The following is a 57671-nucleotide window of genomic DNA, read 5'->3' on the forward strand; positions in this document are numbered from 1 at the left end:
TCGTCGGTTACGTTCTGCACCCACAGGGCTGCAGAGTAACGGTCGGAGGGGCTGTTCCAGCCAGCGCGCATGTTCATCAGCTGGTAATCCGGAATTACACGGGCCGGATCACTGATGGAGCCCACACGCTCGTCGGTCCAGTTGTAGTCGCCGCGCAGAGACACGTCGCCACCAGCAGCCAGTTCCCAGGTGTACTCGGCCATCAGGTTGAACTTGTTCTCCGGGGTGCCCACGCGGGGCTGACCTACACGGGAATTTTCCTCTTCGGTCTCACCGATCGACTCGATGATCTGGTAGCGGGTGTATTCGGTTTTCAGGTAGGAATAGTTACCGGCAATAAACAGGTTGTCGGTAGCTGCCCACTGCACTTCGAATTCCGCACCGCGACCTTCGGCGTCGGCATTGCGCAGGTAGTAGTTGGGGATCGGTGCGCCCACGAGATCCAGCTGCTGCAGGTTCTTGTAGTCATACGCGAACACGGACGCGTTGAAGCGTACCGCGTTGTCGAACAGGCTGCTCTTCACGCCGATTTCCAGGTTGGTCACGCTCTCCTGGTCAAAGGAAGGATCGATGCCCGGCGCGGCGCTGAAGCTGTTGAAACCGCCAGCCTTGAAGCCATCCGCCAGAGACACAAAGGTCATGACGTCTTCGTTCCAGCGGTAATCCAGCACGAGACGGCCAGACAGGTCGCTCCAGGAATCGCTCAGCTTCTGGTTCAGGTCGGCAACGCCATTGTTGTTGAACGCCATGCCGAACGGAATCGCAGCGATCTGTCCGGAGGGCAGAGTGATCTCGCCGATAACGCTGCCGTCCGGCCCCATCAGCTCTACCGGGCCGCCCACAAACGCGATTGGCAGGGTGTTCTGGTAAGCGCTTTCGATGGTGAAGTCTTTTTCATCCGCGGTGTAACGGGCACCAACAGTCAGATCCAGCTTGTCGGTGAGGCTCCAGGTGGCATCGCCGTAGATCGCCGCAGAACGGTAATCACCGGTGTTGGTGACAGATTCATTCCACGGGGTGTCGGCCATTACCCAGGGAGTGATGCCTGCCATCAGCTGACCAATCATCTGGTCGCGATTCAGCATACTGGCATTGACGAATTCCGGCGCGCCCAGAGCTTGCAGCAGAGCATCGGCCTGGCCGGACTGCACCATCAGATCGTAAATAAAGGTAGAAACTGCTGCGCCCTCGAGGCCTGCGGCAATCATCTGTTTGCGCGCCGCGTAGGCAGCGTCTTCCAGCTGGGTGGTGTTCAGGCCGGCACCGGCGTAAGCCGCCTTGACGCCCTCGTATACCGCGAAGGACTCGAGAGAGCCGGCGGTAAAGTATGCGTCGGTAATGTGCTCCAGCTCTTCGCGGGAATAGGATGCACCCAGGGTCCACTTCAGGGTATCGGTGGCACCGTTCAGGCGGAACTCCTGAGAGAATTGGGTCTGATCGTCGAAGTTGGCAGAACCGAACATGTAGTCCGGGTTCGCGGTGCCGTCTTCGTCCTGTTGCAGATGCGCATCAAAACCGCGGTAAGCGGTAATAGAGGTGAAGGTTACGTTGTCAAAGTCATGGGTAATGGACAGAGACGTACCCCAGGAGTCCCGGTCTTCAATGGTCGGAGTGTCCAGGGCGTAGTCACCAAACACATCGGTGCCACCCGCTTCCGCCTGCAGGGACGGAACAATGGAGGTGCGCAGCGCACTGCCCTGATCCATGATGCCGTAGTCGGCGCGGAACAGCACTTCGGTATCCGGAGTGACTTCCCACAGCAGGGACGCGCGGTAAGTCTGGGTGTCAATATTGCCGGTTTCAAAATCCCCCGCCAGATTGTCGGCGTAGGAATCGCGACGGTTGGTGGACGCAGTGAAACGGGTATAGACGGTATCACTCAGCTGCTGGTTCACCAGCAGGTCGCTGGCCTGACGGCCATAGTTGCCTGCGCTGAGGTTCAGCTCAGTGGTGTCATCTGCCTGCGGCTTCTGGGAAATAATATGGATGGCACCGCCGGTGGCGTTGCGGCCGAACAGGGTGCCCTGCGGGCCTTTCAGTACTTCGACACGCTCGATATCCGCCAGCGGAATCTCGGCGCCGGCGCCGCGGCCGGTGTAGACACCGTCGACGTACACAGCAACCGCCGGGTCGGAGCCCACGGTGAAGTCGCCGGTTTCGATACCGCGCACACTGTACGTTGGCTGCAGCGGGGTGTCGTTGTTCATTTCCACACCCGGGGTGAATTTACCCAGGTCGGTCAGGTTCTGAACACCCATTGCTTTCATGCTGTCGCCAGTGAAAGCGGAAATGGCAATCGGAACGTCCTGCAGGTTTTCCGCGCGCTTCTGCGCGGTTACTACTACTTCTTCAATCTCAGCAGCGGATGCAGCGCCACTCAGTGCTGTACTAACAGCGATGGCGGCCGAGAGAGTGGACAGGGTGAAAAACCGGTTTTTACCGGACTGATCGGCGGTGTACATCATCGCGTCCTCGCGTTCTATTTATATGAAAAGCGTGATGGAAAATGGTCGTTATTGATAGTTATGTTGGGCCATCTTACGGGTAGCAACGGCCCAAGAAAAGCTTGTTGTGACTTTTTTGTTGTGACCGGTCAGTTTTGCGTGAGAAAACAGTTGAACCCTGCGCCAATATGGCGTTAAACGCATTTAAATCTCGTGAATTGTGACCGCAAACAGTCCGCTGGTAACCAGACTGAATCGCGCGACACTGCTAGACTCTGGGGCGTTTCCAGATCCTGCACCAGCGCGCTGGACAGCGGACGACAAAACGGACTTGCGCCCAATAAAGTCCCAAAATAACCATTCCGTATTTTCCCCGAGAGAACATGCGATGTTGAAAAATAACCCTTGGTCGACCCGCTTGATTCGCGGCACCACTGCCCTGCTTGTCCTTTTATTGCTAGCCGTGGCAGCGGCCTGGTTCTGGCTCCGCCTAAGTCTGCCATTACTGCATGGCGAGCTGGACACCGGGCTGCTGGAAAAGCCGGCAACCATCACCCGCGACGAACAGGGCATAGCCTTTATCACCGCAGAGAACCGCACTGACAGTGCGTTTGCCCTCGGCTTCCTGCATGCCCAGGAGCGTTTCTTCCAGATGGATCTATTGCGTCGCAACTCTTCCGGCGAGCTGTCCGAACTGGTGGGTGAAGCGGCACTGGAGCACGACCGGGAAATCCGCATTCACCAGTTCCGCGCTCGCGCCGAGCGCAACATCGCCGCCATGCCAGCGGAACAGCAGGCAGTACTCGAGCACTACGCCGCCGGAGTGAACTACGGTTTGGCTAAGTTGGGCGCGGCGCCCTGGGAATACGCGCTGCTCCGGCAGGAACCGCGCCAGTGGGTGCCAGCCGACAGCCTGCTGACCATCTTCAGTATGTACCTGACCTTGCAGAGCAATACCGGCAGCTTCGAGCTGCGGGATAACGCCTTGGCCGATCTGCTGCCCGGTGACCTGTACGAGTTCTTCGTTCCTAAGGGTGGTATCTGGGACGCACCACTGATCGGTGACGCCCGCGGCCCCCTGCCATTGCCGGAAACCCATATCGCCGCACTGGTTCAGGACGGTGAGCCCATGGCCCGGCAGAAGATGGAAAGCGAAGACATGATCTTCGGCAGTAACAATTGGGTGGTTGGTGGTGCGCTCACGGAACACGGCACGGCCATCGTGGCAGACGATATGCACCTGAGCATTACCGTGCCCAACATCTGGTTTCGCGCGGGCTGGAATGTACCCGGCACTGACTTTGTCATGCGCGGCGCCACCCTGCCCGGCGGTCCAATCATTGTCGCCGGCAGCAATGGCAAAGTGGCCTGGGGCTTTACCAATACCACGGCGGACTGGGGCGACCTAATTCCGCTGGAACTGTCCGCAGACGGTAAACAGTACCGCACCCCCGACGGCTGGCGGGATTTTGAGATCGTCAATGAAGAGATCGCAGTCAAGGGCAAGCAACCGGCCAGTGTGGAAATCCGCAAGACCATCTGGGGTCCAGTGGTGGCCGAAAACCACAAGGGCACTCCCCTCGCCTACCGTTGGGTCGCTCACGACGTCCGCGGTGCCAATATGAACATTCTCAAGCTGGAAACCGTCTCCAGTACCCGCGAGGCCATGAACTTGGCACCGGAGCTGGGTCTTCCACACCAGAATTTCGTACTCGGTGATGCCGACGGCAATATCGGCTGGACCGTGGCCGGACCGATTCCCCGTCGCGTGGGCCTGGATGGCAGCCGCTCGGTTAGCTGGGCAGACGGCACCGCCTACTGGGACGGTTACCTTCCTTTAGAAGAGCACCCACATGTCTACAATCCGCCCTCCCACCGGATCTGGACGGCGAACGCCCGTACCATGGATGGCGAATACCTCAAGGTGATGGGCGACGGCGGCTATGCCCTCGGAGCGCGGCAGCAACAGATCCGCGACGACCTGTTCGCCCGCGACCACTTTAAAGAACAGGACCTGCTGGATATCCAGCTCGACGACCGTGCGGTATTTCTTGAGCGCTGGCAGCAGCAGTTGAGCACGCTGCTCGATTCCGTCGACGGTTACGACGAAGTCAAAGAGCAGGTAAGCAACTGGGGGGCGCGCGCCAGCGCGGATTCCGTCGGCTACCGTATCGTGCGCAACTTCCGCCTGCGCTTTATCGACCTGGCAACTGCACCAGTGCTCACGTTTATGCAACGCCACAATACGGATTTTGCATTCGGGCGCTCGAACCGCCAGGTGGAGTACCCGGCGTGGGAAATGCTGGCCAGCGAGCCCACACACCTGCTAAATCCAGAGTTCGAATCCTGGAGAGCTCTGAAACTGGCGGCACTGGATCAGGTGCTGCAAGACATGGCAAAAGACGGCTTGCCGTTCGCACAGCAGACCTGGGGCGTGGAAAATACGGCGAAAGTCCGGCATCCGCTGGGCCGTGCAGTGGCAGCGGTGAACTGGTTTACTGCCATGCCGGAGGACCACCTTTCCGGCGATTCCCACATGCCGCGCGTCCAGTCCTCAACCAAAGGTGCATCCGAGCGCATGGTTGTGGCACCGGGACATGAAGAGCTGGGAATCTTCCATATGGCCACCGGCCAGAGCGCTCACCCGCTGTCGCCGTTTTTTGGCAATGGTCATCGGGACTGGGTTGAAGGCAACCCTTCTAGCTTTACCGAAAAAACCGAAAAGTATGTCCTGACCCTGCATTAAGAAGGGCTTCGTAGATTGCTCGGTGGCGGTACTGCTGCCGGGCAACTTATGGTCGACCTAATGCGCTCTGTTCAAGCCGTTTCATCAAGAATCGCAAACGATAAAAAGGACGTGAAAAGCCCCAAACCCAGGATAAAAGGCAAGAGCGGAAAGCAGATCATCAGCAGCGAAGAACCTATCCAGAGGTTTTTCACCCAGTTGCGTTTTACCCGGTATTTGCGGGAATAGCGGCGCAGATGGCTGTCGTCTTCTTTGGGCAGCGCAATTTCACTCTCCCGCGGCAGAAAACTGCGCACCAGAAGTGTGCAATAGAAACGAAGCAGCATCCACAACATAGAATCACCACTGGCAAACAACTCCTTCAGTATAGATAGGGGTTTGCCAGTGGTTATGTGTAGAGGGAATTTACGCCCGGCTCGGATGCCGGATAGACATCACTGGTACCAGCCCAGGCTTTCGCGCAATTTCACCACACCACCGATAATGGTCAGTGCCGGCGCTTCGACCTTGTGGGTTTCTGCGAGTTCGGGCAAGGTGCCGATGGTACCTACAATCACCCTCTGATCCCGGGTTGTACCCTTCTCCACCAGCGCCGCCGGGGTATCCGCATCCATACCGTGGGCGATCAGCTTTTCGGAAATCGTGGGCAGGCCAGTGAGCCCCATGTAAAACACCAGCGTCTGGTTTTTGGTGATGAGCTCTTCCCACGGCAGCACCAGATTGCCCTGCTTCAGGTGTCCGGTGATAAAACGCACCGACTGGGCGTGGTCTCGGTGGGTCAACGGAATTCCGGAATAGGCAGAGCAGCCAATGGCGGCGGTAATGCCCGGCACCACCTGGAACGGCACGCCGGCTTCAGCCAGCCTGTCGATTTCCTCGCCGCCACGACCAAATACAAAGGGGTCACCGCCCTTCAGTCGCAGCACTTTCTTGCCCTCTTTGGCGAGATCCACCAGCAACTGGTTGATATCGTCCTGGGGCACGGAGTGGAACTGCTTCATCTTGCCGACATAAATACGCTCGGCATCGCGGCGCACCAGCTCCAGCACTTCGGTGGAAACAAGCCTGTCGTAGAGTACTACGTCCGCCTGTTGCATCAGGCGCAGGGCACGAAAGGTGAGCAGGTCCGGATCGCCCGGGCCGCCGCCGACCAGGTACACCTCACCACTTGCCGCGGGCTTGTCCTGCCAGCGCTGCAACTCTTCCAGCACAGCCTGCTCCGCCTCGGCCTTGTGACCACGCTCGATCTGACCCACCACCGGGCCGTTGAAAACCCAGTGCCAGAAGTCCTTGCGCTGGGCTTCCGGCAATGCGGCTTTTACCTTGCCGCGCAGGCGACCGGCCAGATCAGCGATCAGGCCGAGGCCCGGCGACAACAGGGTTTCAATCTGCGAGCGCAGCATGCGGGTGAGAACCGGTGCGGAACCACCACTGGAAATACCGATGGCCAGCGGGCCGCGTTCGACAATGGAGGGGAAGGTGAAGGTGCAGAGCTCCGGGGAGTCCACCACGTTGACTGGCTGGCGCAGGGCACGCGCGTCGGCGGAAACCTGCGCGTTGACCTCGCTGTCGGCGGTGGCAGCCACCACTATTTCGACATTTTCCAGCAGGTCACTGCGGTAGCGACCAACGATGTATTCACCACCGCTGGCCAGAACCAGCTGGCGCAACTCGTCGGTAATATCCGGAGCCACCACCAGCAGGCGCGCCTCTGCTTTGTTGAGCAATCGCGCTTTGCGCGTGGCTATGGAGCCGCCCCCGACAATCAGGCAGGGGCGATTTTTCAAATCAAACGCGAGAGGCAGGTAACGCAAGTTCTTATTCCATACTGCTTAGCCGATCTTGGTTGCGCCCCCCATGTACGGGCGCAGTACTTCCGGTACTTCGATACTACCATCGGCCTGTTGGTAGTTTTCCAGCACCGCGATCAGCGTACGGCCCACCGCCAGCCCGGATCCATTCAGGGTGTGCAGCAGTTCCGGCTTGCCCGTCTCCGGGTTGCGCCAGCGGGCTTTCATACGCCGGGCCTGGAAGTCGCCCATCAGGGAGCAGGAGGAAATTTCCCGGTACTTGTCCTGGGACGGAATCCACACTTCCAGGTCATAGGTTTTGGTTGCACCGAAACCCATATCGCCGCCACACAGCACCACAGTGCGGTATGGCAGATCCAGTTTCTTCAGAACATTTTCTGCATGGCTGGTGAGCTGTTCGAGCACATCCATGGACTGATCCGGGCGGGCAAAACACACCAGCTCAACTTTTTCGAACTGGTGCTGACGGATCATGCCGCGGGTATCGCGACCGTGTGAGCCGGCTTCAGAGCGAAAACAGTTGGTGTGGCTGACAAACTTGTGCGGCAGCGACGCGGCATCTTCGATGATTTCATCGCGATACAGGTTGGTCAGCGGTACTTCTGCCGTGGGAATGAGGTAGAAACCACGCTCATCCTCCAGCTTGAACAGATCCTCTGCGAACTTGGGCAACTGCGAGGTACCGTACAGGGAATCGCTATTTACAATGACCGGCACATTGGCTTCTTGATAACCGTGCTCTTCTACGTGAAGATCAAGCATGAATTGTGCCAATGCACGATGCAGCTTCGCCACCTGGCCGGTCATCACCGCGAAGCGCGAACCGGTGATTTTGCTCGCCACTTCAAAATCAAGGCCACCCAGGCGCGCGCCCAGGTCCACGTGATCGCGCACTTCGAAATCGAAACTGCGCGGAGTGCCCCACTGGCGCACTTCCACGTTGTCATTCTCGTCCTTGCCTTCCGGCACGGATTCGTGGGGCAGGTTCGGAATAGCCAGCAGCATGTCGTCGAGCTGTTCCTGCAGCTCGGTCAGAGCCTGTTTGGCCTCGGTCAACTGCCCACCCAGGGATTCGACTTCTTTCAGCAGCGGAGCAATATCCTCGCCACTAGCCTTGGCGCGGCCGATGTTCTTGGACTTGCTGTTGCGCTCGTTCTGCAGTGCTTCGGTGCGCACTTGCAGTTCCTTGCGCTGCTCTTCGAGCTGTTCCAGTTTTGCTGTGTCCAGCTGCACGCCGCGCTTGGCCAGCGCCGCTGCAACGTCGTCGAGTTGGGTGCGAATCAGTTTGGGATCGAGCATGGTGATTTGATTACCGCGTTACAGATATTTCATTCCCAGCGAGATGGTGGCCGCGGTGGCCGCCAGACACGCGAGGAGGCTGACCGCAATATAGGTCAGCGCCGTTAAAGGCTGGCCATTGTGCCACAACAGCACGGTTTCCAGCGAGAAGGTAGAAAAGGTGGTGAGCGCGCCGAACAGGCCTGTCATGATCAAGAGGCGCCACTCATGGCCGAACATGCCGCGTTCCACAATGGCCACATAGGCGACGCCGATCAACAGTGAACCCGTCAGGTTCACAATAAATGTCCCGAGGGGCAGCCGGTTTTCAAAAACCGGAAAACTCCAGATCGCGATCAGGTGCCGCAGCACCGCGCCGATCGCGCCCCCCAGCGCTATTGCAATCCACTGCATGGGATACCCTTTTTATTGTTCCCTAACCTTGTTTTTCTGGGCAGCTGCCCGCGAGTACCAGTGTGCGGCGATTCTAACGCCTTTTTATGCGCCTAGCGTCTGCTTGTGCCGCTAACGCTTGTGCGTGTCAGAACCGCGCTCCTCTGTATAGCGTTGCTGCGGGCTGGCCCGGTTCAGCGCGCGCAGGCGCTGCAGCTTTTCCTCGATCTTGAGCTCCAGGCCGCGATTGACCGGGTGGTAGTAGCAGCGCCCGGCGATGGCCTCCGGGAAATAGTTCTCCCCAGCAGCGAATGCATCCGGTTCGTCGTGGGCGTAGCGGTATTCGGCACCGTGAGCCATTTCCTTGGCAAGCTTGGTCGGCGCATTGCGCAGATGGATCGGCACTTCATAACTGGGCTCGCGGCGGATATCCGCCAACACACGCTTATAGGCGCTGTACACCGCGTTACTTTTGGCCGCAATCGCGAGGTACACGACGGCCTGAGCTATGGCCAACTCCCCTTCCGGGCTGCCGAGACGCTCCTGCACATCCCAGGCGCTTAATGCTATCTCAAGTGCTCGCGGGTCCGCATTGCCAATATCTTCGCTGGCCATACGCACCACCCGGCGCGCCACATACAGCGGGTCGCAACCTCCGTCGATCATGCGCGCAAACCAGTAGAGCGCCGCATCCGGATCCGAACCGCGCACAGATTTGTGCAGCGCAGAAATCTGGTCGTAAAAGTATTCGCCGCCCTTGTCGAAACGCCGCACATCCGCGCTCAGCACTTCCGCGAGCACGTCGTCATCAACTACCTGACGCCCACCCTCTTCCCGCGACAAGTCGCAGGCGATCTCCAGCAGATTGAGCGCACTGCGCGCGTCGCCATCTGCGCTGAGGGTGATGCGCTCAAGCACCTCCGGTGTCATCTGAATATTGCGTGCGCGCAGCTCTTCATCTTCGGTCAGCGCGCGCTGCAACAGCCCGAGGAGTTCGGGCTGACTCAGGCTGCGCAGCAAGTAGACCCGACAACGGGACAGCAGTGCATTGTTCAGCTCAAACGACGGGTTTTCCGTGGTGGCGCCGACGAAGGTCACCGTGCCCTCTTCCACGTAGGGCAAAAACGCATCCTGCTGGGCCTTGTTGAACCGGTGCACCTCATCAACAAACAGGATGGTGCCGCGACCAAACTGCGCCGCGTGCTGCTCCGCCTCGGCCACGGCCTGACGGATTTCTTTCACTCCGGCGAGAACGGCCGACAGGGTCGCGAAGCGCACATCGCACTCCTGCGCCAGCAGGCGTGCGAACGTGGTTTTACCGACACCGGGTGGCCCCCACAGCACCATGGAGTGCAGCTGGCCCCGCTCCACCGCTTCGCGCAGTGGTTTACCGGGGCCCAATAAATGCGTCTGGCCCACATAGTGGGCCAGAGAATGGGGTCGCATACGCGCGGCCAGTGGCTGATGCCGGGGCGGCGCCCTGAAAAGATCATTCATCGCGGATGATGTCGGTACCTTTCGGCGGCTTGAAGTTGAACATCGCAGACGACAGTTTCGGGTTTGCCTGCAGGCCATTGAACTGGATGTCAGTGGTCTGGCCCATACCGTCACGTACGGTCATTGCTGCGGGCAGCCCTTTGCTGTCGAAGCGGATCACCATGGATTTGAACGGTGCGGATGCACTCTTAGGAGTGAGGTAATAGGCCCCTTTCTTGCTCTCCACACTGAAGGAACCACGTATGTCTTCCACCTTGCCGCCAAGCAGCAATGCCGGGGTCTCTTTCATGCGGTTGTCTACCGGGCGAATGGTCACCTGCTCCAGATCCGGGTCGTACAGCCACAGCTTCTGGTTGTTGGTCACCAGCAGTTGCGAGAAAGGCTCGCCGGTCTGCCAGCGCAGTTTGCCCGGTCGCTGCACGGAAAAGTTGCCGCTGCTTTTCTGCAGGGTCTTGCCCTTCTGGTCTTTAAGGGTTTGGCGGAATCCACCGGAGATTGAGCCCAGAGGCTGCAGCAGGCGGCTCAGTTCTTCACTGGCGTCGGCGGTCGCGCCAGCAGCGCCAAAGCTCAAGCCCAGTGCGATAAAAAGAATGCCAAGTGTACGTCTCATAAGTGCCTTCCAGATTTGCTGATCCAGTCCTTAAAGCCTAGTCGGCGACAGGTGAACCCGGCCTGAACCGGGTTCCCTGTGTAACCCTGCAAGCTTGTCAGGGCGGAGGAACCAGCACTTCCCGGTTGCCATTTGGCTGCTGGGCGGAGACCACACCGGCCGCCTCCATCGTCTCGATCATACGCGCGGCGCGATTGTAGCCGATGCGCAGCTGACGCTGCACGGATGAAATGGACGCCTTGCGAGATTTGGCCACAAATGCGACCGCCTCGTCGTAGAGCGCGTCTGCCTCCGGGTCGTCCTCACCACCTTCGGTGGCCATACCCGGTACCGGGATACTGTTGTTGGAATCGTCCACAATGCCGTCGATATATTCCGGTTGGCCGCGGCGACACCAGTCCGCCACAACTTGGTGCACTTCATGGTCGTCCACGAATGCACCGTGCACCCTTACAGGGAGCGCTGTACCCGGCGGCAGATAAAGCATGTCGCCGTGGCCAAGCAACTGTTCGGCGCCCCCCTGATCCAAAATGGTGCGGGAATCGATCTTGGAAGAAACCTGAAAAGCCATACGTGTGGGCACGTTCGCCTTGATCAGGCCGGTGATTACATCCACCGACGGACGCTGGGTGGCCAGCAGCAGGTGGATACCGGCGGCGCGCGCCTTCTGGGCAATCCGGGCAATCAGCTGTTCTACTTTTTTGCCGACAATCATCATCATGTCTGCAAATTCGTCGATCACCACCACAATGGCGGGCAGCGGTTTCAGGTGCGGTGCGGTCTGTTCCGCCTCTGGCACACTGGACATGGGGTCCGGCTGCCAGGTCGGGTCGATCAGAGGCTCGCCGGCGGCATTGGCCTCCTTTACCTTGCGATTGAAGCCCGCCAGGTTGCGTACCCCCATGGCCGCCATCAGTTTGTAGCGGCGCTCCATCTCACCCACGCACCAGCGCAAGCCATTGGCCGCGTCGTTCATGTCGGTAATGACCGGGGTGAGCAGGTGCGGAATACCTTCGTAAACCGAGAGTTCGAGCATTTTCGGGTCCACCAGGATCAGGCGGACTTCATCCGGAGTGGATTTGTACAGCAGACTCAACAACATCACGTTGATGCCCACAGACTTACCGGAACCGGTAGTACCGGCCACCAGCAAATGCGGCATCTTGGCCAGGTCCGCCACCACCGGCTGGCCGGCGATATCGTGCCCGAGTGCCAGGGTCAGGGCTGAGCTGGCTTTTTCGTAGAGTTCGGAACCCAGCACTTCCGACAGGCGTACCATCTGGCGGTTCTCGTTGGGAATCTCGATGCCCACCACCGATTTCCCGGGAATCACCTCCACCACCCTCACACTGATCACCGCCAGGGAGCGGGCCAGGTCTTTGGCCAGATTGGTAATACGGCTGACCTTTACCCCCGCCGCGGGCTGGATTTCAAACCGGGTAACCACCGGTCCCGGCAGTACCGAAACGACTTCGGCCACAACACCAAAATCTTTGAGTTTCAGTTCCAACAGGCGCGAAAGCGCCTCCAGTGCCTCGCGGCTGAAGCCGGCCTTTTTGTTGGCTTCCGGGGCATCCAGCAAGGACAGCGGCGGCAAATCGCCGGTCACCGGGCCTTTGAACAACTCACCCTGTTTTTCTTTTACCGCCCGCGGGCTCGGCTTCGGTGGTGGTGCAACCGGCGCAATCTGCGGCGGCTGACGTTTGGCGGTGCGCTGTTTTTCCTCTTCAAAAACTGCTTTACGCACGAGCACGGCTTCGCGGGCCACCCTCTGCTCTTCGCGCTCCTGGCGTGCACGCGCAAGGCGCTGGCCGAGCCAGCCGAAAATAAACAGCACGCTGCGGCCGATATCCTCAAACAGTTTCAGCCACGACATTCCGGTAAACACGGTGACACCGATGGCGAACATAGCCAGCAGCATGATGGTGGCGCCAACATAACCCAATCCGGTTTCCATAAAGTCGGACACAGCGGCCCCCACAATGCCGCCATTGGAAAACCGTGACAGCTCGGAGGACTGGACAAAACAGAGGGTAGCGAGAGCGGCACCGGAAACCAGCAACAGCACGAGACCACCGACCCGCAGCGCAAAGAGCGGGCCGTGGAAACGGGCGTTCTTGTCCCGCAGGATGAGGTAGGCCCGCCAGCCGATCAGCACAGGAAACAGATAGGCCATCCAGCCAAGTAGCGACAGGCAGACATCCGCAAGCCAGGCACCGGTCGGGCCGATGGCGTTATCGATACTTCCGCCACTGCCGGTGTGGGACCAGCCCGGGTCTTGTGGGCTGTAGCTCAGGAGACTGATGCCCGCCAGCAGCGCGCCAGCCAGCAGTGCGATCAACGCCCCTTCGCGCAGGATACGCGCCATCAGGGAATCGGGGATGGCAGGGCCAGATTCAGTTTCGCTTTCCGCCTTCAATGGCTTACCTCAATGTTTATTTTTTGTCCGAGCAACCAGGGCCCGCGGTCATATATTGCAGCGCATCTGGCGCCAGATAACGTGAGTTTACTGCGATCTCGCATTATGCGCGTCGGTGCAGTTTCAACTTTTTACCTGTGGCACTGTTTGCTCACACTTTTATTTGCCGTGAACTCATCCATTCCACGCAGGGGTCTGTGTACTACAGGCTCGCTGGAATATCCACCGCTCACGCCCATCACAAACCACTTTAACTTTACCTTTTTCTATATTTATCAATCCCTTACATCTCATTCCTCATGTACTCCTGACAACATTCTAGATGAATTACGCGTCGTATTTGAGACGTACATCATGTGCCCTTCCGTCAGCGGTCTGCTCATCATTCGATCAGCCTATAAAGGCCCACAATTAGATAAATAAGACCAAACTATTTGGTTCACCGAGCCGCGTCCCCTATCATGGCCAGCAATTTTTGCCAGCGGCAGGCGATATAGCGCCTTGATATTGTCGAGATTGACTCGATATTGGTGACAGAGTTTCTGTAGCCACAGCATGGCTGTGTGACTGTACTGCGGGCACACCAACCAGCGATCTCCGCCGATCCACTGGCCCCTGGTTTTCACGATAAAGTTTTCAACATTAGAAGTATTGAGAGTTCCGTCATGAGCAATCATCACCGACTGATCATCCTGGGCTCCGGCCCTGCCGGCTACACTGCCGCCATCTACGCTGCCCGCGCCAACCTGAACCCGGTGGTAATTACCGGAATGCAGCAGGGTGGCCAGCTCACCACCACCACGGAAGTTGAAAACTGGCCGGGCGGCGTACACGACCTGCAGGGCCCGGACCTGATGGTGCAGATGCAGCAGCACGCAGAGCGCTTCGACACCAATATCATTTTCGATCATATCCACGAAGTAGACCTCAAACAGCGCCCTTTCACGCTTAAGGGCAACGAGACCTACACCTGCGACGCACTGATCATTGCCACCGGCGCCTCCGCCCAGTACCTCGGCCTGCCATCCGAGCAGACATTCCAAGGCCGCGGCGTAAGCGCCTGTGCCACCTGTGATGGTTTCTTCTATCGCGACCAGAAAGTGGTGGTTGTCGGCGGCGGCAACACTGCAGTGGAAGAAGCCCTGTACCTGTCCAACATCGCCAGTGAAGTGACCCTGGTGCATCGTCGTGACGAACTGCGCTCTGAGAAGATCCTGCAGGATCGCCTGATGGAGAAGGCGCAGAACGGCAATATCAAACTGTGCTGGCACCACACCCTGGAGGAAGTTCTGGGTGACGATGCGGGCGTGACCGGCGTGCGCCTGAAAAATGTTCAGGACGGATCTACCAAAGAGCTGGAAGTATCCGGCGTGTTCATCGCTATCGGCCACAAACCAAACACCGACATTTTTGCCGGCCAGCTGGAAATGAACGGCGGCTATCTCATCGTAGAGAGCGGCCTTAACGGCAATGCCACCCAGACGTCCATTCCCGGTGTATTTGCGGCCGGCGATGTGTCCGACCATATCTATCGTCAGGCGGTGACCTCCGCCGGTACCGGTTGTATGGCGGCACTGGATGCGGAGCGGTATCTCGACGCACAATAAGCCTGCACTCAGGCTTCAACGAAAGGCGGCTGCAGGGCCGCCTTTTTCGTTTGCGGCTTGTACGCGCCGGAAATCACGAAATCGCCCCACACAAGCGTATCGACAATGATATAGGGCCGCTAATTGAGCCAAGGCACGAACAACATACTCACCCTGCTGGATCCGGACCTAATCGCATTTCCGGATACCTCCCATGCACTGGGAGATCCCGATGGCCTGCTGGCGGTGGGTGGCGACCTGACGCCCGAGTGGCTGCTCGCGGCCTACCGTAGGGGCATATTTCCCTGGTTCTCCGATGACCAGCCCATCCTCTGGTGGTCCCCATCGGCGCGTTGCGTGGTGCGCCCGCAGACCCTGAACTTCAGTCGCAGCTTGCGCAAGGTAATTCGCCAGGGGTGCTACCAGGTGACCTTCGATCGGGCGTTCGAAGCGGTAATGGAGGCCTGTGCCGCACCCCGCGCTGATCAAGCGGGCACCTGGATCACTGACGAGATGTGCGACGCCTACCAGGCTATGCATCGGCTCGGATACGCACACTCTGTTGAGACATGGATGGACGGGGAGCTGGTTGGCGGCCTGTACGGGCTCGCAATAGGCCGGATGTTCTTTGGCGAATCCATGTTCCACCGAGCGACCGATGCCTCCAAAGTGGCCTTCGCTCACCTTGCACGACAGCTGTCTTCCTGGGGCTGCGAGCTGATTGACTGCCAGGTCAGCAACCCGCACACCCTGAGCCTGGGTGCAGAAGAGTTGCCCAGGGCGGAGTTCGAGTTGATCCTCCGGGCCGAGGTGGAAAACCAGGGATTCCCCACGACCTGGCCCTCGGTGCCGTCACCTGGTTTGTTTGATGCAACTTAGACATATCTGGCGCGTTTGTGTTTTTTGTGACGGCAAATTACCCTCGGGTCTGAAAACGCCGGTATACAAGCGGTGGTCGTTCGGTCACGACTTTCATCCGGCAGTTTAAACGCGTACAAAGATGGAGTGGCCACGGCAGTGAGCTATGTGTAACAACATTCGACAGCGGGAAACCCTTACACCATGAGCCAGTATTCGCAACTGGACTCTGTGCGCCTGCTCGCAACCCTGCCCCATCCCTGCGGCTATCTGGATGGCCGCGAGGCCACTACTGTGTTCGTTGATCCGCAAACTGCGGTAGATCAGCGCCTGTACAGCCGCCTCTCCGAACTGGGCTTCCGCCGCAGTGGCAACTATCTCTATCGCCCCCAGTGTACCCACTGTCAGGCCTGCATTCCGGCGCGAGTGCCGGTAGAGCTGTTTGTGCCCAGTCGCGCCCAGCGCCGCTGCTGGCGACGGAACCGGGATCTGGATGTATTCCACAGCTACGACATCGATACCGATGAACACTACGCCCTGTATGCACGCTACATCGAGGGACGGCACGCGGACGGTGAAATGTACCCCCCGAGTCGCGACCAGTTTCGCAGTTTCCTCAATAACGCCTGGGGCACGACCCGCTATCTGGAATTTCGCGCGCGGGGGAAACTTCTGGCAACGGCAGTTACCGATGTATTGAGCGGCGGCGTCTCGGCCATCTATACCTTCTACGACCCGGATGAAATCAAGCGCGGCCTGGGCAGCTACTCGATTCTTTACCAGATTGAATGGGCGCGACGCCTGGGTCTGGCGAGCCTGTATCTCGGATACTGGATATCCGCTTGCCAGAAGATGGCCTATAAAAGTCAGTTCCAGCCGCTGGAAATTCTCCAGGGCGGGCGCTGGACCCTGAAGTCAGGCAATCCGGACTCATGAGCGCTTATTTCCGCTCTTTTTCGCCATTTCTACCGACCAAATGGTTTCACTTGGCGTAATGCCACTTTTCGTGCAAAATGCACGCCCGTCGTACCGCCGGGCTCCCGCTTTGAGAGCCATAATTACCTGGCGGAATAGCAAGTACACATTAATCAAAGGTTCCTGCCGCATGGCAAAAGACGATTACATTGAAATGGAAGGCGAGGTGATCGACACCCTGCCCAACACCACATTCCGAGTAAAACTGGAAAATGGACATGTGGTAATCGCGCACATTTCCGGCAAGATGCGCAAAAACTACATTCGTATCCTGACCGGCGACAAGGTAAAGGTTGAGCTCACTCCCTACGACCTGAGCAAAGGCCGCATCACCTACCGCGCCCGCTGAATACCGCTCCGGTCTGCGCCGACAACCAATAGGCGCAAATGTCCGGACAATAAAAAAGCCACCTTTAAGGTGGCTTTTTTGGTTGCGCGGCCTTCCGCAAAGTCAGCATTGATGCCTCACCGCAATCAGTGCAGTGCCGGCACGGCGGTATTTATCTTGAGCTGATCGTTCTCCACGGTCACCTCGACCTTGCCCCCCTCTTCTGACAGCTCACCGAACAATACGGCCTCTGCCAGCGGCTTGCGCAGTTTTTCGCGGATCAGGCGCGCCATTGGGCGCGCGCCCATTTTCTCGTCATAGCCGTGGACAGCGAGCCACTCACGCGCTTCATTGTCCACCTCGAGCGTAACCCGGGAATCATCCAGTTGCGCCTGCAGCTCAACCACAAATTTGTCCACCACGGTTTTGACCACATCCATGCTCAGCGCGCCGAACTGAATGATGCTGTCCAGGCGGTTGCGGAATTCAGGAGTGAACATTTTCTTGATTTCTTCCATTCCGTCGGTGGAGTGATCCTGGCTGGCAAAGCCGATTGAGCGACGACTCATCAGCTCGGCACCGGCGTTGGTGGTCATAATCAGGATGACGTTGCGGAAGTCGGCTTTGCGGCCATTGTTGTCGGTGAGGGTACCGTGATCCATCACTTGCAACAGGAGATTGAACACTTCCGGGTGCGCCTTCTCGATCTCATCGAGCAACACCACGCTGTGGGGGTGCTTGGTGACAGCGTCCGTCAGCAGGCCGCCCTGATCGAAGCCCACATAGCCGGGGGGCGCGCCGATCAGGCGGGATACCGTGTGGCGCTCCATATATTCCGACATATCAAAGCGGATCAGCTCGATCCCCATCACTTTGGCCAGCTGGCGACAAAGCTCGGTTTTACCCACGCCGGTGGGACCAGCAAACAGGAAGGACCCGATGGGTTTCTCTTCGGCACCGAGACCAGCCCGGGATAGCTTGATAGAGGTGCTCAGGGCTTCGATGGCGATGTCCTGACCGAACACCACCATCTTCAGATTGTCGTCGAGCTTCGCCAGCGCAGCCTTGTCGGAGGCCGATACACTCTTCGCCGGAATCCGCGCCATCTTTGCCACCACCTGTTCGATCTCGGTGACGGTAATGGTGCCGGTGCGTTTTTCCGCGGGCAGCAATGCCTGGTAGGCACCGGCCTCATCGATCACATCGATGGCCTTGTCCGGCAGGAAACGCTCGGTAATGTGGCGATTGGCCAATTGGGCGGCAGCCTCCAGGGCCGAATCGGTAAACCGCACCTTGTGGTGATCCTCAAAACAGGATTTGAGCCCCTGCAGAATCTGTACGGTTTCGTCAACGGAGGGCTCATGTACGTCGATTTTCTGGAAGCGGCGTGAAAGCGCACGGTCTTTCTCAAAAATTCCACGGTACTCGTTAAACGTGGTGGAGCCGATACAGCGCATCTGTCCGCTGGAGAGCAGCGGTTTCAGCAGATTGGAGGCATCCATGACACCGCCGGATGCCGCACCGGCACCGATAATGGTGTGAATTTCGTCAATGAACAGCACCGCGTGTTCGCGTTTTTTGAGCTCAGCCAGCAGTGCCTTGAAGCGCTTTTCAAAGTCGCCACGGTACTTGGTGCCTGCCAGCAGCGAACCGAGATCCAGCGAGTAAATTGTGCTGTGCTGCAGTGGCTCTGGCACCTCGCCATCGACAATACGGCGGGCCAAGCCCTCCGCAATCGCGGTCTTGCCGACACCAGACTCGCCTACCAGTAGCGGATTGTTCTTGCGGCGGCGCGCCAACACCTGGGTAACGCGCTCCACTTCCAGGGCGCGACCAACGAGCGGGTCGATCCGGCCGAGAATGGCCTCTTGGTTGAGATTGGTTGCGTAGCTTTCCAGCGGATCAGAGCCACCGGATTCCGACGTGGTACCGAGGTCTTCATCCACCTGCTCCGGTGATGGGTCCGGGCTGTGGTGGGCGTTGTTACCGCCGGAAGAGCTGACGCGGGAAATGCCGTGGGTGATGTAGTTCACCACATCAATCCTCGCCACGCTCTGCTGCTTGAGGTAGTAGACCGCTTGGCTTTCCTGCTCACAAAAGATCGCCACCAGCACATTGGCTCCGGTCACCTCTTTCTTGCCGGACGACTGCACATGGAACACCGCGCGCTGCAGCACCCGCTGGAAGCCAAGTGTGGGCTGGGTTTCGCGTTCCGTATCATTTTCCGGAATCAACGGCGTCGTGGAGTCCACAAACTCCAGCAGCTCCCGGCGCAGTGCGCTGAGATCGGCACCGCAGGCATGCAGAACATCCGCCGCGGATTCATTGTCCAGCAGCGCCAGCAAAAGGTGCTCTACGGTCATGAACTCATGGCGTTTCGCCCGTGCACCTTTGAACGCTAGATTGAGCGTTACCTCTAAATCCTTGCTGAGCATCTGAACCTCAAACCTTACTGGCCAATGTAATCCGGGTTGCGGTTACACACCCGGTATTCATGTTTGTCGCCGCTGTACCGGCCGGAAAAATCACGCCCTTCAGGAGTCAGGCGCTGGAACTGCTTTCTCAACCCTCCTCGCCGTTTTCATCGCCCTCGTCAGCTTCAATTTCACACAGCAGCGGGTGCTCGTGATCCCTTGCAAACTGATTTACCTGCGCGGCCTTTGTTTCCGCTATATCCCGAGTATAGACACCGCAGATCGCTTTTCCCTTAGTGTGCACCTGCAACATCAGTTGAGTGGCGCGCTCTCGATTTACATAAAAGAAAAGCTCCAGCGCTTCGACCACAAACTCCATCGGGGTGTAGTCGTCATTGAGCATGACCACCTTGTACATTGGCGGCCTTTTGAGGCGCGGCCTGGCTTCCGCAAGCGCGGTATCTCCGCCAGGCTCGTAAAAATGGTCGTCGTCACCCTCGCCTTCGTTCGAGTGTAGTTTAATGATTTGTGATTTTCCCATAGTGCAAGTCAATCAGGTTTCAGGTATCAGTTCACAGTACTGACGCCCGGAAAGTTTCAGTCCGGGCTCGATCAGGTTTTGTTAGACCACGAATGGCCCAAAGGTATCAGTCACTGCAGTGAAATTGGCAAGCGCGCATTGTAACCCCAAACGCCAGCGGACACAGTCCGGAGCTCTGATTCACTTGACAACCACTGGGGTCTTGGCTACAAGAGGTAGTAACCGCGCCAAGCGGTTTGAAGGCACTAGCATTTAGTCGTACAAATGACTTTGTGCGAATAATGAAGCGCATGAAGCGCGATAACTATAAAGAAAACTTATTAGGCGGCCAGCAGTCGCCCCGGCAATTTAGAGGGATTTCGCCATGCCTACCGGTACCGTAAAGTGGTTCAATAACGCCAAGGGTTACGGATTTATTCTTGCGGATGAGGGCGGAGAGGATCTGTTCGCACACTACTCAGCCATCCAGATGGAGGGCTACCGCACCCTGAAGGCTGGCCAGCAGGTCAACTTCGATATCATTCAGGGCGATAAGGGCTATCACGCAGCCAACATCAGCCTCGCCACCGCTAATGCGCCACGCGCATCTTCGTCGGCATCCCAGACGCAAGCCGTGCATGAGAAAGAGACCGAAGTAGCGCTCGATTGACCTAAGCGCGACAGATTAGGCCGTAAACGGCTTTCTGCCGGCGCAAGCATCCCCAGCCGATGGCGAGGGAAACCGGGCCGTATTAAAAAGGGTGCGGTTGGGAAGCTGGGCGGCGGATTGCGGCAACCCTCCAGGCGCCCCACGGCAATTGCCAGGCAAACCCCTCAGGTACTGTCGGTGGTACGGCCGTACCAGGATGCATCCGCGCGCAAAGCGCAGCCAAGTCCAGGCCGACAAAAATAGATGGCACAAAAAAAGCCCCGCACCTTTCGGCGCGGGGCTTTTTCATTCAGTGATGAATCAAGCCATGTGCTTGATCACTTCCTCACCAAACGCGGAGCAGGATTTCAGCTCGGCACCGTCCATCAGACGTTCGAAGTCATAGGTAACGGTCTTGGCTTCGATCGCGCCTTCCATACCCTTGACTACCAGCTCGGCAGCCTCGTTCCAGCCCAGATGGCGCAGCATCATTTCAGCGGACAGGATCAGGGAGCCCGGGTTTACCTTGTCCTGACCAGCGTACTTCGGTGCGGTACCGTGGGTCGCTTCGAACAGGGCAACTTCGTCAGACAGGTTGGCACCCGGAGCGATACCGATACCACCTACCTGTGCAGCCAGTGCGTCGGACAGGTAGTCACCGTTCAGGTTCAGGGTGGCGATCACGTCGTATTCGGCCGGGCGCAGCAGGATCTGCTGCAGCATGGCGTCGGCGATCACATCCTTAACCACGATTTCCTTGCCGGTGTTCGGGTTTTTGAAGCTGCACCAGGGGCCGCCGTCGATCAGCTGAGCACCGAACTCTTCGCGGGCCACTTCGTAACCCCAGTCAGCGAAGGCACCTTCGGTGAACTTCATGATGTTGCCTTTGTGCACTAGGGTCAGGGAGTCGCGATCCTGGTCAATGGTGTACTGCAGGGCTTTGCGCACCAAGCGCTTGGTGCCTTCTTCGGAAACCGGCTTTACACCGATACCGCAGTTTTCCGGGAAGCGGATTTTCTTAACGCCCATCTCTTCGCGCAGGAATTTGATGACCTTGTTCGCTTCATCGGTACCGGCCTTCCACTCGATACCCGCGTAGATGTCTTCGGAGTTCTCACGGAAGATCACCATGTCTACCTTGTTCGGTTCTTTAACCGGGGAAGGTACACCGCTGAACCAGCGAACCGGACGCTGACATACGTACAGATCCAGCTCCTGACGCAGAGCAACGTTCAGGGAGCGGAAGCCGCCACCTACCGGAGTGGTCAGCGGGCCTTTGATGCTGACAACGTAATCTTTGATCGCTTCCAGGGTCTCGGCCGGGAACCAGTCGCCGCTGTAGGTTTCTGCCGCTTTTTCACCACAGAAGATTTCCATCCAGGCAATGGACTTGTCGCCGCCGTAGGCCTTGCTGACCGCAGCGTCGATCACCTTAATCATTACCGGGGTGATATCCACGCCGATGCCGTCACCTTCGATGAACGGAATGATCGGGGTGCTCGGTACGTTCAGAGAACCATCTGCATTGACTGTGATTTTTTCGCCGTTGGCCGGCACTTGGATATGACCCATTAAGTTGACTCCCGTAACTCTTTGACTAAACGCCCGGCTTTATCTGGGAAAAACCGGCATAATGCGCCGAATTTTCCACCGCCGGTCATGGTTGCCGCCCATTGTTTGCGTCGTTGCATACGCCGAGCCGGCTAAAAATCGGCGGGATTATATCAGTATCTGTCCAATTTTGTAGTTTGATTACAACCAAGGGACCAGAACCAACGTTCACCGAGCTTCATGACTCAACTCATTCTATTCAACAAACCCTACGGCGTGCTCTGCCAGTTCACCGACCCGGAGGGTCGCCCTACCCTGGCGGATTACATCAACAAGCCCGGGGTATATGCCGCGGGCCGCCTCGACTACGACTCCGAGGGGCTGCTGTTGCTCACGGACGACGGCCGCCTGCAGCACCAGATCGCACATCCAGACAACAAACAACCCAAGGTCTACTGGGCTCAAGTTGAGGGCGAGGTAACGGAAGAGGCTCTGTATATGCTGCGCCACGGCGTCGACCTGAAGGATGGTCGCACCGCACCGGCCAAGGCGCGAATCATTGTCGAGCCGGAGATGGATCTGTGGCCGCGGACGCCACCCATTCGCGAGCGCAAATCGATCCCCACGAGCTGGATCGAGCTGACAATCACAGAGGGGCGCAATCGCCAGGTGCGACGCATGACCGCCGCCGTCGGCCACCCCACCCTGCGTCTGATTCGCCGATCCATAGGCAACTGGAGCCTGGACGGCCTGCAGCCGGGAGAGCAGCGTACGGAAACCGCCGGCCTACCCCAGATCAAGGCCAGACCGCAAACCCGCCCCAAACCCAAAGCGGGGACACATAAACCTTCAGGCTCCCGCGGCGGCCAGGGGCGCAGCCGTAAGCGCTAAAAGAAACACCCCGGCACACCGCCACGGGCCATTCGACTAGGCTGATAGGGTGTTGGCGCGTATTTTTCTGACGGACCATCCGCGTTGCTTTTCGGACCAGATATCCACAGATTGGTCAGCGACCGCAATCACGGGTAAAATGCGCCCCCATTTTCCAGCCCCCTGTGGGCTTCTGGGCACCTGGAGCTACTCAGGGTTGAAAACCCCTCCGCGCCCCTCACTGTAGTGACCCGGTATTCCATGTCAGATTTGGATATGTCTTTGCCTTCTAGCACCAATGACCAGTCAGTAAAAGCGCCCAAGCGAGTCATCGTCGGTATGTCCGGTGGTGTGGACTCCTCCGTGGCCGCCCTGCTCCTGATGCAGCAGGGCTACGAAGTCGAAGGGCTGTTCATGAAGAACTGGGACGAGGACGACGGCACCGAATACTGCACCGCGAAACAGGATCTGGCGGATGCCGAAGCGGTTTGCGGCCGACTGGGCATCAAGCTCCATACCGCCAATTTCGCCGCCGAGTACTGGGATAACGTGTTCGAGTATTTCCTCGCGGAATACAAAGCGGGACGCACACCGAATCCGGACATCCTGTGTAACCGGGAAATCAAGTTCAAAGTGTTTCTCGAATATGCCGAAATGCTCGGCGCCGATGCCATTGCCACCGGTCACTACACCCGCCGATGGGATGAAAATGGTCGTACCTACTTGTTAAAGGGGCTGGACGCGAATAAGGACCAGAGCTACTTCCTGCACGCCGTGGGCGAAGCGGAATTTGCCCGCTCGCTGTTTCCCATCGGTGAGCTGGAAAAGCCGGAAGTGCGCCGCATCGCGGAAGAAAATGGACTGATCACCCACAGCAAAAAAGACAGCACCGGTATCTGTTTTATTGGCGAGCGTCGCTTCAAGGACTTTCTTGAGCAGTACCTGCCGGCACAGCCCGGCGAAATGCAGACTCCGGAAGGGGAAGTCATGGGCCAGCACAGTGGCCTGATGTACCACACTATCGGCCAGCGTCAGGGGCTGGGTATCGGCGGCGTGAAAGGTGCCGGCGACCAACCGTGGTATGTCGTGGGCAAAGATCTCGACAAGAATGTTTTGATCGTGGCCCAGGGCAAACACCACCCCCTGCTCTACTCCACCGGGTTGACCGCTACGCAGACACATTGGATCAATGGCACCCCGCCGGCAAGCGAGTTCCGCGCCGCGGCCAAAACCCGCTATCGCCAGGAAGATCAGCCATGCCTGATCAAGGTGGGGGAAGATGGCAATCTGACGATTGCGTTCGACAAACCACAGCGCGCTGTCACCCCCGGCCAATCGGTGGTTATCTACCAGGGCGAAGTCTGTCTCGGCGGCGCTGTGATCGAACAGGCTACCGGCATCGGCGAAATCGACGTTCAACACCCGGGAAATACCCAACAGGCTGCAGGGAGCAACAATTGAGCAACTGGCGAGATCAGGCACTGGCGCTGGCCGGCGTTTTTCAGGCTGCAATTCTGGTGGAGAGGCTGGCAAAAACCGGCACGGCGCCCACAGAGCAGATGGAAACCGCGGTTTACAGCCTGTTCCAGCAGAATCCCGAAACCACTGAGGACGTGTTTGGCGGCGTTGAGAAAGTGCTCGCAGGCCTGCGCGGCGCGCGCCAACTGCTCGCGACCCGCAGCCACCCGGAATACACCGATTGCCTGCGCTATGTGCTTTCTATCCTGTACCTGCAACGACAGCTGGCGAAGAAACCCGGACTCCTGTCAATCATCGGCAGCCGGTTGGAAAAGGCCCGCACGCAGACCGACCACTTCGGGATTGGCCACGAGAATGTCTATGCAAACCTTGCCAGCATTTACAGCGACACCCTGAGTACCTTCCGCTTCCGTATCCAGGTGCTGGGTGATTTCAATTACCTGCAGCAGCAGCGTATCGCCAACCAGATTCGCACCATGCTGTTCGCCGGTGTGCGCTCCGCGATGCTCTGGCGACAGCTGGGGGGGCGCCGCCTGCACCTGCTGTTTCAGCGCAAGAAACTGATCGCGGCCATGGATGCGCTGGTGGCCAAATACGAATCACTGGAACACTAATTTTTTTCATTTTCCGCCGCACGGAAACTGTCCGTTAGCGGTGATATTGATATCGGAGAGACACAATGACTGTCGAGCTATCCGCCCTTACCGCGGTTTCCCCCATTGACGGACGCTACGAAAGCAAAACCGCGGCGCTGCGTGATATTTTCAGTGAGTATGGCCTGATCCGCGCGCGCGTCGAAGTGGAAGTGCGCTGGCTGCAACAGCTGGCCCGCCACGAAAAAATCATTGAAGTGCAGCCGTTCGGTAGCGGCAGCAACCAGATTCTCGACGACATTGTCAGCCAGTTTTCCCTGCAGGATGCCGAGCGCATCAAGGAAATTGAGCGTACCACCAATCACGATGTGAAAGCGGTGGAATATTTCCTCAAGGAAAAAGTCAAAGGCGACGAGCAGCTGGCAGCCGTGGGTGAATTCATCCACTTCGCCTGCACCTCCGAAGACATCAACAACCTGTCACACGCACTCATGCTGCGTGCGGGCCGCGATCAGGTGCTGCTGCCGGCGATGAACCAGATCGTGAACGAAATCGCCACCCTGGCGAAAAATTTTGCCGACGTACCGATGTTGTCCCGCACCCATGGCCAGACCGCCAGCCCCACCACCGTGGGCAAGGAGATGGCCAACGTGGTCGCGCGCCTGCGCCGTCAGGTAAAACAGATCCGCGACGTGGAGCTGCTCGGCAAGATCAACGGCGCGGTGGGCAACTACAATGCGCACCTGTCTGCCTATCCGGATGTCGACTGGCAGGCGAATGCGGAAGCATTTGTCACTTCCCTCGGCCTCAGCTGGAACCCCTACACCACCCAGATCGAACCCCACGACTACATCGCGGAACTGTTCGATGCCATCGCCCGCTTCAACACCATCCTGATCGATTTCGATCGCGATGTGTGGGGCTACATTTCCCTGGGCTACTTCAAGCAGAAGGTTGTTGCGGGCGAAGTGGGTTCCTCCACCATGCCGCACAAGGTCAACCCGATCGACTTTGAAAACTCCGAGGGCAACCTGGGTATCGCCAACGCGGTATTCCAGCACCTGGCCGCCAAGTTGCCGGTTTCCCGCTGGCAGCGCGACCTCACCGACTCCACCGTACTGCGCAATATGGGCGTTGGCGCCGGCTACTCCGTGATTGCCTACGCGGCCACCCTGAAGGGCCTGAGCAAGCTGGAACTCAACCGCGCGCGCCTGGAAGAGGACCTGAACAACGCCTGGGAAGTACTCGCAGAGCCGATTCAGACCGTTATGCGTCGCTACAACATCGAGGAGCCCTACGAGAAGCTGAAGGCACTCACCCGCGGTCAGGGCATCACCAAGGAAACCTTGGCGGTATTTATCGATGGCCTGGATATGCCGGAAGACGCCAAGCAAGCACTGCGCGAGCTCACGCCGGCCAGCTACATTGGCAACGCCATTGCCCAGGCAACCAACATTTAAGTGAAACACTGAATCTGCTTTTCAATTCGGGAGATGTTCCATGACGGCATCGGTGTACCGCTCCGTTGACCCGCTGACTCACCTGGGAGACATCCCGGTGGAAACATTTTTGCGGGAATACTGGCAGAAAAAGCCATTGCTGATCCGCAATGCATTTCCCGGATTCGAGGCGCCCATTTCCGGCGAAGAACTCGCCGGCATGGCGCTTGAGGAGCAGATCGAATCGCGCATTGTCGAAGAGCATGGTATCGACGGCCCCTGGCAACTGCGCAACGGCCCGTTTACCGAAGAGGATTTCTTCTCGCTGCCGAAAACCCACTGGACCCTGCTGGTGCAGGCAGTGGACCAGTGGATTCCGGAAGTGGCGGACATCAAGGACTACTTCCGTTTCATTCCCGACTGGCGGCTCGACGACATCATGATCAGCTACGCTGCCGATCAGGGCAGCGTCGGTCCCCACTACGATTTCTACGACGTGTTTCTGCTGCAGGCGGAGGGCAATCGCCGCTGGCACCTGGGGCCCAAGGCCGATGCCAGCAGCCCGCGCGTGGAAGGCACCCCGCTGAATATCCTGCGGGAGTTCGAGTCCGAGGCCAGCTGGCTGCTGGAGCCCGGCGATATGCTGTACCTGCCCCCCCAGTACAGCCACTGGGGCATAGCTGAAGGAGGCTGTACCACCATTTCCGTGGGCTTCCGCGCACCATCCGCACGCACCATGCTGGAAGATCTGGCGGCAGAGCTGGGTGCAGGGCTGCCAGACCACTATCGCTACACAGATGCGGACCTGACTCTGCCGGCAAACCCGGCGGAAATCGACAGCGCGACGGTGGCGCGGGTACAGCGCCAGCTGGCGGAGTGGTTGCAGCAACCGCAGAATATTGCCCAGTGGTTCGGCGCCATCATGACCGAAGCCAAATATCCGGATACCGTTGCCCTCGATGCGGGCGCTGCCGAGGACTGGCGCGAGCACCTCGCCGAAGGCGGTAACCTGATTCTCAACCCCGGTTCCCGCTGCGCCTTTTGTCGCGACCCGGCCACCCTGTTTGTGGACGGCGAATCCCTGCCGGTGCCGTTACTGTTCGCCGAAGGCTTCTGTGAGTCCCGCGAAATCACCCAGAGTGACGTGGATGCCCATCCCGAGCTGGCGGCCAAGGATGCACTGATCGACCAGCTGGTTTCCCAAGGCAGTCTCATTTACCCTGAGCTTCTCGATGATGACGATCTCGATGAAGATCAGGAGAGTGATTGATGAGCCTGTTTGTACGCCTGGCGGACTGGCAGACAGATCGCGATGCCATCCGCGGCATCCGCCAGAAAGTGTTCGTAGAAGAGCAGCAGGTCCCAGCGGACCTGGAGTGGGATGAGCTGGAGGAAAGCGCGCAGCATTTCCTGATCTATCAGAGCAACAAGGCCATCGGCACGGGGCGCCTCACCGGTGGTGGCAAAATAGGCCGCATGGCGATTCTAAAGGATGCTCGCGGCAATGGCGCCGGACTGGAACTGCTCAACCGCATCTGCAAGTTTGCACGGGTATCCGGGCAGAAAAACGTCTACCTGAACGCCCAGGTTCACGCCGTACCCTTTTATCAAAAAGCGGGCTTCGCGGTGACCGGGGAAGAGTTTATGGAGGCGGATATTCCACATGTGCGCATGGACCTTACCCTGAACGACCAGGAACCCAGCGAGAATGCCGACGACTGGAACCGCTGACTCAGGCACCAACCCCGCACCAATGCCGCTGGAAACTGCCGAGCAGTTTGCCAGCGCACTACAGCGGTTGATCGCTGACGCTCGCCGTCACATTGTCATCTACTCGCAACATCTCGCGCGCCCCCTCTACCACGAGCCGCACACGGTACAGGCGCTGTCGGATTTTGCCCGCAGCAGCCGTTACGCCCGTGTGCAGATCCTGATTTGCGATAGCGAGCCGCTGCTGCGTTCACCTCACCGTATGCTGCCGCTGATCCAGCGACTGGAAAGCCGCATCGAATTGCGCAAGACCCAACCGGGGTCAGAGCCGGACAATTACGAGTTTGCACTGGCGGATGATCGGCAGCTGTTACTGCGCACTGATGGGGAAAAGTGGCTGGGGCAATACCAGGACGAAAATGCGGTGCGGACGCGCCAGTTGCGGGAAATCTTTGAGCGAGCCTGGCTGCATGCGCAACCAGACCCGAACCTTAAACAATTTTTCCTTTAATTTCTGACGGCGGACTTACGCCACCTCCCTGAAGCTCCTGTCATCCCAGATCGGCACCACGGGTTTGCGCTCAATGATTTCCACATCGATTCCGCGATTGGCCGCAGTCTCGATGAAGTCAGCAATTGCCTCTGCGACATCGTGATTGATGTACACGCAGTTGCGCTTGTCCAGAATCACATGGGCGTTATCTGGAACTTCACTCAACTCTTTGCGGATGGCGCCCTTGTTGAGGAAAGTCACCTCCTCTGCCAGCTGCATTCTGATACGGATGCGATCACCCTGCTCCGTGTCCTGTTTTTTGTGCAGGAAATGGGAGTTGAGGTAATTGCGACGCAGCAGCGCAAAGATAGCCGCTACCACACCCAAACCAACGCCGGTCAACAGGTCGGTAAATACCACCCCGAAAACCGTGATCAGGAATGGCAGAAACTGTTCGGTACCGTTATCCCACATCTTGCGAAACAGTGCGGGCTTGGCAAGCTTGTATCCGGTCAGGATCAGGACCGCGGCAAGTACACCGAGCGGAATCATATTGAGCCAGGTCGGCAGTGTAGCCACACACACCATCAGCAAAACACCATGACAGATGGTCGACGCCTTGGAGCGGGCTCCGGTCTGCAGGTTTACCGAACTGCGAACGATCACCTGCGTAACGGGCAGACCGCCGATCAACCCGGAAACAGAGTTACCCACGCCCTGCGCTACCAGTTCGCGGTTGGTCGGTGTAGTGCGTTTCAGCGGATCCATCTTGTCGATGGCTTCGACACTGAGAAGTGTTTCCAGGCTTGCCACCACCGCTATGGTCACAGCGACAGTCCACACCAATGGATTGTTCAGTTGCGAGAAGTCCGGCAATGTAAACAGACCGATAAATTCATTGAAGCTTGTCGCCACAGGTACGCTCACCAGGTGGGATTCATTTAACCCCAGGCTCGCAGAGTTGCTAAACAACAGGTACATCAGCACCGAAGACAACACCGCAACCACCGGACCCGGCACCATCGCCAGCCAGCGCGAACGCTTCACCAGGGGAGTCTCCCAGACAATTAACAGTGCGAGGGAAAGCGCAAAAATCACCAACACCCCCGGGTGTACCGAACTCAGTAGCGAGAGTGCACCGTCACTGAAAGATACGCCTTCGTCCAGGCCAAACGCATAGGGAATCTGCTTCAGCACAATGATCAAACCGATACCGGTGAGCATCCCGTTGATCACGGACGACGGAAAGAAATAACCCAAAATACCCGCGCGCAGCAGACCGAGCACAATCTGTATCAGGCCCCCAATCACCACCGCCAGTAAAAATAGTTCAAATGAACCCAGGGTCTCGATGGCGCTTAGCACAATCACCGTAAGGCCGGCAGCGGGTCCGGAAACACCGAGACGCGAACCGCTCACCGCGCCCACCACAATGCCACCGACGATACCGGCAATCAGGCCGGAAAACAGCGGTGCTCCGGACGCAAGTGCGACCCCCAGGCAAAGTGGCAGTGCGACAAAAAAAACCACCACACTTGCGGGAATATCTTTTTTGAGATTCTGCAAATCCATCACCAACAACTCCTGTACAACTCATCAGTCAATGCGATCAACGGAAATGGAACGCGGTCACCGCAGCATATGCAGAGTGACCATAAGGCCAGCGAGATTACTGACGACCGCTTTCAGTAACCTTTCACTGCGACAGATTTCTGGATGTCTCAACAGTCAGGTACGAATGCGCGGAATCGTGTACTCTTTCCCGCATTGAAAAAGTCAAACGGTTAGCCCGACGCCATGAATGTATTGCTGGTAGAAGACGACCCACTGATCGCACAGGGGTTATTGCAGGCACTCAAGCAGAGCGCCTATACGGTTGTGCACGCACCTTACGGCGAACGCGCCGAAGGCCTGCTACTTGCCAACGACGTGGACCTGATCATTCTCGATCTGGGGCTGCCGGACATGGACGGGCTCGAGCTGTTGCGGCGCCTGCGCGCCCGCCAGAGCCGCGTGCCGGTGCTGGTACTGACCGCCCGCGATGGCGTTGAACAACAAGTCGCTGCACTGGACCAGGGCGCCGACGACTACATGGAAAAGCCTTTCGACCTGCGCGAACTGGAAGCCCGACTACGGGCCCTGTTGCGTCGCAGCCACGACCTCTCTACCGATGAGGTCAGTTTGGGCGCCCTGCAATTGAGCCCTTTCCAGCGCACTGCCACCCTCAATGGCGAACGGCTGGAACTGCCGGCGCGTGAATACGAAATCCTGGAAATTCTCTCGCTCCATGCTAATCGGGTGGTAACCAAGGCGCGCCTTGCCCAGCGTCTCAGCCGCGAGGGCGATGAGGTGGGCGATAACGCCGTAGAGGTCTACGTGCACCGCCTGCGACGCCGACTGCAGGAATCTGGGCTCGCCATCCGCACTCAGCGGGGTGCCGGCTATGTGCTGGAGGAAACCGGTTGAACCCCCCCCTGGGATTGCGCTCGCTGCTGCTATTGCTGGTCGGCGGGCCACTGTTTGTCCTGTTGCTGATCGAAATGCTGATCACGTTCGGCATCGGCCTGCATGTGACCAACCAGGTGTTTGATCGCTGGCTGCTGGACTCGGCCTACTCACTGGCTCAGGAAGTCCGGCGTGATAACGACAAGCTGGTGCTCTATGCCGACGAAGCTGCCATCGAAGTTTTCGAATGGGATGAGTTGGACGAGGTCTACTATCGGGTCTCGACCCTGGACGGCCAGGTGCTCGGCGGTCGAAGTGAAGCCTGGGTAAACCCGGATATCGCCGCGCTCAAACAGGGGCCGGTATTTACCAACGTGAGAATGGGGGGCGAATGGGTGCGCAGTGTCACCGTGCTTGCGAACCCTGATTCCCCCCGCGACAGCGCACTGGTCAGCGTGGCGGAAACCCTGCACAAACGCATTCCGCTATCGCGGACCCTGATGTTTGAAGTGGTGCTTTCCAAGGCCACCATGATCGTGGTTGCTCTGCTCGTCGTTGCCTTCGCGCTCAGTCGGGGGATTCGCCCCCTGCTCCGCCTTAGCCAGGAGCTTGCCAGCCGCTCGCCGCGCGACCTGACACCGATCAGCGCGTTGCCGGCGCCGAAGGAAGTGCGCACGGTGATCGACAATACCAATCGGTTACTGGAGCGATTGGACGACGCTTTCAGTGCGCGCGAACAGTTTATCGGCAACATTTCCCACCAGCTGAAAACCCCGCTCGCGGGCATCAAGCTGCAGGCGCAACTGGCGCTGCGCGAGAAAAATCTCGACACCGCGCACCAGGCACTGGAGCGTATTTGCCAGACGACCGATGCCATGACGCACCTGAACAACCAGCTGCTGAAACTGGCACGCGCGGAGGCCGCATCCGGTCGCGGGTTGCGCAATGAGCCGGTGGCTCTGGACAACGTGGTGCGCGAAGCGGCGGAGAGCCTGCGTGAACTGGCCCGCGGCCGCAAGGTTCAGGTGCACCAGAATCTCAGTGGTGAAACACTGGATACCTTTAAAGTCCCAGGAGACTACTACCTGTTGCGGGAACTGGTGTGGAACCTGATGGAAAACGCCATTCTCTATGTGCCGCAAGGCGGCAATGTGTGGGTAGAACTCACGCGCATCGAAAACAATATCCGGCTCGCGGTAAAGGACGATGGCCAAGGTATTCCCCGAGAGCACTGGCCGCAGATTTTCGAGCGTTTCTTCCGCTCCAAAATCACCGGTGAAGGTTGCGGACTGGGGCTCGCGATTGTTCGCGAAATCGCCTACGCCCATGGCGCCACGGTGGAATTACAACAGGCGCCCGACTCTAGCGGCGCCTGCTTTGTATGCACATTTCCGGCAGTGGGCAATAAGGACTAGACAATACGCTGCGGCGCGCTACTCGGCTCCAGACGAATCGCGATGTACTTGGACGTGGGCGTGAAACTGCCGATGCCGTAACTCTCCAGCGGTACCAGCGGGTTTGCTTCCGGGTAATAGGCCGCCGCCTGCCCTTTCGGTATATCGAACGCAATCAGGGTAAATCCCTGCACCCGGCGCTCCACGTCATCGCTCCACAGAGAAACGATATCCACCGGTTGCCGGTCGGTAAAACCCAGGCGCTGGATATCATCATGGTGTGCAAACAGTACACGGCGATTGCCGGTCACGCCGCGATAGCGGTCGTTCAGGCCATAAACCGTGGTGTTGTACTGGTCGTGGGAGCGCAGTGTCTGCAGCACCAGATCCGCCTTGCGCGCCCCCTCCTTGCCGATTTTTTCCAGTACCTCGGGGGGCAATGGCGCGGGCAGCGAGTGGCTGACGAAATTCGCCTTGCCATTTCGGGTTTTCCAGCGGCGCTGGCCCGCGGAGTTTGGAAGATAGAATCCTCCCGGGGTTTCCAGTTTGCGGTTGAAGTTTTCGAAGCCGGGAATGACATCCGCGATCAGGTCGCGAATAAGCCGGTAATCCTCCACCAGCTTCACCCAGGGCACGGGTTTCTCTCCCAGGGTCGCCTGCGCCAGTCCGGCGATGATCGCCGGTTCAGAGCGCATCTCCGCCGACAGCGGCTTCAGCTGTCCAAAGGAGGCGTGCACCATGCTGAACGAGTCTTCTACCGTGACCGCCTGGGCGCCACCTACCTGGATATCGATATCGGTGCGCCCGAGACACGGCAGGATCAGCGCCTGCTTTCCGGTGACCAGATGGCTGCGATTCAACTTGGTACTGATCTGAACCGTGAGATCGCACTTGCGCAGTGCACCGTGAGTCCGTGCGCTGTCCGGTGTGGCCTGGGCAAAGTTGCCGCCGAGACCGATAAACACCTTTACCCGCCCCTCAAGCATCGCCTCAATTGCCTTTACCACGTTCACACCCGCTTCCCGCGGCATTGGCAGCGCAAATTTCCGCTCCAGTGCATCGAGCAATGCCGCGGAGGGGTTGTCATCGATACCCATGGTGCGATCGCCCTGCACATTACTGTGTCCGCGCACCGGGCAGAGGCCGGCGCCGGGCCGCCCTACCTGGCCGCGCAACAGCTGCAGGTTGGTGATTTCCTGAATGATCGCCACCGAATGACGGTGTTGGGTGACACCCATGGCCCAGCACATGATGGTGGCATTGCTGCGACTGTAGACATGCGCGGCACACTCGATCTCATCCTTGGTGATGCCGCTGTACGCGAGAATTTCCTCCCAGCTGGCGTCATCCACTACCGCGCGATACTGCTCGAACCCCTCGCTGTGCTCGCGGATAAAATCCAGATCAAGCGGGCCTGTTTCCCCGATCTGCTGCGCCTCGTCCTGCCACTGAAACAGGAACTTGGCGATACCGCGGATCACCGCCATATCGCCGCCGAGCGCAGGGCGGAAATAATCCGTACTCAACGGGACCTCGCCGCCCGTCAGCATCTGCACCGGGTTTTGCGGAGCCTGGAAGCGCTCGAGACCGCGCTCCCGCAGGGGATTGAACACCAATACCCGCGCGCCGCGCTCCACCGCTTCGCTCAATGGTTCCAGCATGCGCGGGTGGTTGGTGCCGGGATTCTGGCCGATGACAAAAATGGCCTCGGCCTTGTCGAAATCCCCATAGGTAACCGTGCCTTTTCCGGTACCGATACTGGCCTTCAAAGCTACGCCGCTGGCCTCATGGCACATGTTGGAGCAGTCCGGCAGATTATTGGTGCCGAAAGCGCGGGCGAAAAGCTGGTAGAGAAATGCCGCCTCATTACTGGCACGGCCGGAAGTGTAGAACGCCGCCTCATCTGGCGAATCGAGGCCCTGCAGATGTTTGGCCACCAATGCAAAAGCCTCATCCCAACTGATGGGACGATAGTGATTGCCCTCGCCATCGTAAAACATCGGTTCGGTGAGGCGCCCCTGATATTCGAGCCAGTAATCGTCCTGCGCCATCAGATCCTGCAGGCTGTGGCGCGCAAAAAAATCACGGTCCACGCCGCGGCCCGACGCCTCCCAGTTCACCGCCTTGGCGCCGTTCTCACAGAAACGGATGCGCCCCTCTTTCGGCGCTTCGCCCCAGGCGCAACCGGGGCAATCGAAACCGCCGTTCTGGTTGGTCTGCAACATGGCGCGCAGGTTCTTGAATGGCTGCCGGCTATCCAACCAGGCGTGAGCGACGCTGCGCAGTGCACCCCAACCGGCGGCCGGGCGCTGGTATGGTCTGAAGCGGAAGCGGTCGACAGGCGTTTTCATTGGGAATCTCGTATTGAATGTATTTCTGACGTGCTGCTATCCAGGGCAAGCTCGGCATCGCTGTAAATTCGGGCGACATCGGCGGCGGGCTGATGCAGCAGATTGATGCCGTAGCGCTGGGCCCAGCGCACACTGATATCCGACGGTGAGGACAGGCTGATCAGTGTGCCGATACCCGCGCGCACGGATTTTTGGATAAGCTCCAGACTGCAACGGCTGGTGACCGCGACATACCCGCGGCGCAGGTCCAGGCCCTCAGCGATGCAGGCGCCGATCAATTTGTCGAGCGCATTGTGGCGGCCGATATCTTCCCGGCACAGTCGGGTTTCCCCGGACTCATCGACATACAGTGCACAGTGCATGGCACCGCGCAATTGCCGATGTTTCTGTGCGGCATCAAATCGCGCCCGCAGGTCGGTGAAATGCTCCGCAGGCGGCAGCGACGAAAACATATCGCGGGAAAAGCGTTCGCTGCGGGCGGCATCAAAAGAGAGTGCCTGTGACAGCGCCTCGACACCACAGAGTCCACAGCCACTGGTGCCCGCCAACGTGCGCCGCTGATGCCTGAACTGGCTGAGCGCACGCTGGTTGAGAGTGATTTCCACCAGCACTCCCTCATCGGCCTCTACAAGCTCGATATCCAGTATCTGCTCGCGGCGCTCAATCACCCGGCTGGTAAGGCTGAATCCGAGGGCAAAATCCTCCAGGTCTTCCGGGCTCGCCATCATGACAGCGTAGTTGAGACCGTTGTAGTTGATACCCACCGCCACTTCCCGCACCAGTTGCTGGCTCGCGCCTTGCCGATTCGGGATATGTTGCCCTTGTTCTCGCGGGGATCCAGTGGAATCCGGACTCTCTTCTTTGGGAAGATAGCGCCGGTAATTCAGTTCTCTGTACTTCATGGGCGCGGAGTATTAGCGAATTTTCACCGCAGTACCACTGACGCTCACCATCATCATGCCGCCCTTTTCACCCACGACTTCATAATCCAGATCGATGCCGACGATCGCATTGGCACCAAGGGCGCGGGCCTGCGCTTCGATTTCCGCAAACGCGATCTTGCGCGCCCTGCCCATCTCGCGTTCGTAAGCGCCGGAACGGCCGCCGATAATGTCGGTAATGGAGCCAAACAGGTCCTTGAATATATTCGCGCCGAGAATGGCCTCACCGACGACAATGCCGAGGTATTGGTCAATCTGGCGACCTTCAATGGAGGGCGTGGTGGTCTTGATCATTGGGCGGTCCCGCGTTCCAGGTTGGATTTCCGTTGAGCTTACACAAAGAATCCGCCGGCAGTGCCAAATAACCCGCGGCTGCAGAGAATAAAAAAAGCCCCGCACACGGCGGGGCTTATGTTTCGCGCAACGAGCCGGACCGCGCTTAACGCTGGCTCGCCTTGAACTCGCGGCGGCGGCGGTGCAAGACCGGTTCGGTATAGCCATTGGGCTGGGCGCAACCCTCGAATACCAGCTCGCAGGCGGCCTGAAAGGCGATGCTCTGGTCAAAGTTAGGCGCCATATCGCGGTAGGCGGGATCACTGGCATTCTGGCGGTCCACCACGGCGGCCATGCGGCGCATGGTTTCCTCCACCTGCGCACGGGTACAGACGCCCTGCTTGAGCCAGTTGGCGATGTGCTGGGAGGAAATCCGCAGGGTTGCACGGTCTTCCATCAATCCTACGTCGTGGATATCCGGCACCTTGGAACAGCCCACACCCTGGTCGATCCAGCGCACCACATAGCCGAGGATACCCTGGGCGTTGTTGTCCAGTTCGCGCTGGATTTCCTCCGGGCTCCACTCGGGGTTGTCTGCCACCGGCACCGTCAGAATATCGTCGAGATTGGCGCGCTTGTGTTTTGCCAGTTCTTCCTGCACCTGCGCCACATCGACCTTGTGGTAGTGCAATGCGTGCAGGGTCGCGGCGGTGGGGGACGGCACCCACGCAGTATTTGCGCCCGCCTTCGGGTGGCCGATCTTGGCCTCCATCATCGCCGCCATCATGTCCGGCATGGCCCACATTCCCTTGCCAATCTGCGCGCGACCCTTGAGGCCAGTAGCGAGACCGGTGTCCACGTTCCAGTCTTCGTAGGCCGCAATCCACTTGGACTGTTTCATTTCCCCTTTGCGGATCATCGGACCCGCCAGCATGGAGGTGTGAATCTCGTCACCGGTGCGATCGAGGAAGCCGGTATTGATGAACACCACCCGCTCTTTCGCCGCAGCGATACACGCCTTCAGGTTGACCGTGGTGCGCCGCTCTTCGTCCATGATGCCCATTTTTACCGTATTGCGAGCAAGGCCGAGGGCGTCTTCGATACGGTTGAACAGGGTATTGGCAAATGCCACTTCTTCCGGCCCGTGCATCTTCGGCTTCACAATGTACACGCTGCCGGTGCGGGAATTTTGGTGCGGGCCGTTGCCACGCAGGTCGTGGATGGCGATCAGGGAGGTCACCATGCCGTCGAGAATGCCTTCCGGAACCTCGTTGCCATCCTTGTCGAGTACCGCATCGTTGGTCATCAGGTGACCCACATTGCGTACAAACATCAGGCTGCGCCCGGGCAGCGTCAGCTTGCCGCCTTCGGCGCCGGTGTACTCGCGATCCGGATTGAGGGTGCGCAGGATTTCCTTGCCATTCTTGCTGAGTTTTTCCTGCAGGTCGCCCTTCATCAGACCAAGCCAGTTGCGATACACAACCACCTTGTCTTCCGCGTCGACCGCGGCGACGGAATCCTCGCAATCCATGATGGTGGTGAGTGCGGATTCCACCAGAATGTCCTTGATGCCGGCCTTGTCGGTCTTGCCAATCGGACTGGTACGATCGATCTGGATTTCAAAATGCAGGCCGTTGTGGCTGAGCAGAACCGCGTCCGGCGCCTCCTGGGCACCGTGGTAACCGACAAACTGGCGGCTGTTTTTCAGCGCCGCGACCTTGCCATTGGCAAGTTCCGCCTCCAGCAGAGAGCCGTTGATGCGATAGGCGGTCACGTCGCGATGGCTGACGCCATTGAGTGGCGCGGCCTGATCGAGAAAATCACGGGCATAGGCGATGACCTTGTCACCGCGTACCGGGTTGTAAACACCGGCCTTCTCGGCGCCGTTGTCTTCACTGATAGCGTCGGTACCGTAGAGGGCGTCGTACAGACTGCCCCAGCGCGCATTGGCGGCGTTCAACGCATAGCGCGCATTCATCACCGGCACCACCAGCTGCGGGCCGGCCATGGTGGCAATTTCCGCGTCCACGTTTTCGGTTTTCGCGGCAAAGTCCGCGGGCTCGTCCACCAGATAGCCGATCTCTTTCAGGAACGCTTTGTATGCGTCGAGATCGCGGTAGCCCCGCGGATTTTCGCTGTACCACTGATCCATACGCGCCTGGATGTCATCGCGTTTTTTCAACAGCGCGCGGTTGACCGGCGCCAGGTCGTTCACGACGTTCTCGAATTCCGCCCAGAACACCTCGGCACTGAATCCGGTGCCGGGGATGACTTCTTCCGCAATCAATGCGTGCAGTTCTGCGGCGATCTGCAGACCGCCAATACGGACTCTTTCCGTCATGACTGACCTCTTGTACTGGTTATGGAGACTCGTGAGTTTCGCAGCATTCTAAACAGCGGGCTCACCATACCGCTAATTTATAGGTGCGATACTCGATATTCGCTAAATGAATTTACGTGTAGGCAGATGTTACAACTGGCGCCCTACATCCAGGATCAGTCGGCGCATCCAGCGGTGCGGAGCACTCTGCTGCAACAGCGGGCTCCAGGCCATTTTCAGTTCCAGAGGCGGGATCTTGAGCGGCGGATCGCGCAATACCACACGCGGGTTACTGGACGCCAGCTGCGCCATACGCGTGGGCACAGTAACGATAAGGTCGCTCTGCTCTGCCAGCAGCATCGCCACCTGGTAGTGACGGGTGAATACCGAAATATCACGCTTGCGCCCCAGACGGCCGATGGCCTCATCCACCCAGCCCAGACGCTGTACATCCTCCGGATTGACCCCTACCCCCACACCCATACCGGTCTTGCTCACCCAGATGTGCTGCGCGCGCAGGTAGCTGTCCAGATTGTAGTCCTGCAATATCGGGTTATCCGCGCGCATCACACAGGAGAAGCTGTCGCTCCAAATGGTTGCCTGGTGGAAGCTCTGGGGCATGGAATCGAAACGGTTGATTACCATGTCCACCTTGCCCTGCTCCACATCGACGAAGCTCACGTCGCTCGGCGTCATGATGTCCAGACTGATGCCGGGTGCACTTACGCGCAGCTGTTTCAGGAGCGGCGGAATCAGCGTGGACTCCGCGTAATCGCTGGCCATGATACGGAAAGTGCGGCGCGCCTCCGCGGGAGAAAAATCCCGATTCGGCTGGATCACCTGATCGATGGCGGCGAGCGCCTCCCGCACCATCGGCTGCAGTTCCAGCGCGCGTTCGGTGGGCATCATGCCCTCGCGGGTACGCACCAGCAGCGGATCATCAAACAACTCCCGCAGGCGTTTCAGGCCGTTACTCATCGCAGGCTGGGACAATCCCAACTGGTTGGCGGCGCGGGTGACATTGCGCTCGCGCAGCAGAACATCCAGGTACACCAGCAGGTTCAGATCGGCTCTTTCCAGATTCATTCAGGGGACTCCAGGCGGGCTTCTTGCGGCCGTTTTCAAATCGGCCTTTTTCAGTCTGAGGCCCAGGTTTTACAGGCGCTTCAGTCATATATTCATCGCTTGTATAGCGGGAATCATGACAATAAATTAGCCAAATTATGCCAGCACTCCTAGGATACGTACAACCTGATCGCAGTCACCTTTTAGGGAAAGTTGAGGAAAGATAACCATGTCTAACTACGCTCAAGAAATCGAAAAAGCCGCCAAACTCTGCGAGGCCAACGGCTCATCCTGGGATGCCATCAATCCGGAATCCGTCGCCCGTATGCGCCTGCAGAACAAATTCCAGAACGGTCTGGATATCGCACGATACACCGCCGATATCATGCGCAAGGACATGGCCGCGTATGACAAAGACACGTCCAAGTACACCCAGTCCCTGGGCTGCTGGCACGGCTTTATCGGCCAGCAAAAAATGATTTCCATCAAGAAACATTTCGAAGGCAAAACCGACCGCCGCTACCTGTACCTGTCCGGCTGGATGGTGGCTGCACTGCGCAGTGAGTTCGGTCCGCTGCCGGATCAGTCCATGCACGAGAAAACCGCGGTAGCCGGCCTGATCGAAGAACTGTACACCTTCCTGCGCCAGGCGGATGCGCGCGAACTTGGCGGTCTGTTCCGCGAGCTGGATGCCGCCCGCGAAGCCGGCGACCAGGTGAAGGAAAAAGCCACTCTCAACAAAATCGACAACCACGTTACCCATATTGTGCCGATCATCGCCGATATTGATGCCGGTTTCGGTAACGCCGAGGCGACTTACCTGCTGGCGAAGAAAATGATCGAAGCCGGCGCCTGCTGTATCCAGATCGAAAACCAGGTTTCCGACGAGAAGCAGTGCGGCCACCAGGACGGCAAGGTAACCGTGCCCCACGAGGACTTCCTCGCCAAGATTCGCGCGGTGCGTTACGCGTTCCTGGAGCTGGGTGTAGACAACGGCGTAATCGTTGCGCGTACCGACTCCCTGGGTGCCGGCCTCACCAAACAAATCGCGGTTACCCGTGAACCGGGCGACCTGGGCGACCAGTACAACGCCTTCCTGGATTGCGAAGAAGTGGCGCCGGGCGACCTGGCCAACGGCGATGTAATCATCAACCGCGACGGCAAGCTGCTGCGTCCGAAGCGTCTGGCTTCCAACCTGTTCCAATTCAAGAAAGGCACCGGCGAGGCGCGCTGCGTACTCGACAGCGTCACCTCCCTGCAGAACGGCGCAGACCTGATCTGGATCGAAACCGAGAAGCCGCACGTACGTCAGATCGGCGCCATGATGGATGAGATCCGCAAGCAGGTACCGGACGCCAAGCTGGTGTACAACAACAGCCCGTCCTTCAACTGGACCCTGAATTTCCGCCAGCAAGTATTCGATGCGTGGAAAGACGAAGGCAAGGATGTATCCGCCTACGACCGCGCCAACCTGATGAGCGCGGAGTACGACGAAACCGACCTGTCCAAGGCGGCGGACGAAAAAATTCGCACCTTCCAGGCGGATGCGGCGCGCGAGGCGGGCATTTTCCACCACCTCATCACCCTGCCCACCTACCACACTGCCGCCCTGTCTACCGATAACCTAGCCAAGGAGTACTTCGGTGACAAAGGCATGCTGGGTTACGTGGAAGGCGTGCAGCGCAAGGAGATCCGCCAGGGTATCGCCTGTGTGAAACACCAGAACATGGCCGGCTCCGACATGGGCGACGACCACAAAGAGTACTTCGCCGGCGAAGCTGCGCTGAAAGCTGCAGGCAAGGACAACACCATGAACCAATTTGGTTAATGGATGGTCATCAACCAGGTTCCAAAAGCGAGTATCCCTGAGTAATCGCTTCATTCTCTTCGGGCTGCCAGTGGCAGCCCTTTTTTATTGTGCGCACAGATACACTAGTCTTTATGGCATGCCTGTAACCAATCTGCGCCAGCTATGTCGAAATCCAGCCGTGTACTCGTCCTGAACTGTGGCAGTTCGTCGCTGAAATTCGCCCTGATTGACCCCCACAGCGGCGCCCTGGATCTGAGCGGAATGGGCGATGCCTTCGGCCAGGGTGAACCAACAGTCAGCTGGAAATTCAACGGCGACAAACAGTGCACCACACTTCCCGCGGAGGCACGCCACGCTGAAGTGATCCGTTTTCTGGTGAACGAAATCCTCAGTGATTGCCCGGACCTTCGGGACAATCTGGTGGCCATCGGCCACCGCGTGGTGCACGGCGGCGAGAAGTTTTCCCACTCGGTGCTGATCGACGACGCGGTGATCAGCACTATTCAGGATTGCGTCGCCCTGGCGCCGCTGCACAATCCCGCCGCGTTACACGGGATAGAAGCAGCGCACGAGGCGTTTCCGGGGCTGCCCCAGGTGGCGGTTTTCGATACTGCCTTCCACCAGTCCATGCCACGCCACGCGTATATCTACGCCCTGCCCTATGAGCTGTACCGGGATCACGGCATCCGCCGCTATGGGATGCATGGCACCAGTCACCGTTACGTCACCGAGCGCGCGGCGGAGCTGCTGAACCTGCCGGTGAACGAGGTGAACATCATTTCCGCTCACCTGGGCAACGGCGCTTCCATCACCGCCGTGCACAACGGCCACAGTGTGGACACCAGTATGGGGCTCACGCCACTGGAGGGACTGGTCATGGGCACCCGCAGTGGCGATGTTGACCCGGGCCTGTTGCTGCACCTCAGCAGCCGGCTGGATTACTGCCTGAAAGAAATCAACGACATGCTCAACAAAAAAAGCGGATTGCTGGGCATTTCCGAGCTGAGCAGTGACTGCCGCGCACTGGAACAGGCGGCCTCGGAGGGACACGACGGCGCCCAACTGGCACTGGATATATTCTGCTACCGCCTGGCGAAGTACATCGCCTCCTATCACGGCGTGCTGCCACAGGTCGACGCGCTGGTGTTTACCGGTGGGATTGGCGAAAACTCGAGTTTGGTGCGGCAAAAAACACTGGCACACCTCAGTGGGCTGGGATACGCACTGGACGAGGCGCGCAACCAGCGTGCGCGCTTCGGTGAAGAGGGCCCCATCTCCACCGAGCAATCCGCGGTAACCCTGGTGATCCCTACCAACGAGGAGTGGGTGATCGCCCGTGACGCCGCCGGGTTGGTGCCACCGACCAGTCCCAACAGCGACCCCTGTTCGAGGGAATAGCCCATGTCGCGCACCATCATGCTGGTTCCCATCGGCGCCGGTGTCGGCATCACCTCCGTCAGCCTGGGTACCCTGCGCGCACTGGAGCGCAACGGTGTCAGCGTGAGTTTCTACAAGCCCATCGCAGAAACGGTAAAGCACGAAAAAAACCGCGATCGCAGCAACGAGATACTGCGCCAGGCCTCGAATCTCAAGGTGCCGGAATCCTTTTCCATGCACCACGCGGAATCCCTGATCGGCCGCGGCGACTTGTCCGACCTGCTGGAAGAAATTCTTGCGCGCTTCAACACCGGTGCTAATCAGGCAGATGTGGCGATCATCGAAGGTCTGGTACCCAATGCGGAAAACCAGTTCGCCAACCAGCTGAATTTCCAGATCGCAAAAACCCTGGATGCTGAAATCGTGCTGGTGGTGTGCCCCAACCTGGATTCCCCGCAGCAACTGAAAGATCGCCTCGAAGTAGCGATGGCGACCTTCGGCGGCAGCCAGTCGGGTCGCGTGGTGGGGTGCATCGTCAACAAGGTGGGGGCACCGTCGCAGTTACCCGACACCCCGGGAGCGGATATCACCGGAGTCTTTGACGGACCGAAGGCGCATCGCGGCAGCCTGGAAATTCTCTCGCTGTTTGGCAAAAGTCCGCTGCCGATCATCGGCTGTATTCCGTGGAATGCGGACCTGGTTGCACCACGGGCCAAGGACCTGGCGGATCACTTTCACGCGGAGATCATCAATTACGGCGAGCTGGATTCCCGCCGCCTGCACAGTGTCACCTTCTGCTCGCGCTCCCTTGGCAACATGATCTACCGTTTTGAACCGGGTTCCATGCTGGTCAGCTCCGGGGACCGCCCCGATGTCATCGTGGCCGCCTGTCTGGCCGCTATGAACGGGGTAAAGATTGGCTGCCTGCTGCTGACCGGCGGCTTCTATATCGAGCCGATGGTGCGCAAACTCTGCGCACCGGCGATGGAAACCGGGCTGCCGGTGATCCTCGTCAACAGCAATACCTGGCAGACAGCGCTACAGCTGCAGTCGTTCAATACCGAAACCCCCTCCGACGACCACGACCGTATCGAGCGGGTACAGGATTTTATTGCCGGCCACCTGGACAACCATTGGGTCGAATCGCTCGGGCGCGATTCCAATCGACCGAAACGTCTGTCACCGCCGGCTTTCCGCTTCCACCTCACCGAACTCGCGCGCCGCGCCAACAAGCGTATTGTGCTACCTGAGGGCGATGAGCCACGTACCGTCAAGGCCGCCCTCGCCTGCGCCGAACGTGGAATCGCGCGGCCGGTATTGCTGGGAGACCCGAAAGAGATCTACCGCGTCGCCGAACAACAGGGCCTGACCCTGAGCGACAAGGTGGAAATCATCGACCCCAAAACCGCGCGCAACAAATACGTCGAGCCGATGGTGAAATTGCGCAAGAACAAGGGCCTGACCGACATCGTGGCCAAGGAGCAACTGGAGGATAACGTGGTGCTCGGCACCATGATGCTGGCGGAGGGTGAAGTGGACGGGCTGGTATCCGGCGCAGTGCACACCACCGCCAACACCATTCGCCCGGCTCTGCAGCTGATCAAGACCGCACCGGGCGCGAGCCTGGTGTCCTCGGTTTTTTTCATGCTGCTGCCGGATCAGGTACTGGTCTACGGCGACTGCGCCATCAACCCGGACCCCAACGCACAGGAACTCGCGGACATCGCCATACAGTCCGCGGACTCCGCCTGTGCGTTCGGTATCGAACCGCGAGTCGCGATGATCAGTTACTCCACCGGTACCTCCGGCAGCGGTAGCGACGTGGACAAGGTGCGGGAAGCAACAAAACTCGCCAAGTCAAAGCGCCCGGATCTGGTGATCGACGGGCCGCTGCAGTACGACGCGGCGATCATGGAAAACGTGGCAAAGAAAAAAGCACCGGACAGTCCCGTAGCCGGACGCGCCACGGTATTTATCTTTCCCGATCTCAATACCGGCAACACCACCTACAAAGCGGTTCAGCGCAGCGCGGAACTGATCAGTATTGGCCCCATGCTGCAGGGGATGCGCAAACCGGTGAACGATTTATCGCGGGGCGCGCTGGTGGACGACATTATCTATACCATCGCGCTGACCGCGATTCAGGCCGGGCAACTGAAATAATCCAGGTTCAGCTGCCAGGCGAAATATCGGGGCCGACGGGTTCTGGATCACACACCACGCCAAGCGGCCGGTTTATATCCAGAAACTGTACCAGAGACCCGGCCACCAGATAGGCTTCCAGGCGGTGTTCAAACGTATCGCTGTACTCGAATTCCATACGCTGCAGGCACTCGTGCACATATTTGTATTCCGGTGCCCGGCTTTTACACGCGGCCCGGCCCCTGCGAATTAACGGCCACAGATCCCAGATCTTGCGACCTTCTTCTTTCAGGGCTTTTAGCCCCACTGCCAGCTGCGCTTCTTCACGCGTTAAATCAGTTCCCAGCGGATAGTACGGCAGCAATTGCAGGCGGTGCCCCTGGGTGAAAACCGCGTCTATCCGCGCCGGAGTGTTATTGGCAAACGCTTCGGGAATGGTGTAATCGGCTTCAATCTTGCCCGCCGCCCTGGCTTTTTCCAGCAACTCGCCCTGAAAGCGCGAGTCGGCGATGCACAGCATGGCTTCGATCACGTCGCGGTCGCATTTGCCGCGCAGGTCGGCGACGCCGTATTCGGTGGCCACAATATCCCGCAGATGTCGCGGGATGGTGCAGTGCGGGTATTCCCACACAATGTTGCTGCGTATGCGGCCGCCACTGACGCGGGTGCTGGCCAGGGCAATTATCGAGCGGCCGCCGGGCAGTTCGTGAGCCTGTGCCACAAAGTTGTACTGACCGCCCACGCCACTGACCACCTGCGCGTTTTCCAGGCCGTCGGAAATTACCGCACCGTTCAGGGTGACCATCATCGCGGAATTGACGAAGCGCGCGTACTGGCGCTGAGCGGTTTTTAGCGCGCGGTCTTTATGTAGCTCGTTGATAAAGTCGATGGCGGTCATGTTAATACCGGCCATTTCCCGTTCCGGCATTTCCCGCAAAGCACGGTACAAGGCATTGGAACCGAGATAGAAACCGCCGTGTAACCAGGTTCCACCGGGAAGTGGTTTGCCTGCGCAGCTGCCGAGCAGTTTTTTGCGGCCGGTACTGCTGTGCAGATCGCACTCCTCCAGTTCGCCATGCTGGTCAAGAAAGCGGTGTCCTCGCCAGCTATAGCTGGGGTCGACGATCCCGGCTGCCTGCAAAAATTGCGTATCAGCTTCCGTCAGCGGGCACTGGATCCGCCCGGCGTCGTGCAGCGCAATCAGCAGGTCTTCGTCAACTATCGGGGATATTGCGCCTTTGTTCAGTAACTTCTGTAGTGTCACATCGGCGTAAACCTGACGCTTCAGTACGCCAGCGCGGCGCAGATGCAGGAAGCCTTCCGGCACCATTTCGCTGGCACCGTACAACCCTTGTTGGAAAGGCCCGAGTCCCAGCGGCAACTTGCACAGGGCTCGCTCGGTATCCACGTCGAGAGACTGCAGGATGTCCCGGTAATCCGCGTTATTGCCGTGCCGCAACCGCAGTACGTGACAGATGGCATCGCCCAGCGCGCCGATGCCAACCTGCAGGGTACCGCCGTCGCGGATAAGTCCGGCGATATGAAATGCCAGCGCATACTCGGGGAGCCCCACCGGAGCGTTCGGCGCAGGAAACAGCTCCCGCTGGAACGTCTCTCCCTCCAGCACAAAATCAAACATGCCGGCGGGCACCCTGGCATCGCCACCGACAAACGGCAGGCGCGGATTGACCTCGCCCACCAAGGTGATCGGACGATGCCCGCGCTCCTGCGCCAGTTCGATCACCGGCAGGGTAAGGTCGGGATTACTGCTCAGGCTGAAATCGCCACTGCCATCGGTGGACGGTGAAACCATCTGCGCAATCAGATTTACTCCCCGATCCAAAAGATCCCTCGGCACGTGGGTGTAATTAGCACTGACGTAGCTCTGCTGGACCGATGGGGAATGCAGAAAACTGCCGGGCTGCAGGAAAAACTCACACACTTCCACATTGGGGGGCAGCAGGCCCTTGCGGCGGGCCCGGTTATAGGCGAGGTCCTGATAATCGGTATAGAGCCGGTCCAGCAACGGCTGGACAAAGCGTCGTTGCAGCTCATTACCTGCGGACGGCCGCTCCAGCGTCAGTGCGGTAAAGATGGTCAGGGAGATTTCCGGATCTGATTCCGCGCGCGCATACAGGGCATTGGCAAACTGGTTGGCCTTGCCGATGCCCAGGGGCAATCCAAGGACGATGCGCTTGCCCACTTTCTCCAGCACCGCGTCCACGCAGGTATCGACCGCGCCGAATGTTTCCGGTTTCGCCATGGACTCCTCCAGTCCCTATTTGCCAGCAGGGGCAAGGGATTCGTAGTGATCCACCTGGATGGCTTGGTTGACGGCAGCGGCGGTTCTGCGGATTTTTTCTGCCTCTTCCGCGCTGATCAGTTTCTTCGCCAGGGCCTTGTCGATGGCATCGTCATTCAGTGGCCGCAGCCCACCTTTTTTCATCTTGTCGCGGATGTTTTCGGTCTGGTGGCTGCTAATAAACGCCTGTTCGACGATGTCGATGCCATCACCGGGGTTGCCGAGAAATACGCCTTTGGTCAGACGATCGCGGGTTTCACCCGGCTCCATGATCAGGTTGGCACAGGCGCGCGCCTGGCGGTCGGATGCGGCGCGGATGCTGTGCCCCCAGGGCATGGTGAGGAACTGCATCAGCTGGCCGATAAAGCGTATCGGGAAGTTGTGAAATACCTCAATCAGGCTCACCTCGATATTGTGGAAGCCGGCGCGCATGGCAAATTCCAGCAACGGGCGATCCGCCGCGGGGCTGCCGTCGTCGTTGAAACGTTTCAGGGTGGCGCTCATCAGATAGAGTTCGCTGAGCACATCCCCGAGCCGCGCGGAAATCAGCTCCTTGCGCTTCAGCTCGCCACCCAATGACATCAGCGAAATTTCCGTCACCAGGGTCAGCACCGCGGAGTAGCGGTTCATCTGCCGGTAGTATTTGGCCGCATCCCCTACCCCTTTCGGGCTGCTGGCAAACAGTCCCCCGGTCCAGCCGTGGAAAGCCGCTCGGCAGAAGGTCTTTAACTGGAACAACGCGTGTTTTGGCAACAGCGCATCCAGCTGTTTCAGCCCCTCCGTTGCATCCGGATTGGTGGCCGCTTCCATTTCCTGCAACAGGTACGGATGGCAACGGATCGCGCCCTGGCCGAAGATCATCAGGCTGCGGGTGAGAATGTTCGCCCCCTCGACGGTGATGGCCACCGGTACCGCGCGGTATACGTTGCCGAGGTAGTTCAGGGGGCCATCCATGATGGCCTTGCCCGCGTGGATATCCATGGCGTCATTGACGGCTTGGCGCAAACCGTTGGTGGCATGCGCCTTCATGATGGCTGACACCACGGCGGGCTTGCGCCCCTGGTCCAGCGCGCGGGTGGTAGTCTTGTGCGCAGAATCCAGCACATACGCGATGGCGGCAATCTCTGCCAATCGGCGCTGCACACCCTCGAATTTACCGATGGGAATGCCGAACTGTTCGCGGATGTGCGCATAGGCACCGGTGGTGCGCGCCGCCAGCTTGGCGCCGCCGGTGGAGAGTGATGGCAGTGAGATACCGCGCCCCGCGGCGAGCGCACTCATCAGCATATGCCAGCCGTGGCCGATGTTTTCCTGGCCGCCGATGATCCAGTCCATGGGGATGAATACGTCCTTGCCCCAGTTAGGCCCGTTCATAAATGCCTGCAGCGCCGGCAGGTGGCGCTGGCCGATGGTCACCCCGGGGGTATCGGTGGGCACCAGTGCCACGGTGATGCCCAGCTCTTCTTCCTCGCCGAGAATGTGGTCGGGGTCGTAGAGTTTGAAGGCGAGACCGAGAATCGTCGCCACCGGCCCCAGGGTGATATAGCGCTTGTGCCAGTTCACTCGCATGCCCAGGGTTTTTTCGCCGTTGTACTCCTGGTAACAGACCACGCCGTTATCCACCATGGCCGCCGCGTCAGAGCCGGCCTCCGGGCTGGTCAGGCCGAAACAGGGAATCTCGCGGCCATCGGCAAGACGCGGCAGGTAGTGGTTTTTCTGCTCCTCGGTACCGTGGGCCATTAGCAGCTCGCCTGGGCCGAGTGAATTCGGCACCATCACGGTAACGCCGACACTGGTACTGCGCGTGGAAATCTTGGTCACGATCTGCGCGTGCGCGGTGGGCGAGAAGCCGAGGCCGCCAAATTTTTCGGGGATGATGATGCCGAAGAAGCGGTTCGTTTTCAGAAAGTCCCAGATCTCAGGTGAGATGTCGTGGTCTTCATACGAGATCTTCCAGTCATCCACCATCCTGCAGAGCTCTTCCACGGGACCGTCGATAAACGCCTGCTCCGCTTGTGTGAGCTCTGGCGGCCCCATGTTCAGTAACTGGTTCCAATCCGGCTTGCCGGATAGTAACTGTGCATCCCACCAGACTTCCCCCGCTTCCATGGCCTCGCGCTCGGTGTCGGAAATCGGGGGCAGGACTTTTTTAATCCAGTTCAACAGCGGCGCGGTGATCCACTTCTGGCGCAGGTTGCTCATAACCTTTCCTTGTCGATCCATTTCAGCTGAAAAATACGACTATCGGCGGATGCGTGCCGTCAGCCATGTGCCTGCAACTATAGGCAATGAACAGTCCCTCATTACCATCACGATACGATCAGGCAAATGCCAGCGTGCCAACGCCGCAGAAAATGATCAATGCAGCCAGCAGGCGTTGGGTGGAAAACCGCTCATTCAGCAGGAATACCGAAATCACGGAAGCAAACAGGATGCTCACCTCTCGGGTGGCGGCCACCGCCGCCACCGGCATCATCGACGTGGCCCAAAGCGCAATGCCGAAACCGCCGGTAGCCAGCACCCCGGACAGGGAGCTGCGCAGCAAATTGGCACGGGCAAATGCGAGGCCTTTCAGCGGCCGGGTACACAGCACGGCGAGAATGACACCGCCACCAGAAAGGATTTCCAGCCAGGCAACATAGCTGAGTGGGTTGGCCACACTGCGTACACCCGCTGCACCAAGGGTGGTATAACCGGTAATGGCAATGCCGGTACCGAGAGAATAGAAAATCCCCTTACCGCTGACTCTCAGCTCTTTCATGATCAGCGCGAAAATACCGCAGGTTACCAGCAATACACCGGTAATCTGCAGCGGCTGCAGGGATTCATCCAGGAACAACAGCGCCGCAATCGATACCATCAGTGGGGTGACGCCGCGAGCCATCGGGTAGGCGGTACCGTAATCCAGCGCCTGGTATGAGCGGGATAGCAGAAAGAAATACAGATACTGGAAGAAGGCCCCGCCGACAAGAAAACCCAGGGCGTTTTTACCGGGCAGCGGCAGCTGCGTCGCCAGTGCCGCGCCGACCAACAAGCCGACACTGCGAATCATCGCCAGCTGCAGGAAACCTTCACCACTGTGTTTGACCACCGCATTCCATACGGCGTGCGCAAGGGCAGACAGCAGTACCAGCGCAAATAAAATGGATTCCGATATTTCCAATTCACATAAGCGGTTGGGGAGAAACTATCACGCCGTTATTATCAGCGTATACATACTCTCCAGATTTAAAGGTGACGCCGCCGAAAGTCACTGCGATATCACGCTCACCGACCCCTTTTTTGTCGGTCTTCATGGGGTGGCTTCCCAGCGCCTGTACTCCTAACTCTAGTCCAGAAATCGCATCCACATCCCGGATGCAGCCGAACATCAGGATACCCTCCCAACCATTTTGTACCGCTTTTTCCGCCAGCAGGTCGCCGAGACAGGCCCTGCGCATGGAGCCCCCGGCATCCACCACCAGAACCTTGCCAGTACCCTCTTCCGCCACCAGATCCCGGACCAGGGAGTTATCTTCAAAGCATTTGATGGTCACGATCTGCCCGCCAAACTGCTCCCGGCCGCCGTAATTGATAAACATCGGCTCCACCACCTGGACCAGTTCCGGAAACTCGTCGCACAGATCGGGGGTGGAAATTGTGGTGAGGCGCATGACGTGGACTCCTGTTTATTGTTCGCAATTGCACCAAGTTGGCCGATTCATCTTAGCGGCAGGAGAATCCTCGCGCAGCGCACAAATAAAAATGCCGGGAATTCTCCTGATGGATAATCCCCGGCAAATGGCTTGTCCCCTCTCACTAAGTGGACAAGCGGGCTTGCCAAATCAGCTCAACGGCAAATGCACATAAACTGCCTGTCCTCCTCGCTTAATAGCTCACCCGAACCGGCATGCCGACACGGGCATACTGGTAGAACTTGCTCGCCATATGCGGGGGCATGCGCACACAACCGTGGGAAGCCGGGTAGCGCGGTACATGACCTGAAGCATGCAGCCCAATACCACCATTAAAACGGATATAGTGATTCATTTTCGCGCCGCGGTAATAGGTACCCGCGGGGCGACGATGTTTACGGGTATCGACATCGGCCTTTACCACTCTACCGGTGGAACTGTCGACATAGCTGCCGTAAATACTGGAGCGGTGGTTGGGATTTTTGGCCAGCACGCGGAAGTGACCGGGTCTTGTGCTGAATCCTTTTTTGCCCGAGGACACCAGCGAGACCCCCACTAGACGGGAACCTTTGTAAAAGTAGGCCTTTTGCTCCGACAGATTGATTCTGATCGATGGCGATCCGGAAGAATTCATCGCCGCCTCATCGTCAAACCAATTAACGCCGCTTTGCGCGCCGGCCAAATTCGGCCACAGACTGCCGACGAGGGTTCCCAGCAGCAACATCAACACTGCTAACAGACGCCGCGTACCCTGTGCAGAATCCATTGCCACTACCGTCATATTTACCGGAGACGATACGCCCTGCTCACATTCGGTGAAGCTTCTTTGTGGTGTGCGCTTATCTGGCGTGTATTGGGGACTTCTTTGCATGGTGCACCTCAATCAGAACTCAACTCGTCAGGACTTCAAGCGAAGGTAATCACTACATGAAGCGAAGGTAATCACTACATGGGCAGTGAAATAGACGCCCCGGAAAAACTCTCCATAAAATAGGAATGTTTTTGCGGGAACCATTTCGATTCTATTGACTGAGTGTCGCGCTCTTAGACTGATTTCCATCCCCAATCGGGCGTTTTATGGAGATTGGCGATGGACTTAGGGTGCAGGAATACCGATCACAAGATCATGGACCGGTGGCCCACAATGACGTCTTTATGGAAAAACACGCAAGATTGGGAAATTGTTTCGAGTGCAGGTGAAAAAAAAGCGACCACAAAGGTCGCTTTTTTCAGAGTCAAGCCCAATCCGCTGGTGATTCGGCGTCAGGCTAGATACGTAACCGGTGGACCTTACGGACCGCTGTCGGAGCGCGTATCTCAGGCTTTCTGGTTATTCGCCAGATACAACCAGGTATCTACCGCGGTATCCGGGTTGAGGGAGACGCTGTCGATACCCTCGTCCATCAGCCACTGTGCGAAATCCTTGTGATCGGATGGACCCTGGCCGCAGATACCCACGTACTTGCCCGCCTTCTTACAGGCTTGAATAGCGCGGGACAGCAGCATTTTCACCGCCGGATCGCGCTCGTCAAACAGCTCCGCCACCAGACCGGAATCCCGGTCCAGGCCCAGGGTCAGCTGTGTGAGGTCGTTGGAGCCGATGGAGAAGCCGTCGAAGTACTGCAGGAAGTCTTCCGCCAACAGCGCGTTGGACGGCAGCTCACACATCATGATGAGCTTGAGGCCGTTCTCGCCGCGCTTCAGGCCATTTTCTTCCAGCAGTTCCACCACCTGACGCGCCTCGTCCGGGGTGCGCACGAAGGGCACCATGATCTCCACATTGGTGAGGCCCATTTCGTCGCGCACTTTTTTCAGTGCACGGCACTCGAGGGCAAAACACTCGCGGAAATCCTTGGAGCGATAGCGGGAAGCACCGCGGAAACCGAGCATCGGGTTTTCTTCACTGGGCTCGTACATCTGCCCGCCCACAAGGTGCGCGTATTCGTTGGACTTGAAGTCCGACAGGCGCACGATCGCACGATTCGGGGCAAAGGCCGCAGCCAGGGTGGAAATACCTTCCACCAGCTTCTCGACAATAAAGTCTTCCGGCGAGGCGTAACCGCCGATGCGGTTGCGGATATTCTGCTGCAGATCTGCCGGCAGGCGATCCAGCTCCAGCAACGCCTTGGGGTGAATACCGATCATGCGGTTCAAAATGAACTCGAGTCGCGCGAGTCCCACACCCTGGTTCGGCAGATTGCTGAAGGCAAACGCACGATCCGGGTTGCCCACATTCAGCATGATCTTGAACGGCAGTTCCGGCATATCGCTCACCTCGGTGAGGGAGCGCTCGAAATCCAGCTGGCCGGCCATCACGAAGCCGGTATCCCCTTCCGCACAGGTCACGGTAACCGGGGTGCCGGTGGTCAGTTTTTCGGTGGCGTCGCCACAGCCTACCACCGCGGGAATACCCAGCTCGCGGGCAATGATCGCGGCGTGACAGGTACGACCGCCGCGATTGGTGACAATGGCGCTGGCCTTTTTCAGTACGGGTTCCCAATCGGGGTCGGTCATGTCGGTGACCAGGACTTCGCCGTCCTGCATCTTCGCCATGTCTTCCACGGACTCCAGCACCCGTACCGGGCCGGCACCAATACGCTGACCGATGGCGCGACCTTCACACAGGATGTCACTGCGCTCCTGGAGCTTGTAACGCTCGATGCTGGTGCCGGTGTCGCGGGAGCGTACGGTCTCGGGACGCGCCTGTACGATAAACAGCTTGCCACTGTCACCATCTTTGGCCCATTCGATGTCCATCGGGCGCTGGTAGTGGGCTTCGATCTTGCGCGCCTGATTGGCGAGATCGGTGAGCTCCGCGTCGGTGAGCGAGAAGCGCAGACGATCCGCCTCGGACACCTGCACGGTTTTGACCGAACGGCCGCATTCGCCGCTCTGGTCGTAAATCATTTTGATGGCCTTACTGCCGCGGTTGCGGCGCAGAATTGCCGGTCTACCTGCTTCCAGCGCGGGTTTATAGAGGTAGAACTCATCCGGGTTCACTGCGCCCTGTACCACGGTCTCACCGAGGCCGTATGCGGCGGTAATGAAGATCACATCGCGGAATCCGCTCTCGGTATCCAGGGTGAACATAACCCCGGAGGCGCCGGTTTCACTGCGCACCATGTGCTGGATGCCCGCGGACAATGCAACCCCCACATCCGCATAGCCGGTGTGTACCCGGTAGGCGATGGCGCGGTCATTGTAGAGAGAGGCAAACACCTCTTTTACCGCCTGCAGCACCGCGTCGATGCCGCGGATGTTCAGGAAAGTCTCCTGCTGGCCGGCGAAAGACGCGTCAGGCAGGTCTTCCGCGGTTGCCGAAGAGCGCACAGCCACTGCAGTTTCGCCGCCACCCAGAGCTTCATAACCGGCGCGGATTTCCGCTTCCAGCTGGGCCGGGAACGGGGTCTCCAGCAACCAGTTGCGAATCTCCTCGCCCGCCGCCGCCAGCGCGGTAACGTCTTCAACATCCAGACCTTTCAGTCTTTCAGCGATCCGGGTTTCCAGCTGGGCACCGGCCAGGAATTCACGAAATGCGTCAGCGGTAGTGGCAAAACCACCCGGTACACTGACTCCGGCACCGGAGAGAGAAGAGATCATCTCCCCCAGTGATGCGTTTTTACCGCCGACTTTGTCGACATCCGCCATGCCCAACTTCGCGAATTCGAGAGTGTGAATGCTCAATGGATTGCCCTCTGCAACTGCGTATTCAGGCCGCCGATTATAAGGAAGGGTTTTGTAAATAATACCCCGCAATAAGCGGGAAAAACGGGTATTTTCTGTTGTAATTTTTCTACAAAAAATGCGGGAATCCATGTCAGAGCACCCGCGGACAAGCAAAAATCCGCACACGAATTTATCCAGCCACTGATATACCATTGTCGACAAACCAGCGGAGACCTATCGGCAATGAGCGACGAACAGCGCAGCGAGAATCCAAAACAGGATACAAATTCCGAAAGAACCACCAAAAAACGCACCGCGTTTTTTATTTCCGATGGCACCGGCCTCACGGTAGAGGGGATAGGCCACAGCCTGCTGGCACAATTTCGCGATCAGCAGGTCGAACAGGTAACCCTGCCCTACGTGGATTCAGAAGTCAGAGTCAACCAGGTGCTGCAGCGCATTGAACGCGCCGCGCAGGAATCCGGGCTGCAGCCGATCATCATCACCAGTATCCTGTCCGACCAGATACGCAAACAGCTGCACCAGAGTTCTGCGCTGATGCTGGATGTATTTGAAAGTTATCTCGCACCGCTGGCCGCGCTGTTTGGTACCGACCCTGCGCGCACTGTAGGGGTTTCCCACGGGATCGCGGACAACCGCCGCTATACCGCGCGTATCGATGCGGTGCACTATGCAATGGACAACGATGACGGGCGCCGTACCCGGGAGTTTGAAAGCGCGGACATCATTCTTGTCGGCGTCTCCCGCTCCGGTAAAACCCCCACCTGCCTCTACCTCGCGTTGCAATTCGGCCTGCGCGCCGCCAATTACCCAATCACCGAAGAGGATATGGATTCCACCTCGCTGCCGAAAATACTGCGCCCCTTTCAGCACAAGCTGTTCGGCCTTACCATCGATCCGCGCCGTCTGATGAGTATCCGTCAGGAGCGTCGCGCAAACAGCCGCTACGCATCGCCGGAGCAGTGCGAGTTCGAGGTCCGCCAGGTAGAGCAGATGCTGCGACGCGCCCAGGTCCCATACCTCGATGCGACCGAACTTTCGGTGGAAGAACTCGCCACCAGACTGATGTCACAGGCCGGGATCGAGCGCAGGATCAGCTAAATTTTCTGTATTGGTTGCACAGAAATTCGCCTGAACATCAATCCGTTTTGGCGTCGATCTGATTTGGAGTAAAGTAGCGCCGCCCAAAAGGCCGGCTCGCCAGCCCCGAAACAACCCGTTATGAGAATCAGTCTGAGCGGATAACCCGCCCGAAGCTTTGGTTGACGTTTTGCAAATTGTTTCCCTGCCCTACTCGCTCAACACCGGCGCCGCGTTTGCGGCACTCGCAGATCTGCCCTGCCCGGTGTGGCTGGACTCCGGCCAACCCTCGGGCCGCGGCGGCCGCTTTGACATATTGAGCGCGGACCCGGTGAGCGGGCTGATACTTTCCGCCACAGACCCGGCGCCGTTTGAAGCCCTGGATGATCTGTTGTGCGAGCTGGCACCCCAGGAAGTGGACCAGCAGCTGCCGTTCTGTGGCGGCGCCATCGGTTTCGCCGGCTACGAGCTGGGCACCGCCGGCAACTTTCTCCCCGCAGACGACCGCACTACCCCGCTGCCCGCGGGCTACTTCGGCCTCTACACCTGGGCACTGATCGTTGACCACCAGCTGCAGGCAAGCCACCTGGTGTTCCACCCCGCATGTACAGAGATGCAGAAACGGGACCTGCGCGCGCGCTTCAGCGCCATCGACTGGAGCCAGGCCCCGCGCACGGAGGCCTTCCGTCTCACATCCGCGTTCGAACACGAATTTACCGCGGAAGAGTACCGCACGCGGATAGCGCGGATTCTGGAATACATCGTCGCGGGCGATATCTACCAGGCCAACTTTACCCAGCGCTTCAACGCCGGCTTTGAGGGGAGCTCGCTGACCGCGTATCTGGCCCTGCGCCAACTGGCCGCTGGCCCCTTCTCCGCATTTCTGTCCCTGCCGCAGGGCGACATCCTCAGCCTGTCACCAGAGCGCTTCATCCTCGCCGATGGCCGGTTTCTGCAGACGGAGCCGATCAAGGGTACCGCCCCGCGCAGTACCGACCCGAGCCGCGATCGCGAACTTGCCAGCACACTGGCGTCGAGCAGCAAGGACCGCGCGGAAAACCTGATGATTGTCGATCTGTTGCGCAATGATTTCGGCAAGGTTTGCACCCGCGGCAGTGTGCGCGTGCCATCGCTGTTTGAGCTGCAGAGCTTTGCCAATGTCCATCATCTGGTGAGTACCATCACCGGGCAGCTGCAGGAGGATACCGAGTTTGCACAGGTGCTGGCGGCCAGCTTCCCCGGCGGTTCCATTACCGGTGCGCCGAAGCGACGGGCGATGGAAATCATTCGCGAGCTGGAACGGAGCCCGCGCGGTGTCTACTGTGGCAGTATCGGCTATATCAGCAGCTGTGGCCGCGCGGATACCAGTATTGCGATACGTACGTTAACCGCCAGCAAAGGGAAACTCAGCTGCGCTGCGGGCGGCGGCATCGTCGCGGATTCCGATCCCGCCGCGGAACACAAAGAGTGCCTCGACAAGGTCCGCTTGCTGCTGGACACCTTGGAAAGCCGCTTCCTCTGACCATCGACCAAGTGCCCGCCCAGGTTATAACCCTATCGCCCATCGGTATTTCCAAGGTTTTTTCCCGTCTGCTAGATTTCGCGTCAATCCTCTACATTTTCCATTCCACTGCGTCGCCACAGCGGCGCTGGATACCCGCACAAGGTTGGTGGGGCGCAAATCATAAGGCCGTGTCACATGCACATTACCCTGGTCAAAAAAATCCTCGCCGATGGTTCCCTGTGTGCCAAATGCAACGACGTTGAACAAAAAATCAAGGAAAACGATCAGGGAAAATATCTCGATGAAATTCTGATTGCCGACGAACGGGATGCGCAAAGTCCGGGCATGCAGCTGGCCCAGCGCTTCAATGTACAGCGTGCACCGTTCTTTGTTGTGGAAGAGGAAGGCAAGGAACCCGAGGTTTACACCGTGTACTTCAAGTTCGTGAAGGAAGTGCTGAACCGCTGAAGCAGCACCGCACCTGATTGCAAAGTAAAAAAGCCCGGTATTCTCTGCCGGGCTTTTTTCTTTTTAACAAGGGAAAACGTGCCGTTCAATAAACCGGCAATTCAACATGAGAGAACAGCTCGTCCACTTCTGCTCGGGACGATGCCTGTGATGCCTGCTCCACCAGTTCGCGGGT

The 57671-nt window shown here is 58.6% G+C and carries 45 protein-coding genes (2 of these 45 running past the window's edge); 21 read left to right on the plus strand and 24 right to left on the minus strand.

The window, feature by feature from the left end:
* Positions 1 to 2462 carry the 5' portion of a TonB-dependent receptor gene (locus tag R5R33_RS00455; protein ID WP_318954119.1) on the minus strand. The gene continues 106 nt to the left of window position 1, outside the view, so the window shows 2462 of its 2568 coding nt (coding positions 1-2462); its start codon is at positions 2460 to 2462; its stop codon lies beyond the left edge, outside the window.
* A gap of 370 nt (positions 2463 to 2832) precedes the next feature.
* Here R5R33_RS00455 and R5R33_RS00460 point away from each other — a divergent pair, with 370 nt between their 5' ends.
* Positions 2833 to 5190 (plus strand): penicillin acylase family protein, encoded by a 2358-nt coding sequence (locus tag R5R33_RS00460; protein ID WP_318954120.1) that lies wholly within the window; start codon positions 2833 to 2835, stop codon positions 5188 to 5190.
* A 71-nt stretch (positions 5191 to 5261) separates the two neighbouring features.
* Here R5R33_RS00460 and R5R33_RS00465 read toward each other — a convergent pair whose 3' ends face one another.
* From R5R33_RS00465 to R5R33_RS00495, 7 genes are all read right to left on the minus strand, one after another.
* On the minus strand, positions 5262 to 5525 hold the full coding sequence (locus R5R33_RS00465) for a hypothetical protein (RefSeq protein ID WP_318954121.1): 264 nt from the start codon (positions 5523 to 5525) through the stop codon (positions 5262 to 5264).
* 99 nt (positions 5526 to 5624) lie between these two features.
* Positions 5625 to 7004 (minus strand): siroheme synthase CysG, encoded by a 1380-nt coding sequence (gene cysG, locus R5R33_RS00470; RefSeq protein WP_318954122.1) that lies wholly within the window; start codon positions 7002 to 7004, stop codon positions 5625 to 5627.
* An 18-nt stretch (positions 7005 to 7022) separates the two neighbouring features.
* A complete protein-coding gene (serS, locus tag R5R33_RS00475) occupies positions 7023 to 8300 on the minus strand; it encodes a serine--tRNA ligase (RefSeq protein WP_318954123.1) in 1278 nt (425 codons plus the stop codon).
* Positions 8301 to 8318: 18 nt separating this feature from the next.
* Positions 8319 to 8693, minus strand: a complete 375-nt coding sequence (gene crcB / locus R5R33_RS00480) for a fluoride efflux transporter CrcB (RefSeq protein WP_318954124.1) — start codon at positions 8691 to 8693, stop codon at positions 8319 to 8321.
* A gap of 111 nt (positions 8694 to 8804) precedes the next feature.
* Positions 8805 to 10169 (minus strand): replication-associated recombination protein A, encoded by a 1365-nt coding sequence (locus tag R5R33_RS00485; RefSeq protein WP_318954125.1) that lies wholly within the window; start codon positions 10167 to 10169, stop codon positions 8805 to 8807.
* Positions 10162 to 10779, minus strand: coding sequence for an outer membrane lipoprotein chaperone LolA (gene lolA / locus R5R33_RS00490; protein WP_318954126.1), 618 nt, complete (start codon positions 10777 to 10779; stop codon positions 10162 to 10164). Before lolA ends, R5R33_RS00485 begins: the two co-directional genes overlap by 8 nt.
* A 97-nt stretch (positions 10780 to 10876) precedes the next feature.
* Positions 10877 to 13147, minus strand: a complete 2271-nt coding sequence (locus R5R33_RS00495) for a DNA translocase FtsK (protein WP_318955758.1) — start codon at positions 13145 to 13147, stop codon at positions 10877 to 10879.
* Positions 13148 to 13863: 716 nt separating this feature from the next.
* Between R5R33_RS00495 and trxB the strand changes: the two genes are divergently transcribed.
* The 4 genes from trxB (at position 13864) to infA (ending at position 16966) form a co-directional block, all read left to right on the plus strand.
* Positions 13864 to 14805 (plus strand): thioredoxin-disulfide reductase, encoded by a 942-nt coding sequence (gene trxB, locus R5R33_RS00500; protein WP_318954127.1) that lies wholly within the window; start codon positions 13864 to 13866, stop codon positions 14803 to 14805.
* 123 nt (positions 14806 to 14928) lie between these two features.
* Positions 14929 to 15663 (plus strand): leucyl/phenylalanyl-tRNA--protein transferase, encoded by a 735-nt coding sequence (gene aat, locus R5R33_RS00505; RefSeq protein WP_318954128.1) that lies wholly within the window; start codon positions 14929 to 14931, stop codon positions 15661 to 15663.
* 183 nt (positions 15664 to 15846) lie between these two features.
* Positions 15847 to 16578, plus strand: coding sequence for an arginyltransferase (locus R5R33_RS00510; protein WP_318954129.1), 732 nt, complete (start codon positions 15847 to 15849; stop codon positions 16576 to 16578).
* Between the two features lie 169 nt (positions 16579 to 16747).
* Complete coding sequence (gene infA / locus R5R33_RS00515) at positions 16748 to 16966, plus strand: translation initiation factor IF-1 (RefSeq protein WP_010130378.1); 219 nt, start codon at positions 16748 to 16750, stop codon at positions 16964 to 16966.
* A 125-nt stretch (positions 16967 to 17091) separates the two neighbouring features.
* On the opposite strand, the gene clpA is transcribed toward infA, so the two are convergent.
* Together clpA and clpS are read right to left on the minus strand one after the other, a co-directional pair.
* Complete coding sequence (gene clpA / locus R5R33_RS00520) at positions 17092 to 19380, minus strand: ATP-dependent Clp protease ATP-binding subunit ClpA (RefSeq protein WP_318954130.1); 2289 nt, start codon at positions 19378 to 19380, stop codon at positions 17092 to 17094.
* A 127-nt stretch (positions 19381 to 19507) separates the two neighbouring features.
* Positions 19508 to 19900, minus strand: coding sequence for an ATP-dependent Clp protease adapter ClpS (clpS, locus tag R5R33_RS00525; RefSeq protein ID WP_318954131.1), 393 nt, complete (start codon positions 19898 to 19900; stop codon positions 19508 to 19510).
* A gap of 364 nt (positions 19901 to 20264) precedes the next feature.
* Here clpS and cspD point away from each other — a divergent pair, with 364 nt between their 5' ends.
* A complete protein-coding gene (gene cspD / locus R5R33_RS00530; RefSeq protein ID WP_318954132.1) occupies positions 20265 to 20549 on the plus strand; it encodes a cold shock domain-containing protein CspD in 285 nt (94 codons plus the stop codon).
* A gap of 300 nt (positions 20550 to 20849) precedes the next feature.
* Here cspD and icd read toward each other — a convergent pair whose 3' ends face one another.
* Entirely contained in the window at positions 20850 to 22100 is a 1251-nt protein-coding gene (icd, locus tag R5R33_RS00535) for an NADP-dependent isocitrate dehydrogenase (RefSeq protein ID WP_318954133.1), read from the minus strand.
* Positions 22101 to 22319: 219 nt separating this feature from the next.
* Here icd and R5R33_RS00540 point away from each other — a divergent pair, with 219 nt between their 5' ends.
* From R5R33_RS00540 to R5R33_RS00570, 7 genes are all read left to right on the plus strand, one after another.
* Positions 22320 to 22970, plus strand: coding sequence for an rRNA large subunit pseudouridine synthase E (locus tag R5R33_RS00540; protein ID WP_318954134.1), 651 nt, complete (start codon positions 22320 to 22322; stop codon positions 22968 to 22970).
* 255 nt (positions 22971 to 23225) lie between these two features.
* Positions 23226 to 24410, plus strand: coding sequence for a tRNA 2-thiouridine(34) synthase MnmA (gene mnmA, locus R5R33_RS00545; protein ID WP_318954135.1), 1185 nt, complete (start codon positions 23226 to 23228; stop codon positions 24408 to 24410).
* Positions 24407 to 25042 carry a high frequency lysogenization protein HflD gene (hflD, locus tag R5R33_RS00550; RefSeq protein WP_318954136.1) on the plus strand — a complete coding sequence of 212 codons (636 nt, stop codon included), beginning with the start codon at positions 24407 to 24409 and terminating at the stop codon, positions 25040 to 25042. The genes mnmA and hflD overlap by 4 nt, the downstream gene beginning before the upstream one ends.
* A 65-nt stretch (positions 25043 to 25107) precedes the next feature.
* Positions 25108 to 26481 carry an adenylosuccinate lyase gene (gene purB / locus R5R33_RS00555; protein WP_318954137.1) on the plus strand — a complete coding sequence of 458 codons (1374 nt, stop codon included), beginning with the start codon at positions 25108 to 25110 and terminating at the stop codon, positions 26479 to 26481.
* 40 nt (positions 26482 to 26521) lie between these two features.
* On the plus strand, positions 26522 to 27730 hold the full coding sequence (locus R5R33_RS00560) for a cupin domain-containing protein (protein ID WP_318954138.1): 1209 nt from the start codon (positions 26522 to 26524) through the stop codon (positions 27728 to 27730).
* A complete protein-coding gene (locus tag R5R33_RS00565) occupies positions 27730 to 28191 on the plus strand; it encodes a GNAT family N-acetyltransferase (protein WP_318954139.1) in 462 nt (153 codons plus the stop codon). The genes R5R33_RS00560 and R5R33_RS00565 overlap by 1 nt, the downstream gene beginning before the upstream one ends.
* On the plus strand, positions 28169 to 28681 hold the full coding sequence (locus R5R33_RS00570; RefSeq protein ID WP_318954140.1) for a DUF7931 domain-containing protein: 513 nt from the start codon (positions 28169 to 28171) through the stop codon (positions 28679 to 28681). The genes R5R33_RS00565 and R5R33_RS00570 overlap by 23 nt, the downstream gene beginning before the upstream one ends.
* Positions 28682 to 28696: 15 nt before the next feature.
* Here the strand turns inward: R5R33_RS00570 and R5R33_RS00575 are convergent, their stop codons facing one another.
* A complete protein-coding gene (locus tag R5R33_RS00575; protein WP_318954141.1) occupies positions 28697 to 30235 on the minus strand; it encodes a SulP family inorganic anion transporter in 1539 nt (512 codons plus the stop codon).
* 225 nt (positions 30236 to 30460) lie between these two features.
* Here R5R33_RS00575 and R5R33_RS00580 point away from each other — a divergent pair, with 225 nt between their 5' ends.
* Together R5R33_RS00580 and R5R33_RS00585 are read left to right on the plus strand one after the other, a co-directional pair.
* The gene (locus tag R5R33_RS00580; RefSeq protein ID WP_318954142.1) at positions 30461 to 31129 is read left to right on the plus strand and encodes a response regulator transcription factor; all 669 of its coding nucleotides are present in this window, start codon (positions 30461 to 30463) and stop codon (positions 31127 to 31129) included.
* Entirely contained in the window at positions 31126 to 32523 is a 1398-nt protein-coding gene (locus R5R33_RS00585; protein WP_318954143.1) for a sensor histidine kinase, read from the plus strand. The genes R5R33_RS00580 and R5R33_RS00585 overlap by 4 nt, the downstream gene beginning before the upstream one ends.
* On the opposite strand, the gene R5R33_RS00590 is transcribed toward R5R33_RS00585, so the two are convergent.
* The 5 genes from R5R33_RS00590 to R5R33_RS00610 form a co-directional block, all read right to left on the minus strand.
* The gene (locus tag R5R33_RS00590) at positions 32520 to 34853 is read right to left on the minus strand and encodes an FdhF/YdeP family oxidoreductase (RefSeq protein WP_318954144.1); all 2334 of its coding nucleotides are present in this window, start codon (positions 34851 to 34853) and stop codon (positions 32520 to 32522) included. The two genes, R5R33_RS00585 and R5R33_RS00590, sit on opposite strands and share 4 nt — an antisense overlap.
* Positions 34850 to 35755, minus strand: a complete 906-nt coding sequence (gene fdhD, locus R5R33_RS00595) for a formate dehydrogenase accessory sulfurtransferase FdhD (RefSeq protein WP_318954145.1) — start codon at positions 35753 to 35755, stop codon at positions 34850 to 34852. Before fdhD ends, R5R33_RS00590 begins: the two co-directional genes overlap by 4 nt.
* Before the next feature lie 12 nt (positions 35756 to 35767).
* On the minus strand, positions 35768 to 36088 hold the full coding sequence (locus tag R5R33_RS00600; protein WP_318954146.1) for a heavy metal-binding domain-containing protein: 321 nt from the start codon (positions 36086 to 36088) through the stop codon (positions 35768 to 35770).
* Positions 36089 to 36233: 145 nt separating this feature from the next.
* Positions 36234 to 38408, minus strand: a complete 2175-nt coding sequence (locus tag R5R33_RS00605; protein ID WP_318954147.1) for a malate synthase G — start codon at positions 38406 to 38408, stop codon at positions 36234 to 36236.
* A gap of 129 nt (positions 38409 to 38537) precedes the next feature.
* The gene (locus tag R5R33_RS00610) at positions 38538 to 39473 is read right to left on the minus strand and encodes a LysR family transcriptional regulator (RefSeq protein ID WP_318954148.1); all 936 of its coding nucleotides are present in this window, start codon (positions 39471 to 39473) and stop codon (positions 38538 to 38540) included.
* A 208-nt stretch (positions 39474 to 39681) separates the two neighbouring features.
* Between R5R33_RS00610 and R5R33_RS00615 the strand changes: the two genes are divergently transcribed.
* The 3 genes from R5R33_RS00615 (at position 39682) to pta (ending at position 44802) form a co-directional block, all read left to right on the plus strand.
* A complete protein-coding gene (locus R5R33_RS00615; RefSeq protein ID WP_318954149.1) occupies positions 39682 to 41280 on the plus strand; it encodes an isocitrate lyase in 1599 nt (532 codons plus the stop codon).
* Positions 41281 to 41424: 144 nt separating this feature from the next.
* Positions 41425 to 42660: an acetate kinase gene (locus tag R5R33_RS00620; RefSeq protein WP_318954150.1), complete on the plus strand. Its 1236-nt coding sequence runs from the start codon at positions 41425 to 41427 to the stop codon at positions 42658 to 42660.
* 3 nt (positions 42661 to 42663) lie between these two features.
* Entirely contained in the window at positions 42664 to 44802 is a 2139-nt protein-coding gene (gene pta / locus R5R33_RS00625) for a phosphate acetyltransferase (RefSeq protein WP_318954151.1), read from the plus strand.
* A gap of 7 nt (positions 44803 to 44809) precedes the next feature.
* Here the strand turns inward: pta and R5R33_RS00630 are convergent, their stop codons facing one another.
* The 6 genes from R5R33_RS00630 to ppsA all read right to left on the minus strand — a co-directional run bounded on the left by R5R33_RS00630 (position 44810) and on the right by ppsA (position 54441).
* A complete protein-coding gene (locus R5R33_RS00630) occupies positions 44810 to 47044 on the minus strand; it encodes an acetyl-CoA hydrolase/transferase C-terminal domain-containing protein (RefSeq protein WP_318954152.1) in 2235 nt (744 codons plus the stop codon).
* 15 nt (positions 47045 to 47059) lie between these two features.
* Positions 47060 to 49285 carry an acyl-CoA dehydrogenase gene (locus R5R33_RS00635; protein ID WP_318954153.1) on the minus strand — a complete coding sequence of 742 codons (2226 nt, stop codon included), beginning with the start codon at positions 49283 to 49285 and terminating at the stop codon, positions 47060 to 47062.
* A 118-nt stretch (positions 49286 to 49403) separates the two neighbouring features.
* Positions 49404 to 50246 carry a DMT family transporter gene (locus R5R33_RS00640; RefSeq protein ID WP_318954154.1) on the minus strand — a complete coding sequence of 281 codons (843 nt, stop codon included), beginning with the start codon at positions 50244 to 50246 and terminating at the stop codon, positions 49404 to 49406.
* A gap of 1 nt (position 50247) precedes the next feature.
* Positions 50248 to 50736 carry a ribonuclease E activity regulator RraA gene (gene rraA / locus R5R33_RS00645; RefSeq protein WP_318954155.1) on the minus strand — a complete coding sequence of 163 codons (489 nt, stop codon included), beginning with the start codon at positions 50734 to 50736 and terminating at the stop codon, positions 50248 to 50250.
* Positions 50737 to 50950: 214 nt separating this feature from the next.
* Positions 50951 to 51523: a L,D-transpeptidase gene (locus tag R5R33_RS00650; protein ID WP_318954156.1), complete on the minus strand. Its 573-nt coding sequence runs from the start codon at positions 51521 to 51523 to the stop codon at positions 50951 to 50953.
* Between the two features lie 551 nt (positions 51524 to 52074).
* Positions 52075 to 54441: a phosphoenolpyruvate synthase gene (gene ppsA / locus R5R33_RS00655; RefSeq protein WP_318954157.1), complete on the minus strand. Its 2367-nt coding sequence runs from the start codon at positions 54439 to 54441 to the stop codon at positions 52075 to 52077.
* 225 nt (positions 54442 to 54666) lie between these two features.
* Between ppsA and ppsR the strand changes: the two genes are divergently transcribed.
* From ppsR to R5R33_RS00670, 3 genes are all read left to right on the plus strand, one after another.
* Positions 54667 to 55545: a posphoenolpyruvate synthetase regulatory kinase/phosphorylase PpsR gene (gene ppsR, locus R5R33_RS00660; protein ID WP_318954158.1), complete on the plus strand. Its 879-nt coding sequence runs from the start codon at positions 54667 to 54669 to the stop codon at positions 55543 to 55545.
* 169 nt (positions 55546 to 55714) lie between these two features.
* Entirely contained in the window at positions 55715 to 57046 is a 1332-nt protein-coding gene (gene pabB, locus R5R33_RS00665) for an aminodeoxychorismate synthase component I (RefSeq protein WP_318954159.1), read from the plus strand.
* Positions 57047 to 57223: 177 nt separating this feature from the next.
* Positions 57224 to 57496 (plus strand): hypothetical protein, encoded by a 273-nt coding sequence (locus tag R5R33_RS00670; protein ID WP_318954160.1) that lies wholly within the window; start codon positions 57224 to 57226, stop codon positions 57494 to 57496.
* 85 nt (positions 57497 to 57581) lie between these two features.
* Here R5R33_RS00670 and cysB read toward each other — a convergent pair whose 3' ends face one another.
* Positions 57582 to 57671 carry the final stretch of an HTH-type transcriptional regulator CysB gene (gene cysB, locus R5R33_RS00675; RefSeq protein ID WP_318954161.1) on the minus strand. Its footprint extends 885 nt past the window's final position, so only the last 90 of its 975 coding nucleotides appear in the window; the start codon falls outside the window, past its right edge; it ends in the stop codon at positions 57582 to 57584.

It is taken from the genome of Microbulbifer pacificus (genome assembly GCF_033723955.1).
GTDB classification, from domain to species: domain Bacteria; phylum Pseudomonadota; class Gammaproteobacteria; order Pseudomonadales; family Cellvibrionaceae; genus Microbulbifer; species Microbulbifer pacificus.

Bases quoted from the DNA above. Each gene is read 5' to 3' on its own strand.
- R5R33_RS00495 (WP_318955758.1), bottom strand. From the start codon at position 13,147: ATGGCGCGTATCCTGCGCGAAGGGGCGTTGATCGCACTGCTGGCTGGC.
- R5R33_RS00570 (WP_318954140.1), top strand. From the start codon at position 28,169: ATGCCGACGACTGGAACCGCTGACTCAGGCACCAACCCCGCACCAATG.
- purB (WP_318954137.1), top strand. From the start codon at position 25,108: ATGACTGTCGAGCTATCCGCCCTTACCGCGGTTTCCCCCATTGACGGA.
- R5R33_RS00540 (WP_318954134.1), top strand. From the start codon at position 22,320: ATGACTCAACTCATTCTATTCAACAAACCCTACGGCGTGCTCTGCCAG.
- R5R33_RS00650 (WP_318954156.1), bottom strand. From the start codon at position 51,523: ATGGATTCTGCACAGGGTACGCGGCGTCTGTTAGCAGTGTTGATGTTG.
- R5R33_RS00600 (WP_318954146.1), bottom strand. From the start codon at position 36,088: ATGATCAAGACCACCACGCCCTCCATTGAAGGTCGCCAGATTGACCAA.
- icd (WP_318954133.1), bottom strand. From the start codon at position 22,100: ATGGGTCATATCCAAGTGCCGGCCAACGGCGAAAAAATCACAGTCAAT.
- cspD (WP_318954132.1), top strand. From the start codon at position 20,265: ATGCCTACCGGTACCGTAAAGTGGTTCAATAACGCCAAGGGTTACGGA.
- clpS (WP_318954131.1), bottom strand. From the start codon at position 19,900: ATGGGAAAATCACAAATCATTAAACTACACTCGAACGAAGGCGAGGGT.
- R5R33_RS00575 (WP_318954141.1), bottom strand. From the start codon at position 30,235: ATGGATTTGCAGAATCTCAAAAAAGATATTCCCGCAAGTGTGGTGGTT.
- lolA (WP_318954126.1), bottom strand. From the start codon at position 10,779: ATGAGACGTACACTTGGCATTCTTTTTATCGCACTGGGCTTGAGCTTT.
- R5R33_RS00610 (WP_318954148.1), bottom strand. From the start codon at position 39,473: ATGAATCTGGAAAGAGCCGATCTGAACCTGCTGGTGTACCTGGATGTT.
- ppsR (WP_318954158.1), top strand. From the start codon at position 54,667: ATGAGCGACGAACAGCGCAGCGAGAATCCAAAACAGGATACAAATTCC.
- trxB (WP_318954127.1), top strand. From the start codon at position 13,864: ATGAGCAATCATCACCGACTGATCATCCTGGGCTCCGGCCCTGCCGGC.
- fdhD (WP_318954145.1), bottom strand. From the start codon at position 35,755: ATGAAGTACAGAGAACTGAATTACCGGCGCTATCTTCCCAAAGAAGAG.
- R5R33_RS00635 (WP_318954153.1), bottom strand. From the start codon at position 49,285: ATGAGCAACCTGCGCCAGAAGTGGATCACCGCGCCGCTGTTGAACTGG.
- rraA (WP_318954155.1), bottom strand. From the start codon at position 50,736: ATGCGCCTCACCACAATTTCCACCCCCGATCTGTGCGACGAGTTTCCG.
- R5R33_RS00565 (WP_318954139.1), top strand. From the start codon at position 27,730: ATGAGCCTGTTTGTACGCCTGGCGGACTGGCAGACAGATCGCGATGCC.
- R5R33_RS00615 (WP_318954149.1), top strand. From the start codon at position 39,682: ATGTCTAACTACGCTCAAGAAATCGAAAAAGCCGCCAAACTCTGCGAG.
- R5R33_RS00670 (WP_318954160.1), top strand. From the start codon at position 57,224: ATGCACATTACCCTGGTCAAAAAAATCCTCGCCGATGGTTCCCTGTGT.
- R5R33_RS00510 (WP_318954129.1), top strand. From the start codon at position 15,847: ATGAGCCAGTATTCGCAACTGGACTCTGTGCGCCTGCTCGCAACCCTG.
- R5R33_RS00560 (WP_318954138.1), top strand. From the start codon at position 26,522: ATGACGGCATCGGTGTACCGCTCCGTTGACCCGCTGACTCACCTGGGA.
- R5R33_RS00605 (WP_318954147.1), bottom strand. From the start codon at position 38,408: ATGACGGAAAGAGTCCGTATTGGCGGTCTGCAGATCGCCGCAGAACTG.
- infA (WP_010130378.1), top strand. From the start codon at position 16,748: ATGGCAAAAGACGATTACATTGAAATGGAAGGCGAGGTGATCGACACC.
- crcB (WP_318954124.1), bottom strand. From the start codon at position 8,693: ATGCAGTGGATTGCAATAGCGCTGGGGGGCGCGATCGGCGCGGTGCTG.
- R5R33_RS00590 (WP_318954144.1), bottom strand. From the start codon at position 34,853: ATGAAAACGCCTGTCGACCGCTTCCGCTTCAGACCATACCAGCGCCCG.
- R5R33_RS00630 (WP_318954152.1), bottom strand. From the start codon at position 47,044: ATGGCGAAACCGGAAACATTCGGCGCGGTCGATACCTGCGTGGACGCG.
- clpA (WP_318954130.1), bottom strand. From the start codon at position 19,380: ATGCTCAGCAAGGATTTAGAGGTAACGCTCAATCTAGCGTTCAAAGGT.
- R5R33_RS00580 (WP_318954142.1), top strand. From the start codon at position 30,461: ATGAATGTATTGCTGGTAGAAGACGACCCACTGATCGCACAGGGGTTA.
- R5R33_RS00485 (WP_318954125.1), bottom strand. From the start codon at position 10,169: ATGAATGATCTTTTCAGGGCGCCGCCCCGGCATCAGCCACTGGCCGCG.
- serS (WP_318954123.1), bottom strand. From the start codon at position 8,300: ATGCTCGATCCCAAACTGATTCGCACCCAACTCGACGACGTTGCAGCG.
- R5R33_RS00465 (WP_318954121.1), bottom strand. From the start codon at position 5,525: ATGTTGTGGATGCTGCTTCGTTTCTATTGCACACTTCTGGTGCGCAGT.
- mnmA (WP_318954135.1), top strand. From the start codon at position 23,226: ATGTCTTTGCCTTCTAGCACCAATGACCAGTCAGTAAAAGCGCCCAAG.
- R5R33_RS00620 (WP_318954150.1), top strand. From the start codon at position 41,425: ATGTCGAAATCCAGCCGTGTACTCGTCCTGAACTGTGGCAGTTCGTCG.
- pta (WP_318954151.1), top strand. From the start codon at position 42,664: ATGTCGCGCACCATCATGCTGGTTCCCATCGGCGCCGGTGTCGGCATC.
- R5R33_RS00460 (WP_318954120.1), top strand. From the start codon at position 2,833: ATGTTGAAAAATAACCCTTGGTCGACCCGCTTGATTCGCGGCACCACT.